General features: G+C 34.1%; 60 protein-coding genes, 1 tRNA gene and 3 pseudogenes (2 of these 64 cut by a window edge). 27 read left to right on the forward strand and 37 right to left on the reverse strand.

Features of this window, described 5'->3' with window-relative positions; genetic code table 11:
• From P700755_RS05075 to thiL, 12 genes are all read right to left on the reverse strand, one after another.
• Positions 1–679 carry the 5' portion of a carboxypeptidase-like regulatory domain-containing protein gene (locus tag P700755_RS05075; protein WP_015023662.1) on the reverse strand. Its footprint begins 410 nt before the window's first position, so the window shows 679 of its 1,089 coding nt (coding positions 1–679); it begins with the start codon at positions 677–679; the stop codon falls past the left edge of the window.
• 4 nt (positions 680–683) lie between these two features.
• On the reverse strand, positions 684–1,838 hold the full coding sequence (locus tag P700755_RS05080) for an aminotransferase class I/II-fold pyridoxal phosphate-dependent enzyme (RefSeq protein WP_015023663.1): 1,155 nt from the start codon (positions 1,836–1,838) through the stop codon (positions 684–686).
• The gene (mnhG, locus tag P700755_RS05085) at positions 1,810–2,211 is read right to left on the reverse strand and encodes a monovalent cation/H(+) antiporter subunit G (RefSeq protein WP_015023664.1); all 402 of its coding nucleotides are present in this window, start codon (positions 2,209–2,211) and stop codon (positions 1,810–1,812) included. The genes P700755_RS05080 and mnhG overlap by 29 nt, the downstream gene beginning before the upstream one ends.
• Positions 2,204–2,479, reverse strand: a complete 276-nt coding sequence (locus P700755_RS05090; protein WP_015023665.1) for a cation:proton antiporter — start codon at positions 2,477–2,479, stop codon at positions 2,204–2,206. Before P700755_RS05090 ends, mnhG begins: the two co-directional genes overlap by 8 nt.
• Positions 2,476–2,958: a Na+/H+ antiporter subunit E gene (locus P700755_RS05095; protein ID WP_015023666.1), complete on the reverse strand. Its 483-nt coding sequence runs from the start codon at positions 2,956–2,958 to the stop codon at positions 2,476–2,478. Before P700755_RS05095 ends, P700755_RS05090 begins: the two co-directional genes overlap by 4 nt.
• A gap of 6 nt (positions 2,959–2,964) precedes the next feature.
• Positions 2,965–4,473 carry a proton-conducting transporter transmembrane domain-containing protein gene (locus P700755_RS05100; protein WP_015023667.1) on the reverse strand — a complete coding sequence of 503 codons (1,509 nt, stop codon included), beginning with the start codon at positions 4,471–4,473 and terminating at the stop codon, positions 2,965–2,967.
• A complete protein-coding gene (locus P700755_RS05105; RefSeq protein WP_015023668.1) occupies positions 4,470–4,823 on the reverse strand; it encodes a Na+/H+ antiporter subunit C in 354 nt (117 codons plus the stop codon). The genes P700755_RS05100 and P700755_RS05105 overlap by 4 nt, the downstream gene beginning before the upstream one ends.
• The gene (locus P700755_RS05110) at positions 4,824–5,237 is read right to left on the reverse strand and encodes a Na+/H+ antiporter subunit B (protein WP_015023669.1); all 414 of its coding nucleotides are present in this window, start codon (positions 5,235–5,237) and stop codon (positions 4,824–4,826) included.
• 1 nt (position 5,238) lies between these two features.
• A complete protein-coding gene (locus P700755_RS05115; protein ID WP_015023670.1) occupies positions 5,239–7,545 on the reverse strand; it encodes a putative monovalent cation/H+ antiporter subunit A in 2,307 nt (768 codons plus the stop codon).
• 148 nt (positions 7,546–7,693) lie between these two features.
• Positions 7,694–8,107 (reverse strand): OsmC family protein, encoded by a 414-nt coding sequence (locus tag P700755_RS05120; protein ID WP_015023671.1) that lies wholly within the window; start codon positions 8,105–8,107, stop codon positions 7,694–7,696.
• A 90-nt stretch (positions 8,108–8,197) separates the two neighbouring features.
• Positions 8,198–8,401, reverse strand: coding sequence for a putative signal transducing protein (locus P700755_RS05125; protein ID WP_015023672.1), 204 nt, complete (start codon positions 8,399–8,401; stop codon positions 8,198–8,200).
• A 19-nt stretch (positions 8,402–8,420) separates the two neighbouring features.
• Positions 8,421–9,476 carry a thiamine-phosphate kinase gene (thiL, locus tag P700755_RS05130; protein ID WP_015023673.1) on the reverse strand — a complete coding sequence of 352 codons (1,056 nt, stop codon included), beginning with the start codon at positions 9,474–9,476 and terminating at the stop codon, positions 8,421–8,423.
• Between the two features lie 132 nt (positions 9,477–9,608).
• Between thiL and P700755_RS05135 the strand changes: the two genes are divergently transcribed.
• Genes P700755_RS05135 through P700755_RS05150 form a run of 4 tightly spaced genes read left to right on the forward strand, consistent with a single transcriptional unit; the run spans position 9,609 to position 14,204 of the window.
• The gene (locus P700755_RS05135) at positions 9,609–11,027 is read left to right on the forward strand and encodes a choice-of-anchor B family protein (protein WP_041758628.1); all 1,419 of its coding nucleotides are present in this window, start codon (positions 9,609–9,611) and stop codon (positions 11,025–11,027) included.
• Positions 11,027–12,394, forward strand: a complete 1,368-nt coding sequence (locus P700755_RS05140; RefSeq protein ID WP_015023675.1) for a hypothetical protein — start codon at positions 11,027–11,029, stop codon at positions 12,392–12,394. Before P700755_RS05135 ends, P700755_RS05140 begins: the two co-directional genes overlap by 1 nt.
• 1 nt (position 12,395) lies before the next feature.
• Positions 12,396–13,154, forward strand: coding sequence for an MbnP family protein (locus P700755_RS05145; protein WP_015023676.1), 759 nt, complete (start codon positions 12,396–12,398; stop codon positions 13,152–13,154).
• A 9-nt stretch (positions 13,155–13,163) separates the two neighbouring features.
• Positions 13,164–14,204: a cytochrome-c peroxidase gene (locus tag P700755_RS05150; RefSeq protein ID WP_015023677.1), complete on the forward strand. Its 1,041-nt coding sequence runs from the start codon at positions 13,164–13,166 to the stop codon at positions 14,202–14,204.
• Here the strand turns inward: P700755_RS05150 and P700755_RS05155 are convergent.
• Positions 14,201–15,976, reverse strand: a complete 1,776-nt coding sequence (locus tag P700755_RS05155) for a glycoside hydrolase family 15 protein (protein WP_015023678.1) — start codon at positions 15,974–15,976, stop codon at positions 14,201–14,203. The two genes, P700755_RS05150 and P700755_RS05155, sit on opposite strands and share 4 nt — an antisense overlap.
• An 80-nt stretch (positions 15,977–16,056) precedes the next feature.
• Between P700755_RS05155 and P700755_RS05160 the strand changes: the two genes are divergently transcribed.
• Together P700755_RS05160 and P700755_RS05165 are read left to right on the forward strand one after the other, a co-directional pair.
• Positions 16,057–18,270: a bifunctional alpha,alpha-trehalose-phosphate synthase (UDP-forming)/trehalose-phosphatase gene (locus P700755_RS05160; protein WP_015023679.1), complete on the forward strand. Its 2,214-nt coding sequence runs from the start codon at positions 16,057–16,059 to the stop codon at positions 18,268–18,270.
• A 47-nt stretch (positions 18,271–18,317) separates the two neighbouring features.
• Complete coding sequence (locus tag P700755_RS05165; protein ID WP_015023680.1) at positions 18,318–18,557, forward strand: hypothetical protein; 240 nt, start codon at positions 18,318–18,320, stop codon at positions 18,555–18,557.
• A gap of 579 nt (positions 18,558–19,136) precedes the next feature.
• Here P700755_RS05165 and P700755_RS05175 read toward each other — a convergent pair.
• The 13 genes from P700755_RS05175 to P700755_RS05235 all read right to left on the reverse strand — a co-directional run bounded on the left by P700755_RS05175 (position 19,137) and on the right by P700755_RS05235 (position 30,132).
• Positions 19,137–19,649, reverse strand: a complete 513-nt coding sequence (locus tag P700755_RS05175) for a DUF2480 family protein (protein WP_015023682.1) — start codon at positions 19,647–19,649, stop codon at positions 19,137–19,139.
• A gap of 4 nt (positions 19,650–19,653) precedes the next feature.
• Positions 19,654–19,977: a DUF59 domain-containing protein gene (locus P700755_RS05180; protein WP_015023683.1), complete on the reverse strand. Its 324-nt coding sequence runs from the start codon at positions 19,975–19,977 to the stop codon at positions 19,654–19,656.
• Between the two features lie 4 nt (positions 19,978–19,981).
• Positions 19,982–20,413: a SufE family protein gene (locus P700755_RS05185; RefSeq protein WP_015023684.1), complete on the reverse strand. Its 432-nt coding sequence runs from the start codon at positions 20,411–20,413 to the stop codon at positions 19,982–19,984.
• A complete protein-coding gene (locus tag P700755_RS05190; protein ID WP_015023685.1) occupies positions 20,406–20,849 on the reverse strand; it encodes an META domain-containing protein in 444 nt (147 codons plus the stop codon). The genes P700755_RS05185 and P700755_RS05190 overlap by 8 nt, the downstream gene beginning before the upstream one ends.
• Positions 20,846–22,090: an aminotransferase class V-fold PLP-dependent enzyme gene (locus P700755_RS05195; protein ID WP_015023686.1), complete on the reverse strand. Its 1,245-nt coding sequence runs from the start codon at positions 22,088–22,090 to the stop codon at positions 20,846–20,848. The genes P700755_RS05190 and P700755_RS05195 overlap by 4 nt, the downstream gene beginning before the upstream one ends.
• A gap of 50 nt (positions 22,091–22,140) precedes the next feature.
• Positions 22,141–23,454 (reverse strand): Fe-S cluster assembly protein SufD, encoded by a 1,314-nt coding sequence (gene sufD, locus P700755_RS05200; protein ID WP_015023687.1) that lies wholly within the window; start codon positions 23,452–23,454, stop codon positions 22,141–22,143.
• 37 nt (positions 23,455–23,491) lie between these two features.
• Complete coding sequence (gene sufC, locus P700755_RS05205) at positions 23,492–24,250, reverse strand: Fe-S cluster assembly ATPase SufC (RefSeq protein ID WP_015023688.1); 759 nt, start codon at positions 24,248–24,250, stop codon at positions 23,492–23,494.
• Between the two features lie 9 nt (positions 24,251–24,259).
• Positions 24,260–24,655, reverse strand: a complete 396-nt coding sequence (locus P700755_RS05210) for a hypothetical protein (protein WP_015023689.1) — start codon at positions 24,653–24,655, stop codon at positions 24,260–24,262.
• A gap of 14 nt (positions 24,656–24,669) precedes the next feature.
• A complete protein-coding gene (gene sufB / locus P700755_RS05215; protein ID WP_015023690.1) occupies positions 24,670–26,115 on the reverse strand; it encodes a Fe-S cluster assembly protein SufB in 1,446 nt (481 codons plus the stop codon).
• Positions 26,116–26,132: 17 nt separating this feature from the next.
• Complete coding sequence (locus P700755_RS05220; protein ID WP_015023691.1) at positions 26,133–26,462, reverse strand: HesB/IscA family protein; 330 nt, start codon at positions 26,460–26,462, stop codon at positions 26,133–26,135.
• A gap of 175 nt (positions 26,463–26,637) precedes the next feature.
• On the reverse strand, positions 26,638–27,117 hold the full coding sequence (locus tag P700755_RS05225) for a hypothetical protein (protein WP_015023692.1): 480 nt from the start codon (positions 27,115–27,117) through the stop codon (positions 26,638–26,640).
• Between the two features lie 12 nt (positions 27,118–27,129).
• Positions 27,130–28,230, reverse strand: coding sequence for a DNA-processing protein DprA (gene dprA / locus P700755_RS05230; protein WP_015023693.1), 1,101 nt, complete (start codon positions 28,228–28,230; stop codon positions 27,130–27,132).
• 18 nt (positions 28,231–28,248) lie between these two features.
• A complete protein-coding gene (locus tag P700755_RS05235) occupies positions 28,249–30,132 on the reverse strand; it encodes a cation:proton antiporter (RefSeq protein WP_015023694.1) in 1,884 nt (627 codons plus the stop codon).
• Between the two features lie 97 nt (positions 30,133–30,229).
• Between P700755_RS05235 and P700755_RS05240 the strand changes: the two genes are divergently transcribed.
• Genes P700755_RS05240 through P700755_RS05250 form a run of 3 tightly spaced genes read left to right on the forward strand, consistent with a single transcriptional unit; the run spans position 30,230 to position 34,610 of the window.
• On the forward strand, positions 30,230–31,090 hold the full coding sequence (locus P700755_RS05240) for an MBL fold metallo-hydrolase (protein ID WP_015023695.1): 861 nt from the start codon (positions 30,230–30,232) through the stop codon (positions 31,088–31,090).
• A gap of 14 nt (positions 31,091–31,104) precedes the next feature.
• Entirely contained in the window at positions 31,105–32,787 is a 1,683-nt protein-coding gene (locus tag P700755_RS05245) for a S8 family peptidase (RefSeq protein ID WP_015023696.1), read from the forward strand.
• Positions 32,787–34,610: a M1 family metallopeptidase gene (locus P700755_RS05250; protein WP_015023697.1), complete on the forward strand. Its 1,824-nt coding sequence runs from the start codon at positions 32,787–32,789 to the stop codon at positions 34,608–34,610. Before P700755_RS05245 ends, P700755_RS05250 begins: the two co-directional genes overlap by 1 nt.
• A 427-nt stretch (positions 34,611–35,037) precedes the next feature.
• Here P700755_RS05250 and P700755_RS05255 read toward each other — a convergent pair whose 3' ends face one another.
• Both P700755_RS05255 and rbfA read right to left on the reverse strand, forming a co-directional pair.
• Positions 35,038–36,234 (reverse strand): ABC transporter permease, encoded by a 1,197-nt coding sequence (locus P700755_RS05255; RefSeq protein ID WP_015023698.1) that lies wholly within the window; start codon positions 36,232–36,234, stop codon positions 35,038–35,040.
• Positions 36,231–36,623, reverse strand: a complete 393-nt coding sequence (gene rbfA / locus P700755_RS05260; protein WP_015023699.1) for a 30S ribosome-binding factor RbfA — start codon at positions 36,621–36,623, stop codon at positions 36,231–36,233. The genes P700755_RS05255 and rbfA overlap by 4 nt, the downstream gene beginning before the upstream one ends.
• Before the next feature lie 86 nt (positions 36,624–36,709).
• Here rbfA and mce point away from each other — a divergent pair, with 86 nt between their 5' ends.
• The 3 genes from mce (at position 36,710) to P700755_RS20570 (ending at position 37,972) form a co-directional block, all read left to right on the forward strand.
• Positions 36,710–37,114 (forward strand): methylmalonyl-CoA epimerase, encoded by a 405-nt coding sequence (gene mce / locus P700755_RS05265; protein ID WP_015023700.1) that lies wholly within the window; start codon positions 36,710–36,712, stop codon positions 37,112–37,114.
• A gap of 73 nt (positions 37,115–37,187) precedes the next feature.
• Positions 37,188–37,261, forward strand: a tRNA-Ile gene (locus tag P700755_RS05270).
• Positions 37,262–37,756: 495 nt separating this feature from the next.
• A complete protein-coding gene (locus P700755_RS20570) occupies positions 37,757–37,972 on the forward strand; it encodes a hypothetical protein (RefSeq protein WP_051007936.1) in 216 nt (71 codons plus the stop codon).
• 78 nt (positions 37,973–38,050) lie between these two features.
• On the opposite strand, the gene P700755_RS05280 is transcribed toward P700755_RS20570, so the two are convergent.
• The 7 genes and pseudogenes from P700755_RS05280 to P700755_RS05305 all read right to left on the reverse strand — a co-directional run bounded on the left by P700755_RS05280 (position 38,051) and on the right by P700755_RS05305 (position 42,410).
• A complete protein-coding gene (locus P700755_RS05280; RefSeq protein ID WP_169314463.1) occupies positions 38,051–38,221 on the reverse strand; it encodes a hypothetical protein in 171 nt (56 codons plus the stop codon).
• Positions 38,222–38,429: 208 nt separating this feature from the next.
• Positions 38,430–38,649 (reverse strand): annotated as a pseudogene (locus P700755_RS19090) (DNA-binding response regulator); the annotation flags it as partial.
• Positions 38,650–38,684: 35 nt separating this feature from the next.
• Positions 38,685–39,821 carry an amidohydrolase family protein gene (locus P700755_RS05285; protein ID WP_015023701.1) on the reverse strand — a complete coding sequence of 379 codons (1,137 nt, stop codon included), beginning with the start codon at positions 39,819–39,821 and terminating at the stop codon, positions 38,685–38,687.
• Between the two features lie 40 nt (positions 39,822–39,861).
• A complete protein-coding gene (locus P700755_RS05290; protein WP_015023702.1) occupies positions 39,862–40,206 on the reverse strand; it encodes a 2TM domain-containing protein in 345 nt (114 codons plus the stop codon).
• Positions 40,207–40,210: 4 nt separating this feature from the next.
• Entirely contained in the window at positions 40,211–40,525 is a 315-nt protein-coding gene (locus P700755_RS05295) for a 2TM domain-containing protein (RefSeq protein ID WP_041758631.1), read from the reverse strand.
• Between the two features lie 119 nt (positions 40,526–40,644).
• Complete coding sequence (locus P700755_RS05300) at positions 40,645–41,994, reverse strand: histidine kinase (protein ID WP_015023704.1); 1,350 nt, start codon at positions 41,992–41,994, stop codon at positions 40,645–40,647.
• A gap of 50 nt (positions 41,995–42,044) precedes the next feature.
• Complete coding sequence (locus tag P700755_RS05305; protein ID WP_157609253.1) at positions 42,045–42,410, reverse strand: DUF2141 domain-containing protein; 366 nt, start codon at positions 42,408–42,410, stop codon at positions 42,045–42,047.
• Positions 42,411–42,837: 427 nt separating this feature from the next.
• Here P700755_RS05305 and P700755_RS05310 point away from each other — a divergent pair, with 427 nt between their 5' ends.
• The 6 genes from P700755_RS05310 (at position 42,838) to P700755_RS05335 (ending at position 46,911) form a co-directional block, all read left to right on the forward strand.
• Entirely contained in the window at positions 42,838–43,194 is a 357-nt protein-coding gene (locus P700755_RS05310) for a hypothetical protein (RefSeq protein ID WP_015023706.1), read from the forward strand.
• Positions 43,195–43,651: 457 nt separating this feature from the next.
• Positions 43,652–44,248, forward strand: a complete 597-nt coding sequence (locus P700755_RS05315; RefSeq protein ID WP_015023707.1) for an alpha/beta hydrolase family protein — start codon at positions 43,652–43,654, stop codon at positions 44,246–44,248.
• Between the two features lie 291 nt (positions 44,249–44,539).
• Positions 44,540–44,752, forward strand: a complete 213-nt coding sequence (locus tag P700755_RS05320; RefSeq protein WP_015023708.1) for a hypothetical protein — start codon at positions 44,540–44,542, stop codon at positions 44,750–44,752.
• Positions 44,753–44,785: 33 nt separating this feature from the next.
• Complete coding sequence (locus tag P700755_RS05325; protein ID WP_015023709.1) at positions 44,786–45,289, forward strand: RNA polymerase sigma factor; 504 nt, start codon at positions 44,786–44,788, stop codon at positions 45,287–45,289.
• A gap of 1 nt (position 45,290) precedes the next feature.
• Positions 45,291–45,932 (forward strand): hypothetical protein, encoded by a 642-nt coding sequence (locus P700755_RS05330; RefSeq protein ID WP_015023710.1) that lies wholly within the window; start codon positions 45,291–45,293, stop codon positions 45,930–45,932.
• 10 nt (positions 45,933–45,942) lie between these two features.
• Positions 45,943–46,911, forward strand: a complete 969-nt coding sequence (locus tag P700755_RS05335; RefSeq protein WP_015023711.1) for a peptidoglycan DD-metalloendopeptidase family protein — start codon at positions 45,943–45,945, stop codon at positions 46,909–46,911.
• Positions 46,912–47,199: 288 nt separating this feature from the next.
• Here the strand turns inward: P700755_RS05335 and P700755_RS05340 are convergent.
• Positions 47,200–47,514: pseudogene (locus P700755_RS05340) on the reverse strand (transposase); the annotation flags it as partial.
• 569 nt (positions 47,515–48,083) lie between these two features.
• Here P700755_RS05340 and P700755_RS05345 point away from each other — a divergent pair.
• From P700755_RS05345 to P700755_RS05370, 6 genes are all read left to right on the forward strand, one after another.
• A complete protein-coding gene (locus P700755_RS05345) occupies positions 48,084–48,995 on the forward strand; it encodes an ABC-three component system protein (RefSeq protein WP_015023712.1) in 912 nt (303 codons plus the stop codon).
• Positions 48,996–48,998: 3 nt separating this feature from the next.
• Positions 48,999–49,250 carry an ABC-three component system middle component 8 gene (locus P700755_RS05350; RefSeq protein WP_041758153.1) on the forward strand — a complete coding sequence of 84 codons (252 nt, stop codon included), beginning with the start codon at positions 48,999–49,001 and terminating at the stop codon, positions 49,248–49,250.
• Complete coding sequence (locus P700755_RS05355) at positions 49,240–50,991, forward strand: DUF2326 domain-containing protein (RefSeq protein WP_015023714.1); 1,752 nt, start codon at positions 49,240–49,242, stop codon at positions 50,989–50,991. The genes P700755_RS05350 and P700755_RS05355 overlap by 11 nt, the downstream gene beginning before the upstream one ends.
• A 111-nt stretch (positions 50,992–51,102) precedes the next feature.
• Positions 51,103–52,143 (forward strand): serine hydrolase domain-containing protein, encoded by a 1,041-nt coding sequence (locus P700755_RS05360; protein WP_015023715.1) that lies wholly within the window; start codon positions 51,103–51,105, stop codon positions 52,141–52,143.
• A 151-nt stretch (positions 52,144–52,294) separates the two neighbouring features.
• Positions 52,295–52,609 (forward strand): aminoacyl-tRNA hydrolase, encoded by a 315-nt coding sequence (locus P700755_RS05365; RefSeq protein ID WP_015023716.1) that lies wholly within the window; start codon positions 52,295–52,297, stop codon positions 52,607–52,609.
• Position 52,610: 1 nt separating this feature from the next.
• Positions 52,611–53,000 (forward strand): hypothetical protein, encoded by a 390-nt coding sequence (locus P700755_RS05370; protein WP_015023717.1) that lies wholly within the window; start codon positions 52,611–52,613, stop codon positions 52,998–53,000.
• Between the two features lie 284 nt (positions 53,001–53,284).
• On the opposite strand, the pseudogene P700755_RS21200 reads toward P700755_RS05370, so the two are convergent.
• Positions 53,285–53,533, reverse strand: a pseudogene (locus P700755_RS21200) (IS91 family transposase); the annotation flags it as partial.
• 865 nt (positions 53,534–54,398) lie between these two features.
• On the opposite strand from P700755_RS21200, the gene P700755_RS05375 reads away from it, so the two are divergent.
• The 3 genes in view from P700755_RS05375 to P700755_RS18650 are tightly spaced (at most 30 nt apart) and all read left to right on the forward strand, a layout consistent with a single transcriptional unit that may run on beyond the window.
• A complete protein-coding gene (locus tag P700755_RS05375) occupies positions 54,399–55,838 on the forward strand; it encodes a hypothetical protein (RefSeq protein WP_015023718.1) in 1,440 nt (479 codons plus the stop codon).
• Positions 55,839–55,849: 11 nt separating this feature from the next.
• Positions 55,850–57,259 carry a WG repeat-containing protein gene (locus tag P700755_RS05380; protein ID WP_015023719.1) on the forward strand — a complete coding sequence of 470 codons (1,410 nt, stop codon included), beginning with the start codon at positions 55,850–55,852 and terminating at the stop codon, positions 57,257–57,259.
• A gap of 30 nt (positions 57,260–57,289) precedes the next feature.
• A protein-coding gene (locus P700755_RS18650) for a leucine-rich repeat domain-containing protein (protein ID WP_015023720.1) crosses the window boundary here: on the forward strand, positions 57,290–57,671 show its start. Its footprint extends 1,106 nt past the window's final position; only the first 382 of its 1,488 coding nucleotides appear in the window; the start codon lies at positions 57,290–57,292; its stop codon lies off the right edge, out of view.

Genomic DNA, 57,671 nt, shown 5'->3' on the forward strand with positions numbered 1-57,671 from the left:
AATGCAAGGAAGACCCTTTATAAGCTTTTAAGCGTTTCTTTTTTATTCTTCGATCTTCTTCTGCTATATTTTCAAAAAAAGAGGTTCCTCCAAAATAATTGGTTTTTTGATCATCCTTATCCAGAGATACTCTATAAAAATCTGAAATGAAATCTACGAGATCAAATTCTACTTTGTAACCCAATTCTTTATTTATCACTTCAATGGGTTGCCTAGCTGATGCATAAAGGCTTTTCTCCTCTATATCGTAATAAAAACGAATATCATCTTCATTTAAAATAGAGGCTCTTCTTCCAGCTTTGGTTCTTCCTAGAAAATCGCGTTTGAAAGCTCTTAGCATTTCCTCTCGAGTAAAAGGGGATGCATCCAAAACGACTTCATCTAATTGATTTTCTTTAGGAGTTAAGGTTATCTCATAAGTCGATTTTGGATCTGGGTTGGGTAGGTAATATGTTTTAAAGCCTAAAAATCTTATGACTAGTGTAAGGTTGGATTGTTCTTTATACTCAATAGCGAAAGTTCCATCTCCTCTACTTAGAGTACCAACTGTACTTCCATCAAAATAAATAGTAGCCCCAGATAGACTATTATCTTTATCATCTACAATTTTCCCTTTGATTTCTTGTGCATGCAATAGATAACAAAGTAAAAATGCACTACTTGCAAAAAAGAATTTCATAAGTCTAATTTAAAAGTTTTGATAATTTACTTAGGCTTTTTGAAATTTCAACTTCTGTATTATAACTGTGTAGACAAAAGCGTAAACGCTCTTTCCCTTCTGGGACTGTTGGTGATAAGATGGCTCTCACATCGAATCCTTCTGCCTGAAGTTGATTTGAAATTGTCTTTACCTTTTGGTTCCCTCCAATCACACAGGATTGAATGGCCGAATTGCTTTCTATAAAATAGCTCGCTAAATTATGGGTCTTTAAAGTGTCTAAAAAATAAGAGATAATAGACCTTAAGCTTTCAAAATCTTGCGGTTCCGTTCTCAAATAGTCATGAGCTGCCCAGTTTCTAGCTATGGTATCTTGACTTGGAGCAGTGGTATAAATAAAGCTTTTAGCAAAATTGATCAAGTAATCTTGTAAATCTTTAGAGCCCACTATAAAAGCGCCGTGGGATCCAAACGATTTACCAAAAGTAATAATTCGAGCAAAGATCTTATTCCCATAATCTCTGTACCCTGTATTTGTCAACGTCCCTATAGCGTGAGCTTCATCCAAAATAAAGCAAGCCCCATAAGTTTCACAAACCTCTATGGCTGCCTCTACCTCTACTTCATCGCCATCCATTGAAAAAACATGCTCTGTAATAACATAAATGGTTTCAAATTTATTTTGAAATTTGGAAAGTTTAGCTTCCAAATCTTTTAGATTATTATGCTTAAACTTATAGGAACGAGCTGGACTCAACGAAATGCCGTCTCTTATAGAGGCATGACTCAACTCATCATATAGAATCAAATCATGAGGTTGCGCAACTGATGAAATAAGACCTAAATTAGCATCATAACCTGAGTTAAAGACCAAGGCACTTTCAGCATCATATTGCTTGGCTAAGTAGATTTCAAAATCTTTGATTAAAGGATAATTTCCAGAAAGCAATCTTGAGCCATTGGCTCCATGAAGCTCACTGGAATACTCTTTAAGTTTATCTTCAGCAAATTCAGAAATACTTTGTTTTTTAGAAAAACCTAAGTAATCGTTTGAAGAAAAATCAACTAAGGTTGGATCTGAAATCTTAAGCTTTCGGAAAGATCCTTCGTGTTTACGTTTATCAATTTTCTTTTGTAAAGTCTTAGGAAATTTAAGTTTTAGGGATTGAATCTTTTTCATTTTCACTTTCATTTTCTTTATCTTCTCCTTTTAATTCGTGGGTAGATTTATTGTATTTACCTTTCAAATCATCAATAACAGAGTTACCCCATAGCTCATTTCCTATAAAATAAGAGGTTCTACCTATAAGGTGTGCTCCAACAGGAGCCGTGATTAAGATAAATATAATTACAGTAATTACACGTGTAAACACTGAAATTTCTAAAAAGAATAGAGCAGCAGAAACCAGTAATAATCCAACACCAAGAGTTGCCGCCTTGGTGTTGACTGAAATTCTAAGATATTGATCTGGCATTCTTAAAGTGCCAACAGCTGCTAGGAGAACAAAAAGTGCTCCAAGTCCAGAAGTGATGCAAATTAGGATATCAATCATTTTTATTTCGTTTTTCTAAGTAATATGCAAAGGCTACGGTTCCTAAAAAAGCAATTAGAGCCAGAACCAGAGAAATGTCAAGGAATGTTGGTTTATCGCTTATAACACTATAAATCGCTATAATACCAATTCCAATAGTAATTAATAAATCTAAAGCAACAACACGATCTACAATGCTAGGCCCTTTAAAAAACCTCACAAAAACCAAAAGTGAAGAAATGGAAAGGATTGGTAAAATGATATAATATAAAAAATCGTGTACGTTCATCGTAATATTTCTAATAAGCGTTTCTCAAATCCTGTCTTAATATCTGCTATAAATACTTGTTTATCTTCTACATACATTGCATGAATATAAAGCACACTGCGGTCTGTAGAGACATCTAAAGCAAGTGTCCCTGGTGTAAGCGTTATCAAATTTGCTAAAAGAGTAATTTCCAAATCTGTTTTGGCGTCCAAAGGGACGGCAACAATGCCAGGCTTCATATTGAATTTTGGGGTACTGACTTCGTAGGCTACTTGAATATTTGCTTTGGTGAGTTCCCAGAGAAAAAAGAAGATGAATGAAATGATCCTTGGAATGATCTTAAAATATTTTTTGCTGTTTTTATCATCCGCTCCACTTAAAATCCAAAGGATAATAAAACTCAAAATAAATCCAAAGAGGAAATTATTGAACTCGTAACCACCAGTCAAAAATACCCAAATAAGAGTCAACAAAATGTTAGATAAAAATTTACTTTTCATTTTGACTTATCTTTTTAAAACAGCGTCTATATATAATTCGTTATTTATTAATTCTGAAGCTATTCTCTGAGACAACTGTTGAATGTGTTCCGCTCCAAATCCAATATATAAAGTTACAAAAGTTAGAAAAGCCACAGGGAATATAAAGGTGAATTTTTGTCCCAGCCTGAGTTGGTCAAAATAAATAAACTTTTTGGGAAGACTTAATTTTGGTTGATCTTTCCAGAAAACCTCCGACCAAAGCTTAGCAATAACTATAAGAGTGATTAAACTTCCAAAGATTAAAGCTCCAAAGAACCAATATTGTTCTGCATTTAAACTTGCTAAAATCAATGAAATTTTAGGCCAATACCCCGATAGCGGAGGTATCCCAATAAGTGAAAATAATGGAATTGCCATGAGTAAACTCAACTTGGGATAATTGGCGTACAAACCACCTAGTTTCTTCATGTTGTTTGTAGCTTTAATTCTATAAATCAAACCGCTTATCAGAAATAAATTCGTTTTGATGATGATATCGTGAATGAGATAAAAGATAACCCCTGCCATAGCAACTTCAGTAAATAAGGCTAAACCTCCAATCATAAACCCAATATGACAAATGATAAAGTACATGAATACCTTCTTGATATTATTTTGAACAATAGCCCCAACACCACCACTAAAAATAGTCATGATAGCGAGGGTTAAGAGCAAGGTATTCAAAAACCCATCTCCTCCATAAATCAGTGTAAAAACACGTATTAAAGCATAAACTCCAACTTTGGTAAGCAGTCCTGCAAATATTGCAGAAACTGCCGATGGCGGGGTGTGATAAGAGGCAGGAAGCCAAAAGTACAGAGGAAATATCGCCGATTTAATCCCAAAACCAACCAGAAACAAAACAGCGCTTATTTCCACTAAGTTCCTATTTTGGACTTCAGCAATCTTCAATGAAATATCTGCCATATTCAAAGTCCCAACCAAACCATACAAAACTCCCAGAGCCGTCAAAAAAATCATAGACGCAAAGAAATTAAGTGCAAAATATTTAACAGCACCTTCCAATTGATTTTTTTCTCCTCCTATGCTTATCAAGACGAAAGAACTGATAATAATAATCTCAAACCACACATATAAGTTAAATATATCTCCAGTTAAAAAGGCTCCGTTAAGCCCTAAGAGCAAGAAATGAAACACACTGAAATACCCAAATCTCAATCTAGCTCTTATAACAGATATCGTAGAAAATATAGATACTGCAAAACCTGCAATAGCGGTGAGTAAAACCAAAGTCGCCGCCAACATATCTCCCACGAATACAATTCCAAAAGGCGCTTCCCAATTTCCCGATTGCACCACTTGTGTCCCGTTATTATACACAAAAACAAAAACCCAAATGGCGACAAGTAGAGCTATAAAATTGGCAACTACGCTAAAGATTTTTTGAAAATCCACTTTGTTCCAGAAAAACATCAATACGATGCTGAAAAACAGGTGAACCACTAATGGTAGTATAATGATATCGTTTGTCATGAATCTTCGTCTGTAGTATTAAGTTGGTCTAAATCGTCTGTTTTAAGGACTTTAAAAGTTCGCTTCATAAGTATAATAGCAAAGGCTTGTAACCCAAAACTAATGACTATGGCTGTGAGTATTAAGGCTTGTGGAATTGGATCTGCATAAACTCCTTCTAAAACTTTTTCTGCAGAATCTATAATTGGAGGCTTCCCTTTGGTGATGCGACCTAAAACAAAGATCAATAAGTTCACTCCATTTCCAAGAAGGATGATACCCAGAATAAGTTTCACCATGCTTCGACGCATAATCATATAAATACCAGACGCATACAAAACCCCAGTAATAATTGCTAAGAGTATTTCCATTTAAGCAGATTCTGAAATTGTAAAAATGATCGTTAAGGACGCTCCTATCACGACTAGATATACTCCAAGGTCAAAAAATAACGCTGACCCAATTGCGCCGATAACTGGTATTGGATTTTCCGCCCAAAGTCCGGTCATAAAAGGCAAATCTGAAAAAACCATTGGAGCAATTCCACTTAAGAAAGCCACTAAAAGACCCAATGGCATTAAAAACCCTGGATGCAATTTTAATATGGTTCTCGTTTTATCCAATCCATGGGAAAAAGCATGCAAAACAAAAGCAATCGCGGCAACGAGACCACCTACAAATCCTCCCCCTGGCAAATAATGACCTCTAAGTAAAATAAACACAGAGAATATTAATAATACCGGAAGCAAGTAACTAGATGCTGATTTTAAAATTAATGTCCTCATATTATTTTTTGTCTTTTGTCTTTAGCTTCAATTTAAGCAATCCAAAAACTCCTAAGGCCGCTACTATAAGGACTGAAATTTCTATCATCGTATCTGTCCCTCTGAAATCTACCAAAATAACATTGACTATATTTTTACCGTGTGCTAACTTATAGGCATTTTCAGCATAGAATTCTGTGACTTCGGTGTTTTTAGGTTCACTTAAAACTTTTAGGATAAGAATCGTAATTAAGACACCAAAGCTTATGGAGATTATACCGTGTTTAATCCTAAGTCGAATATCAGATAGATTCAAGTATTTAGGTAATTTGTAAAGTACCAAAACAAATAAAATAACAGTAAGGGTATCTACAGAAAATTGAGTCATCGCTAAGTCTGGTGCACTATAAAATAAAAATAACAAACTGAAAGATAGACCTACTACTCCCAAAGAAGCTACAGCCGCTAACCTAGATTTGGTAAAAACAGTATATAAAACACCTAAAAGTAACATTATCAAAATTGAAATCTCATAAATGGTCAATTCCGTAAGCGAAGAGGTGTCTATACTTAGAGAGAAGTCTGAAAAGATTAAATATCCCAAAAGCAAAATAAGAAAGCTTACAACTATAAAAAGATAATGTCTTAAATAACCTGTCTGAAAAAAATTAGTCCAGAATTTAGAAAACACGGCGAAACCCTCAGAAAGGTTTATTAGCAGTGTTTTGGGTGCTATTGGATCAAGTTTTGCGATGGTAACCTCCAGTGAATGCTTAGGTTTCAAAACAAAATATAAAACAGTACCCAAGATAAGTGTAGTAGCACTAAGCGCAAGAATTGGATTAAAGCCATGCCATAGTTTAAGGTGGAAGTCCTCGAACTGAAGCGCTTGTGTCATTGCAATAGGCTTTGCTACAGCGGTTTCAATAAGACCAGGAAAAAGACCGAATACCAATCCAGCAGAAGTCATTATAAGAGGTGGAACCCACATCAAGGGACTTGGTAATCGAATTTTTTCAAACTTTTTGGGTAGTTTACCCATAAAAGGCTTTATTCCTGCTACAAAACCAGCATAAAACAATAACACGTTTGTGGATAGAGCTATAATGGTGAGTAAGATCGCATTATCTTTAAAATGCAAAGTAGATTCATAAATTAAGTCTTTCCCTACAAAACCCAAAGTAGGCGGAACACCACCACTAATGAGTGCAGCGATAAAGCCAGCTATAGCTACGGGCAGCATGACTTTTCTAAGACCTGCAAGTTGAGTTACATCTCTGGTCCCTGTTTCATGATCTATAATGCCGGTAATCAAAAATAAAGAAGCTTTATAGAGAGCGTGAACCACAATAAAAACTGCTGCGGCGACAAGAGCTGCTTGGGTACCAATTCCAATCAAAAAAACCAAAATTCCTAATGCTGCGATAGTTGAATAGGCTAAAATTCCTTTGAGATCTGTTCTAAAGATAATATGGATGGCAGAGTAAATCATCGTAATTCCCCCCACTACAATCAATACGGTATGCCAAATTTCTGCACCATTTAAAACAGGGGTCATTCTGAATAATAAATAAACTCCTGCCTTTACCATCGTTGCAGAATGCAAATAGGTAGACACCGGTGTTGGAGCCTTCATCGCTTCAGGTAACCAGAAATGGAATGGAAACTGAGCAGATTTAGTGAAAGCAGCACTAAATATAAAGATTAGGATTAAAACATAATGCGAACTATCGGCTATGGCTTCTCTTGAAGATAGCATTTCGGAAATACGATAGGTTCCAGCAACATCTCCAAGAAGAATAGCCCCACCTAAGAGCATTAATCCTCCAATACCAGTTACACCAAGAGCAATTAATGCAGATTTTCTAGAATCCTCTTTATCGTTGTTAAAACCGATTAAATAAAAGGAGGAGATGCTCGTTAGCTCCCAAAAAATAAACATAGACATCAGGTTGTCTGACAGAACTAAGCCAAGCATTGCTGCCATAAAAAGGCTCAGGTATCCATAAAACCGGTCTAAATATTTATGATCTTTTAGATAAGCAGAGGAATATACGAAGACCATGGTGCCTACACCCGTAATCATTAAAGCAAATAAAAGTGACAACCCGTCTAAGGTAAAGCTAAGATTCACTCCAAAACTGGGGACCCATTCGTGAATTTCGTAAATAACTTTACCATCAGCTATTTCACTGATGAATGTGGAGAAATAAATAAAAAGACTCAACGGGATTAACGAAGACAATACAGCAAGTCTGCCTCTAAGATAAGAGCCTGAAAATACTAAAAATAAAGAAAACAAAAATCCTAAAAGTACTGCTTCTAGCATGTGTAAAATTATTTATGACAAATATATCGTTTATTGATGAAGAGTCTATCTCAAATAAGAAAAGCTCTAAGTGAATTTACATAGAGCAAAACCTAAATAAAAATGCTGTTTACCTTTTCAACAGCATTTTTATAGATAATCATTTCTGTTACTGAACTAAAGCAGCATCTACTGAAATTTCAGTAGATAAAAGCTTAGAGATTGGGCGATTTTTTTCAGCTTTTTCAACTAAACTATCGAATTTCTCTTGACTAATTTCTGGTATTTTAGCTACAAGTGTGAGATGAGAATTTGTAATGGACCCCTCTTTAAGAGTAATTTCCCCTTTAGTTTCAAGACTATTAGGAGTATACCCCTCCTCTGTTAAAAAAGCGGACAATTGCATTGAAAAACATCCCGCGTGAGCAGCTGCGATTAATTCTTCAGGATTTGTCCCTTTTCCATCTTCAAATCTAGACTTAAAAGAATAAGGTGTATGGTTCAAAATACCGCTCTGTGAAGAGAGGCTTCCTTTACCTTCTTTAATGCTGCCTTCCCAAATTGCTTTTGCATGTCTTTTCATAACTTTTAATTTTTTTGAAAATTAAAAAATAATCACTTATCTCACTAGATTTTCAAATAACATTAACCTAAGTAACAACTTTAAAACCTACTAGCTTTTTTGAAATTTCTCAATAATCGCTTTAGCCTGGTCTTCATTATTTTTAGAAACAAAGAGTTCATACTGACCAAAAATACCAGCGTAGGAGCTGTCCATTTTATCTTTTTCAAAACAGTCTATATCCTCCGACATCAACAGGTTCTTAATTCCCATTAATTCTACTTTAGACGTTGTTGTAAATATTTTAATTTCCATAAGTTCTAAAATTTAGTTTCTAATCTTCGTCCTCCTCATTCATCCCGTTCCAGCCTCTAGCCTTAATTGGGATTTTAGTATTCATCCTAGAAATGAGATGAATCCCTTCGGTTTGTTCAGCCATATGACCGATAATCGTTAAATGTGGGTTCGCTTTTATTTTTTTAAAATCATTTTGATCTACCGTAAATAAAAGCTCGTAATCTTCCCCTCCATTGAGAACCACTGTAGTAGAATCCAACTTAAACTCTTCGCAAGTTGAAATGCACATTGGATCAAGAGGAAGTTTATCTTCAAACAGGTTGGCACCAACTTTAGAGTGTTTGCATAAGTGCATTAACTCTGAAGATAATCCATCACTAATGTCAATCATAGAAGTCGGTTTTACCTCCAAAGCAGCTAACAGTTCTACAATATCTTTTCTCGCTTCAGGCTTTAATTGCCGCTCTACTATATAATTGTATTTCTCGAGATCTGGCTGAGCGTCTGGGTTCACTTTAAACACCTCATTTTCTCTTTGCAACACCTTTAACCCTAAAAAAGCACCTCCTAGATCACCTGAGACGACAAGTAAATCATTAGGTTTGGCACCACTTCTATAGGTGATATCCTCTTTTTCGGCTTGACCAATCGCCGTAACGCTTATCGTTAACCCTTTTATAGCAGAAGTGGTGTCTCCACCAACAACATCTACATCGTACAACTCTGCGGCTGTCGCAATTCCACTATACAACTCTTCCAAGGCTTCCACTGTAAAGCGATTGGAACAAGCAATAGAAACTGTAATCTGCTCTGCTTTTGCATTCATAGCATACACGTCAGATAAGTTTACCATAACAGCCTTATAGCCTAAGTGTTTTAAGGGCATGTAGGCGAGATCGAAATGAACGCCTTCTACCAAAAGATCTGTAGTCACCACTGTATGCTTATCGTGTTTTAAAACTGCTGCATCATCACCGATACTAGTGACAGTTGAGGTTTGCTTAATTTTAAAAAATTGGGTCAAGTGGTCTATTAAACCAAACTCACCAAGTTCTGATAATTTGGTTTTACTCTCTTTTGTATTTTGAAACATAACATTTTCAGTTTGGGTGCAAAGTTACTCAAAGGAATTGAGAAGGACAGTATATTTCAAGCAGTGTCTATTTGCCTAGAAATCAAACCTTGTCTTGAGAATAATTAGTTACATTTGAAAAAAAAAAAAAATTTGAAACACATCTACTCTTTTCTAGTCCTAGTTCTTATAAGTGCGAGTTCATATTCTCAAACTCCGTGTGAAAACGGTTTTGCTGGACAATATCCCTGTAACGATTTCGATCTAATGTCCCAAATTGATTTAAACACCCTTTCAGCATCTGATGGAAATGACTCTTGGGGTTGGACAGATCCTGAAGATGGTAAAGAATATGCCATTATGGGATTGAGTAATGGCACAGCTTTTATAGATATTTCTAATCCAACACAGCCAGTTTATCTCGGTAAATTACCAACACATACGGATCCTAGTATATGGAGAGATATGAAAGTTTATGGCAATTATGTCTTTATCGTTTCGGAAGCCTCAGGACATGGCATGCAAGTCTTCGACCTAACCCGACTTCGCAATGTTAGCAATGCCCCTGCCACTTTTACCAATGATGCTCATTACGATGGTGTTGGTAGTGCTCATAATATTGTGATTAATCCAGAAGAGCCTTATGCTTATATTGTTGGTGACCGAAATAGTTATTCAGGAGGCGCTCATATTGTCGATATATCCGATCCTTTAAACCCTGACTTAGCGGGAGGCTATTCTGGTAGTTTTTACACCCACGATGCTCAAGTTGTCACTTATAATGGGCCTGATCCTGATTATGCTGGTAGAGAAATATTTTTAGGAAGTAATGAGGATGAAGTTGTCTTTGTAGATGTTACAGATAAATCAAATCCGACATTGATTTCAGATATTTCATATACCAATTTCAGTTATACTCACCAGGGTTGGTTAACAGAAGATCAGAGATATTTTTTCTTAGGAGATGAAACTGATGAATTAGCATCTGGCTTTGATACAAAAACCATAATATTCGACTTAGAAGATCTAGATAACCCTGTTATTCAACAAGAATATTTCGGCCCAACTGCAGCCATAGACCATAATGGGTATATTAAAGGTGATATATTTTATTTATCAAATTATACCGCAGGCATAAGAATGCTAGACATTTCTGGTATTGGTAACGAAGAGGTAAATGAAGTGGGCTTCTTCGATACCTATCCTGAAAATGATGGTGCTAGCTTTGATGGTATGTGGAGTAATTATCCCTATTTTGAAAGCGGTAATATCGTAATAAGTGACATTGACAGAGGGTTCTTTTTAATTAGAAAATCGGGCACACTAGAAACACCTGATTTTGAAAATCAAGACTTCAAGATTTTCCCTAATCCTGCATCATCCTATGTTCAAATACAAAACACTCAAGAGAACATTCAAAAAATTGAAATTTTCAATCTTTTAGGTCAAAAAATATTTTCCAAAGATTTTCAAAATGAAAAGCAAATTCAAATCAATTTAGACACCTACGACTCTGGTATGTATCTGCTTAAAATGAATAATTCTATAACTCTTAAATTGATTGTAAAATAATGTACAAAAAGATAGCATTCATTGTGAGTTTAACCATGATTTTATCATGCTCGAAAGATGATGAATCAATAATTCCACAAAGTATTGACGAGGAATTTATTGGTGAGATAGACTTTATCAAGACCATTGGGGGGTCTCAACAAGATGATTTCCTATCTGTAGTCGCAACCACCGATGGAGGTGTTGCAGCATTTGGTTTTACACAAAGTAATGATGGTGACATCATAGGTAAGCCTTCGACTGATAGTGATTATTGGCTTGTTAAATTTGACCAAGATTTAAACATCCAATGGCAAAAGGTATTTGGAGGAAGTGATGACGATAGAGGACAAAGTATAATTCAGACCGATGACGGAGGCTTTGCTGTGACTGGATTTTCCAGAAGTAGTGATGGCGATATTACTGGAAATTTTGGATTTCAAGATTATTGGGTTGTAAAATTGGATGCTTCAGGGGGTATTCAATGGGAAAAAAGCATAGGCTTTTCTGGAAATGATAGAGGATATGATATTATACAGACTCAAGATGGCGGCTATTTTGCTACTGGATTTTTAGATGTCACTGCATCTGAAGGAGAGGGAAATGATGATTTTGATAATTTGAAAAGATCATCAAACTCCAAAGGAGCAAAGCATGGCGTTGGCGAATATTGGGGTATAAAATTGAATGCTGGAGGAGAAATGGAATGGAGACGCTATTTTGGCGGCACCAATAATGACAGAAGCTACGCTGTTATACAAACCCAAGATGGTGGTTACATCCAAACGGGGCATTCTGAAAGTGATGATTTTGATATTAAAGAGCCTATAGGAAGTTATGACATCTGGGTGGTCAAAACTCAAGCTAATGGTGTTTTAGAATGGGAAAAAAGTTTTGGAGGAAGCAGTATTGAAATTGCTTTTGATATTATAGAAACCGAAGATAATAACTTTATGCTAGTTGGAGATACTAGGAGTAGTGATGGAGATGTCTCAAACCCAAGAGGTAATGCAGATATATGGATCGTCAAGTTTGATATAGAGGGGAATCTGATTTGGGAAAAAACCTATGGTGGACCAGAATTCGAATCTGGAAGATCTATTATAGCTATAGGAGATAATGACTATTTTATAACGAGTAGCTCAAGAAGTAGTACAGATCAATTGGAGACCAACTATGGTTCTAATGACATTTGGGGAATTATCATAGACGGTAATGGAGACTTAAAGTGGCAAAAAAACATTGGAGGAAGTGGTCTTGACTTTGGGAATGATGCTGCAATAAATTCTAATAAGGAGATTTTTGTCGTTGGAAATACGGCTAGCAACGACACTGATTTCACAACAAATAAGGGTGATAACGATGCTTTTATTATAAAACTAAAGTGATATGAAAAAAATAATTTGCTTTGTTCTTATTTCGATGTTGGCAGTTTCTTGTAAAGACGATGATACTATTGAAACTACGAGTATAGAGATCAGCTTTGCTAATACGATAAATTCTCAAAACATAGAATTGAATACCGGAGTTTATCAAACTACATTGGGTGAGTCTTACTCCATCAATGAGCTGAAATATATCATCAGTAATATCTCGTTCATTAAAGAAGATGGCGGAATCTTCACTTATCCTGTGGAAGACAGTTATTTTCTAATTGATGAAGAGGTGCCTTCCAGTAAAATTATAACCCTAGAAAATATACCCGTTGCCAACTATAATAAGATAAAGTTTGGGATAGGCGTAGATCAATCCAACTACCCCCTAAATGGAGTAGATAACTTTGTACCTACAGCAGAAGAAAGCCAAATGCTTTGGAGCTGGTCGGCAGGTTATATCTTTTTTAAAATAGAAGGCGATTATTCTTCGACTGGAGATCAGCCAGATGAGGATTTTCTTTTTCATATTGGCAGCCATGGCACCAATCTAGATAATTACAAAACTGTAGAGTTATCTTCTGATTTTGGTTTTGATTTCACCGAAAGCACTTTAGTATCTATCGAAGCTGACATACCTAAACTCTTTAATGCGGTCTACGATATCAGGATAGAGGATAAATCTGATATCCAAGTAGATCCTGTTAATGCTCCAAAGATTGCAGAAAATGCAAGTCGGTTATTTTCTTCAGTTCCTTTTAATTTACCAGAATAAACTACAAACATGAGTAAATTAGTTTTCTTCATGGTCTTGATATTATGTTTTGCCTGCAGCGGTGATGAGAATAATTATGTTGAGATTTCAGAAAATAAAAAATTAGACTTCCCTCAGCCGGATTTCTTTCCACAACCTGTTTACAATTTGGAAGAAAATCCACCTACAGAAAAAGGCTTTGAGTTGGGTAAAAAATTATTTTACGACGGAAAGTTATCTTCAACAGGAGTTATTTCTTGTGGATTTTGTCACGTCCAAGAGTTTTCTTTTACGCACCATACCCACGAAGTGAGTCATGGTGTAGATGGTGCTTTAGGAACTAGAAATGCCCAACCTTTAATGAATTTGGCTTACTTCGAAGAATTCTCGTGGGACGGTGCAGCCCAACATCTAGATGCTTTTTCCATCATCCCTATCACTACAGATACAGAGATGAATGAAACGGTGTCTAATGTGATTAACAAACTGAAAAGCGACCAAGACTACAGGGAATTATTTGGTGAAGCATTTAACAATGGAGAGGTGAATACGCAAAATATGTTCAGAGCCTTGTCTCAATTTATGGTGATGATGGTTTCTGCAGATACAAAATATGATAAAGTTTTAGAAGGTAATTCTGTATTTAGCGAAGAGGAATCTGCAGGTCAATCCTTATTTGAAGCTAAATGTGCAAGCTGCCATAAGGGTATCCTTTTTACAGATCAATCCTATAGAAACAATGGATTATCCATTGATCCTAGGTATAATGATATTGGACGTAAACGCGTAACAGGACTTGAGGAAGATAAATACAAATTTAAAGTCCCTACCTTAAGAAATATTATGGTCAGTTTACCCTATATGCACGATGGACGCTTTCAATCTTTAAAAGAAGTTTTAGATCATTATGACTCTGGAGTTGAACCTACACAAAATTTAGACCCTAGCTTACAACAAGAAAATAACTTGGGAATCTCGCTCACAGAAACTGAAAAAGACCAACTTATTTCTTTCCTAAAGACCTTAACCGACGATAACTTTCTACTCGACCAGCGATTTTCTGAATTTTAAGACTTCTCTACTTTAGATAAATTTATAGCCGTTTCTATCAATGCCAAATGAGAATAAGCCTGTGGAAAGTTTCCCAGCAACCTTTTTGTTTTAAAATCTATATCCTCACTCATCAATCCTAGGTGATTAGAATAACCGATTAACCTCTCAAATTGTTGCTTAGCGTCTTCCACTTCGCCAATTTTAAACAAACTGTTGATATACCAAAATGTACATATCGTAAATGACGAACTAGGCAAACCAAAGTCGTCCTTGTTTTTATAGCGATACAGAAGTCCATCATTTGTTAAATGCTCTCCAATAGCCTTTACAGTACTTACAAACTTCGGATCCTTAGCCTCTATAAAACCATAGGTTTCCATCAAAAGTACAGAGGCATCTAGATCTGTAGAATTATAGGATTGAGTAAACGCCTGCATATCTTCATTCCAGGCATTCTCCATAATATCATTACGTATAGCTTTTTCCAAAGTTTTCCAGCGTTCAAGCTTGGAAGATTTATCAAAGAGTTTAGAGATTTTTATAGCTCTATCTATAGCTACCCAGCATAAGACTTTTGAAAAGGTAAAATGTCGATCTTCAGTCCTGAATTCCCAGATTCCTTTATCTGGCTCTTGCCAGTGTTTTCCGACTACCCAAGCAATCCCTTTCGTAATGGTCCATAACTCTTCTTTATTGTCTAGATCTGATTTGAATTTGACTAATTCTTGATAAATGACATCCACCAATATTCCGTAGATATCATTTTGCTTCTGTGCATAAGCCGCATTACCAATTCTCACTGGTTTAGAATCTTTATAACCAGACAAATGTGTTAAATGCTTTTCGGTCAATTGCTTTTCTTTATTGATTCCATACATGATTTGAAGTTTTTCATTCTTATCTGGAATCAAATCTATTATAAATTGCAAATAGCGTTTTATCATTCTTTTGTGACCTAATTGAGAGACTACTTTCACCACCATAGAAGCATCTCTAATCCAACAGAATCTGTAATCCCAATTCCTAACCTCCCCTATAGTTTCCGGTAATGAGGTCGTAGCTGCCGCAAGTATCGCTCCCGTTTTGTCATAACTCAAAAGCTTAAGAGTCATCGCGCTTCTTAAAATCATATCATCATAAGTGCCAAACTTGGGCGTCCTAGAACTCCAATTGAGCCAATATTCTTTGGTTGTTTCTAAGTCTAGAGATATAGACTCCATGTCTGGCAGCTCTATCTTTTCATTATAAGACAAAAGGAAAAAAGCATCTTTGGTAAGGGAAATTTCTTTTGAATTTGCAACTGCCTCTTTGTCTAAAGAGGTGTAAAGAAACAAGGTATCAAACTCATCGGCTTCCGTAAGACCTACTATAAAATTTTCTTTGATGAATATCTCCGTGTTTCCAAGAGCATACTCCAATTTTGGATTGAAATCAACCTTTAGTTTGGGAGTTCCCTTAGTAACTTTCAAATACCTTATGAGTTCTGGAGGGGTGTGATAATTCTTATCTTTTTTGAGATAACGCGGCAAGAAATCATAGACTTCAAAGCTAGCATTTTGGGATGAAAAAGTAGTTTTAAGAATAGACGTGTCTTTGACATAAACCTGAGATATTTCGTAAGAGTCATCCACATGAAAAGCGAATTGGCCTCCCTTCTTCTCATCTAGTAATTTTGCAAAAACAGAAGCGGAATCAAATTCTGGTAAACAACACCAGTCTATTGAACCTGTCTCAGAAACCAAAGCTGCTGTCCTACAATTTCCTATTATTCCATAGTTAAGATTATTCATGAATCTTGATTTTTTGGGAGATTAAAATCATATTTTTGATTAAATAAAAGGAAATAATACGAGTTTAACAAAGTTTTTTCATGAATAAAATGATAATTGTATCCAATAGACTACCTCTACAAATAAGTATAGAAGATCATCACCTCAAAGTAACGTCGAGTGTGGGCGGACTTGCCACAGGACTTAAATCTGTACATAAAGAGAGTAATGGAATTTGGATTGGCTGGTCAGGTCTAACTCAAGAGGAACTTACTCCCGAACTTGAGGACAAGGTTCAAGAAGCCGTTCATAAAGAGCAATGTGTGACTGTGAATCTCACTCAAAGTGACCTAGACTTATATTACTATGGCTTTAGTAATAGAACATTGTGGCCATTGTTTCATTATTTTATTGAGTATACAGAGTACCATCCCGAGTCTTGGAATGCCTATAAACGCGTAAATGAAAAATTTGCGGAAGTGGTTTTAAAACACGCAGAAGATGGTGACCAAATCTGGATACAAGACTACCAACTCTTACTTGTTCCGGCCCTTGTTAAAGCTAAAAAACCCAACATTTCTATCGGATTTTTCAATCATATTCCATTTCCTTCTTATGAAATATTCAGAACCTTCCCTAAACGTAAAGAACTTTTAGAAGGTATGCTTGGTGCCGATTTGATTGGTTTCCATACCTATGATTATGAAAGACACTTTTTAAGTTCTGTAAAACGCATTCTTAGTTTGGAAGTTAATTTCAACAAAGTCACCTATAACAACAGAATCATAAAGGTGGACTCTTTTCCGATGGGCATCGATTACAAAAAATTTAAAAATGCTGCTCTTAAGCATGATAAACAGAATGAAAATAACAAAACTGAAATTCAAAAAAGACTAGATCAGCATCTTCAGAAAGAAGTTGGGATGAAAATGGTGCTTTCCATTGATAGAATGGACTATACCAAGGGTATCCCAAACAGGTTGAAAGCTTTTGAATATTTTTTGAGGAAATATCCAGAGTTTCAAGAGAAAATAAGACTTGTTATGCTGGCGGTCCCTTCACGATCTGAGGTACCTCAATATCAAAAATTGAAGCAAGAAACAGATGAACTTGTAGGTAGAATTAATGGTGAATTTTCCACGGTAAGTTGGACCCCTATCTGGTATTTTTATAGAACCTTACCTTTTGAAAATATAATAGATCTCTACACCTCGTCGGAGGTTGCTTTAATTACTCCTGTAAGAGACGGTATGAACCTCGTTGCTAAAGAATATGTTGCTACTCGAACCAAAGAGGATGGCGTGCTAGTCCTTAGTGAAATGACTGGGGCTTCAAAAGAACTCAATGAAGCTTTGCTCATCAATCCTTTCAATTATGAAGAAATTGCGGACACTCTAAAGCAAGCTTTAGAAATGCCAAAGGCGGAGCAAAAACAGAGGATGAAAGCACTACAGAAAAGAGTGTCTAGATATAGCGTAGAGAAATGGGCTAGTGAATTTATAAATTCTCTTAAACAAGTACATAAAGTTTACAGTATTATCCAAGCCTCAAAATTGAAATCAACTGATATAGAGAATTTCAAAGAGATTTTAAAATCCCCTGGAAAAAAGATCATGTTTTTAGATTATGATGGGACTTTGGTCAACTTTACTAAAAACCCTCAAGATGCTAAACCAGATTCTGAGCTTTTCCAAATATTAAAAGGACTGGAAAAAATTGAAAATCTCGAGCTTGTGATCATTAGCGGGAGAGATAAAAAAACGCTGAATGAATGGTTCAAAAACACGTCTTACACACTAGTATCCGACCACGGGGTTTCCGTACGCGAAAAAGATCAAACATGGAAAATCCTAGAGCATTTAAAAACCGATTGGATGGAAGATGTTCTCCCTGTATTGGAAACTTTTGTGGATAGAACACCAGGAACACTTGTTGAAAAAAAGAAATTTTCGTTAGCCTGGCATTACAGAGATACTGATATCGAATTAGCTCAAAAGCGAGTTGTAGAAATAAAAACGGTGCTAACGAGTTTTATCTCTAACACAGACCTTACCTTGCTAGAAGGTAATAAAGTCATTGAAATAAAAAGCAGCAAAGTTAATAAAGGTAGAGCATGCAATTATATCTTGGATCAAAATCCTACTCAACATGTCTTTGCCATTGGAGATGACTGGACCGATGAATTTATGTTTGAGGAGCTTCCAAAGAACTCACAGACCATAAAGGTAGGTGTAAAAGAAACTAAGGCTAAATTTTATGTAGCTAGTGTAGAAGATGTGAGGAGCCTTCTAAAAGAACTGCCTAAACATAACTAGGTTGATGAAAAAAAATAGTCTTACAATCAAAATTACTAAACAAACTTATGAGTAAACAAATAAAATTAATTTGGGACTTTAAAGGTCCAAATGCAGAGAAAACGGCGGAACACCACACCATTCATTTGAATGACTATTTAAATACAAATTCCTTGGATCTGAAAATAACAGGAATAGAGAAGCTAGATGACTTTCAATTTATCGCTTTTATGGTTGTTGAAGAAGTGGACATGAAATCTGTAAGAGATCGTTTAAAACCTCATAGAGGAAAGGTTTATATAGGATAACTAATACCAAATTAAACCTATAATGTCGCAATAAATTGTTTTACTGGTACGAATTGTATTCTAAACAGTCATTTGATTTTTTGTAAAATTCTTGATTTTGTTTATACCATAGTCGACTAGGAAATTAGTGTCCCAGATATATGTTCCTTTGTCATAACAAACTACAAAACTAACCAAGATGTTAGCTGAATAGTAAGTCATTTTTCCACCTAGCCAATAATAATAATAAAAGGGTAACATTTTATAAGAAACTGAAGCGCTTAGAGATTTCATTTTTAAAAAAGACCCTACAAAATAATAAGGATTTAAGATAAAATTTAAATTTCATTTATTGATATTTAAAAAACAACAAGAGCAATTCAAAGCATCTTCCTTTCGTTTTATACCAAATTGGACCTATAATGACGCAATAAATCGTTTCTTTTTCGCCTGGTTTTCATCAAAATAATTACCGTAGCTAAGGCTATGCTAGTTATTTTTGATTTCAATCAATCAAAAAACCTGTGCTGAGCTACGTCGTAGTATAATTCAACTTATTCATACGGCATTATAAATATAATTTGGTATTAGAGTGTAAAATTATCTCTTTTTAGGTTTTTTATAAAGAGGAACAGCAGAACATGCTTCACCATACATAATGAGCTTAGCAACTGGTTGTAGCATTTGCAGAGCAAGTAAGTAGGCGTTTTCTGGCACTGGTTTGTCAGAACAGCCTTTTATAATGATAGGTTTATCATTATAATCAGTCAGATCAATTTTAGAAAGTGCCTCTTGATAAAGCAGGGAATTTAAAACCTCTAAGGACCCAAAAACAACTTTTTGAGCTATATCCTCAAGGTAAGTAGTTACCAAGAGATAAGCCCAACTCGGAATTATGGAATCGGTAGAACAATGAAGCGATACATAAGCACCTTCATATTGTTTCCAGTCATGTGCTTTTAGCTCTAGCCTGAAGTCTTTTTCTTTAAGAATAATTCCTTGGAACAACCAATCTTTAATATCGATTTGTACTCTTCTTCCTTTTGGATAGTAATCCTCTAAATTAAAGGTTATCAAAGGACTTTTTGCGACTTTATTTACAATATCAGCCATAGACTTATAACATTCCTAATTCAAGTTTCGCTTCTTCACTCATCAATTCTTGAGACCAAGCAGGATCGAAAGTCAATTCTACTTCACATTCGTTGACCCAATCTAAAGAAGCCGCCTTTTCCTTTACTTCTTGAGGAAGAGATTCAGCTACTGGACAGTTGGGCGAGGTTAAAGTCATTAAAATTTTGACATCATCGTTCTCATTAACAAAAACATCATAAATAAGTCCAAGTTCGTATATATCAACTGGGATTTCTGGATCGTAAATAGTTTTTAAAACTCTTACTACATCTTCCCCTAGTTTTTCTGTGTTTAGTTCTTCAGCCATAATGTTAAGCTTTATTTTGTTGGCTATTGTATGCAATAGCGTACATTTTCATTTGTTTTACCATGCTAACCAATCCGTTAGCTCTGTTTGGTGATAAGTGTTCCTTAAGTCCAATCTCATCTATAAAATCAGTGTTTGCCCCGATGATATCTTCAGGTTTTTGTCCAGAAAATACACGAATAAGTATGGCGATAATTCCTTTGGTAATTATGGCATCGCTATCTGCTGTAAAATCGAGCTTGTCATTATCCATCGCTCCATAGACCCATACTCTACTCTGACATCCTTTTATGATGTTTTCATCGGTTTTATATTGGTCTTGAATAAGTGGAAGAGATTTACCAAGGTCGATCATATATTCATACCGATCCATCCAGTCTTCAAAAATGCTGAATTCTTCTACAATTTCTTTTTGTCTTTCTTGAATATTACTCACTTTTTTCTAGCTTTTTTTCTGCCTTAATTAAGACGTTTCCTTCTTTAGATTTTAAGTAAATTACTTCAGATGAAGTATCAAATTGAGTTACTGAAGCTGCTTTTTGAAAAAATAAATTTTCAAGATCCATTTTGTCATCACAATACATTTTTGTTGCTGAAGCAAATCCTAAGTCTAAAATTCCATCATTCATTTTATAGCTGAAGTTATAATTGTTGCACCCCGAGTATCCTGAAATTTTTGAGTTTTCAGGATCTACCTTCAAGGTTAGTCTAGAGTCTACAAGTTCTTGATCCCCTAGCTGGGTTATAACATAGTCTTCACCTATAAGCTTTTCTGAATTCATTTTTCCTTGCTGTTGAGCTTTACAGGAAACCAAAATTAAAAAAATTGAAAACAAGGCGAAGCCTGTTTTTAAAATTGAATATGATTTCATGATAACATGGATTTCGCCTTTTTCAAAGCAATAATAAAGGAATCAATTTCTGCTTTCGAATTGTAAAACATAAAAGAGGCGCGAACAGTTCCTGGAATTTTATAAAAATCCATAATAGGCTGAGCGCAATGGTGACCAGTTCTCACGGCAATTCCCATTTTGTCGAGCAAGGTTCCTATATCATAGGGATGTAAACCTTCAATGTTAAATGACAAAACAGCCGTTTTATTTTCTGGTGTAGTCCCATATATTCTTACGCCTTCTATTTTCTCTATCTCTTCAGTTGCATAAACAAGCAACTGCATTTCATAAGCTGCAATGGTCTCAAAACCAATAGCATTCATATAATCTAGAGCTGCACCAAAAGCTATACCTCCAGAAATATTTGGGGTACCAGCTTCAAACTTATGAGGTAATCCAGCATAAGTCGTCTCTTCAAAAGTCACTTGATCAATCATTTCTCCACCACCTTGATAAGGAGGTAGCATGTTTAAAAGTTCCTCTTTTCCGTATAGCATGCCTACACCTGTTGGGCCGCAGATTTTATGAGCTGAAACCGTATAGTAATCTATATCCAAAGCTTGAACATCAGCTATTAAATGAGATGCAGCTTGTGCTCCATCAATCAAGACTTTAGCATCAACTTCATGAGCTAAATCAATGATCTCTTTAATAGGATTTATAGTGCCTAAAGCATTGGAGACATGGTTTACAAAAACAAGTTTAGTATGCTCGTTCAACAAGTCTTTGTAAGCATCCATCACCAATTCTCCTTTTTCTGACATTGGAATGACCCTCAATTTTGAGCCTGTTTTTTTACATAGCATTTGCCATGGAACGATATTGGAGTGATGCTCCATCGCCGATACCAAAATCTCATCTTCAGGCTTCAAAATAGAAGCATATCCATTGGCAACCAAATTGATACTATGCGTAGTTCCCGACGTCAAGATAATTTCGTAGTTGTGTTTCGCATTAAAATGAGCTCTTACTTTTTCTCTAGCGGACTCATAAGCATCTGTAGCAATTTGCGAAAGCGAATGTACTCCTCTGTGGATATTTGCGTTCTTATTTTCGTAATAGTCTACAATACAATCTATAACCTGTCTTGGAGTTTGAGATGTAGCAGCATTATCAAAATACACCAAAGGTTTCCCATTTATTTCTCTATGTAAAATGGGAAAGTCTTTGCGTATGCTATCTATGTCTAAAAGTTGTTCAGAAGTATTCGTCATGTTCATATTTCGTTTCTTAAAATTTTACTTCTTAGTAAGTTGACCCAATTGAATTCTTATAAGTTGAATCCTAATTCGACTTCAAGTTTCAATGCAATTTGTTTAGTAATTCTTTTTTTGATTTCTGGAATTTTAACACTACCCAAAACTTTATTTGCAAAAGCAAACATCAGTAAGGCTCTAGCTTCTTTTTTAGGGATTCCTCGAGTTCTTAGGTAGTATAAGGCTTCATTATCTAGTTGTCCAATCGTACAACCATGACTGCATTTTACATCATCTGCAAAAATTTCCAATTGTGGCTTAGAGTTACAAGTAGCCCCATCGTCCAATAAAATATTATTATTGCTTTGAAAAGCATTTGTTTTTTGTGCCAATCTATCTACAAGAATACTCCCGTTAAAGACACCTACCGATTTTTCAGAAAAAATTCCTTTATAATCTTGATGACTTTCACAATTAGGCTCGATGTGATGAACCAGAGTATTGTGGTCTACATGTTGTTTTCCTTCTAGAATAGTAACTCCTTTAAGTATAGAATTACAGTTCTCTCCATGCTGATAAAACCTCAAATTGTTTCTAGTGATTTTTCCACCTAATGAAAACGTATGTAAAGAACAAGTGCTATCTCTTTCTTGTTTGATAAACGTATTATCTATAAGAGAAGACGTGGTCTTATCATTTTGAATTTTATAATAATCCACTTCAGCATTTTTTCCGACATAAACTTCTGTCACCGAATTGGTAAGCACAGGATTATCCGTCAAACTTTGATGCCTCTCAATAATTTGAACGTGAGCACCTTCTTCAGCAATAATTAAGTTTCTAGGTTGGATCATTAAAGCTGACTCATTTCCTGTAGAAAAATTAAGAATTTGAATAGGTTTTTCTGCACTAACGTTTTTAGGAATTCTAATATAAGCACCTTCTTTAGCAAAAGCCGTGTTTAAAGAAGACATACTCTCCTCAGGAACGATTTTATTAAAATACTTATCCATGATAGGCTTGTATTTAGACTTGTTCAAAGCCGAAGACATCAGACAAGCATCCAACTTATCGTGGGTAGTTCTCGACAGATGAGAAGAATAAATTCCATCTATAAATACGATAGTATACGTATCTATATCATGTATTAAGTATTTCTTTATATCCTTATAATCTATGGCATCTTCCTTTTTAGGGAATATGCTGTAATCTTCTTTTAATACAGAGTTGAGTGAAGTGTATTTCCAAGCTTCCATCTTTTTGGTAGGAAAGCCCGTACTTTCAAAAAACTTTATAGCTTTGTTTCTTACGCTATGGATATCATTTTCCATATCCACTTGCTCTTCAAAAGCAAGATAAGAAGACATTAATTTTTCTTTAAGTTCCATGTTTTAAATCTTTTGGGTTAGGGTAAAAGCTTACTTACTAAGTCATTTCTGCTCGTTCTTCCTTAAGCCAATCATAACCTCTTTCTTCCAACTCTTTAGCCAGTTCTTTACCGCCTGTTTTTACTATTTTACCATCTACCAAAACGTGTACAACATCTGGTACGACATAGTCTAATAATCTTTGGTAGTGTGTAATCACCAATGTTGCATTGCCTTTATTTCTTAAGCGATTTACACCGTCAGAGACAATTCTAAGAGCATCTATGTCTAAACCAGAATCTGTTTCATCAAGAATAGCCAATTTTGGTTCTAGCATAGCCATTTGGAAAATTTCATTTCTTTTTTTCTCGCCACCAGAGAAACCTTCATTTAGGGATCTAGATAAAAATTTTCTGTCCATGTCTAACAAGGCAGATTTTTCTCTAATCTTTTTCAGCATTTCATTAGCTGGCATATCTTTTTGCCCTCTAGACTTTCTGACCTGATTGATAGAGGTTTTGATAAAATTGGTCACAGAAACTCCTGGGATTTCAATTGGATATTGAAAAGATAAGAAAATCCCTTTGTGCGCTCTTTCTTCAGGAGAAAGTTCAGATATATTTGCTTTTTCAAAGAGGATATCTCCTTCTGTAACTTCAAAATCTTCATTACCTGCAATAACTGAGGCAAGTGTACTTTTACCAGATCCGTTAGGACCCATTATAGCATGGACTTCTCCAGCGTTAATCTCTAGATCAATACCTTTTAAAATCTTTACACCGTCTACACTTGCGTGTAGGTTTTTTATCTTTAACATAACTGCTTATTATTTACTTAGTCTAAGACTTTGTTCATCTTTAGACTGTTCTACTTTTATAATATTTTGGATCTTAACCACTTTAGGCCAAGCATCCTCTTGTGTATTGTTTTCTATTTTTACTTTTAAAGTCACCTCAAAGGACGCATACGGATCTGGATTCATATCGCGAACATTTGCGATGAGTTCTTCCGCAATCTCATTAATGACCACACCGTAAATTGCGTTTTTAGTTTGAAAAACCGCGGCAGAATCCGCATAAATAAATTCGCCTGTCATCGTTTTTAGCGAACCTTGCAATTCTGCCTTTAAGATTTCTTCATCTACTTTTGAATCTTTAGACTCGGTTTTACAAGACCCTAAAGTAAATAGACAAACTAAAATGGATAGTAAAAATATCTTCATTGATTTATTTATGATTATCCTACTGAACCTTCTAGCGATATTTCAAGTAATTTTTGAGCTTCCACTGCAAATTCCATTGGCAACTTATTAAGGACATCCTTGCTGTAACCATTTACAATAAGTGCAATCGCTTTTTCAGTATCAATTCCTCTTTGATTACAGTAAAAGATTTGATCTTCACCAATTTTAGTGGTCGTAGCTTCGTGCTCTACTTGTGCCGTTTTATTTTTAGCTTCAATGTATGGGAACGTATGAGCTCCACATCTGTTTCCCATCAATAAGGAGTCACATTGAGAGAAATTTCTCGCATTAACTGCTCCTTTATTAATTTGAACTAAGCCTCTATAACTATTTTGAGAATTTCCTGCAGAAATACCTTTTGAAATAATTGTGCTCTTGGTGTTTTTACCAATATGAATCATTTTGGTACCAGTATCTGCTTGCTGATAATTGTTGGTCACTGCAATGGAATAAAATTCTCCAATGGAGTTATCACCTTTTAAAATACAACTTGGGTACTTCCAGGTTATAGCTGAGCCAGTTTCCACTTGAGTCCAACTTATTTTAGCATTTTTCTCGCAAATTCCTCTTTTGGTGACAAAATTAAAGACTCCACCTATACCCTCTTTATTTCCAGGGTACCAGTTTTGAACTGTTGAGTATTTGATTTCAGCATTATCTAAAGCTACCAACTCTACAACAGCCGCATGCAATTGATTTTCATCACGCATAGGAGCTGTACAACCCTCTAGGTAACTAACATAACTAGAATCTTCTGCAATCACCAAAGTTCTTTCAAACTGGCCAGTATTTGCTTGGTTAATTCTAAAGTAGGTTGATAATTCCATTGGACATCTCACCCCTTTTGGAATATAACAAAATGACCCATCACCAAATACTGCGGAATTCAAAGCAGCAAAATAATTATCTGAAGTAGGAACTACTGAACCCATGTACTTCTTTATAAGCTCTGGGTATTCCTGAATAGCTTCTGAAATAGAACAGAAAATAATGCCTTTTTCAGCTAATGTCTTTTTAAAAGTAGTCGTCACAGATATGGAATCAATCACTACATCCATAGCAACACCAGCTAATTTCTTTTGCTCATCTATAGATATTCCTAATTTTTTGAAGGTTTCCAACATTTCAGGATCTACCTCATCCAAACTATCATATTTAGGCTTAGTGCCAGGTGCAGAATAATAGGATATAGCTTGGTAATCTGGCTTTTCATAACCAATATTAGCCCAGTCTGGCTCCTTCATAGTTAACCAATGCCTGTAAGCATCCAATCTCCATTGTGTCATCCAATCTGGTTCTTCTTTCTTTTTGGAAATACCTATAACTACATCTTCATTTAAACCTGGAGGAAACGTATCGGATTCCATTTCTGTATAAAATCCATACTCATATTCTTTATTCTGAAGTTCCTTCTCCAGTTCTTGTTCTGTATATGCCATTATCGTTCTCTTTTAAGTTAAAGTGAAAAACTTTCACCACAGCCGCATGTCCTTTCTGCGTTAGGATTATTAAAAACAAATCCTTTTCCATTCAACCCACCAGAATATTCTAAGGTGGTCCCTATTAAATATAAAAAACTACTTTTGTTAATAATAATTCTTACATCATTATCTTCAAAAAGTTTATCTTCGTCGTTCTGGTCTTGATCAAAATTTAGATCGTAAGATAACCCAGAGCATCCGCCGCTTTTTACACCAACTCTTACAAAGTGGTTTTTGACATTATAGCCTACTTCACCCATAAGATTAGTTATTTTTACCTTCGCTTCTTCGCTAACTTTAATCATATTTAAGTGGATTAATTCTAAATTAGATACAAATATATAATTAATGAACTATTTCTACATGTTATTTACGAAATTATTTGCAATATTTAATTCAATTTTTCTCATTTTTAAAGGAGTTTGGGACTTTTTTTTAAACCGAGAAACCTGCTCACGCTGGCTTCTTGTTTTAAGATAATTATAAGCTTTGTTTAGCTAAAACCTTTTGAGCATTTTCAATTGAGAAATTAATAGCAGCTTTCATTTCTTCAGCTGAATTGTATTGCATCTCCAATAATTCCACCTTCGCCTTTATGCTATCTTTGTCTTTGGCCTGTAACCCAGTATTAATCTCCGTTCTTGAAAAAGAAGAGCTAAAGCTTTTCATCCAAGCCATCATAATATCATGGGCCTTTTGTAAATCTGCAATGGCTGCGGCGTGCTCGCCTACCAGCTGAGTATTCACTTCTTCTAAGCTTTCTAGTTCTTCTTTTTCACTTTCAAGCTCAGTGATTAGATTGTTAATCTTACTCATTTGAGGCATCACATCATCATGAATTTGGATAGTTTGCTTCATTTGCGCATCAAATGCTTTAGCTTCTGCAGACTCCTCCTCTTTCTGACAGGAAAAAGAGATAAATACCATACCTATCAAAATAGATTTTAAAATAAATTTCATACTATTAAATTTTTAAATGATTTCAAATTGTTTACCAGGCAATGGCCTTACAAAACCTCCCAATTCTAAATTAAGAAGAATTGAAGACAGTTTATGGGTTGGTAAACCGCAAATCAAAGATAACGCATCAATTTCTGCTTTACCAGTTTCTGTAAGTTTTTGTAGTACAAATTTTTCATCGTCATTAAGGTATACAAATAACTGGGTTTGGGTATTCTTTTTTTTAGTTTCTATGTCCCAATTGAGATTATAAACCAAATCTGCAGCAGAGGTAATCATCTGTGCTTTTTGCTGCTTGATGAGCATGTTACACCCTTTGCTGAATCTGTCTTGAGGACGGCCTGGAACTGCAAAAACTTCTCGATCGTAGGAATGCGCTATATCTGCCGTCACAAGAGAGCCTCCCTTTTCAGCACTTTCAATAACAATAGTAGCTTCACTAAGTCCTGCAATAATCCGGTTTCTACTCAGGAAATTCTTGCGATCGAAGGTATCGTCGCTGCAGAAGTCTGTAAAAAAACCACCATTATTTTCTATAGAAGACACGTATTTTTGATGTACTTTTGGGTAGATTTGATTCAATCCATGTGCCAAACATGCTATGGTTTGAAGATTATACTTGATAGCTGCTCTATGTGCTACAATATCTATTCCATAGGCCAATCCAGAAACTATTACTGGTTTGAGTGGAGCCAAATCTTCTATCAATTGTTCACAAAAAGCAATACCATGAGTCGTCACTTGACGTGTACCTACTATACTCAAAATAGGCTTGTTCTTAAGATTGATGTTACCTCTAGAAAATAAAAGTATAGGACTATCTATGCATTGTTTTAACCGCGATGGATAGTCTTCGTCCTTGAAATAACTAAGCTTTATAGTATTGCTCTGTATGAAGTTGAGCTCCTGTTCTGCCCCTTTCATTATAGCAGAATCTCTTAGTGTCTTTATTCTCTTACTTCCAATCCCATCTACTTCTTTTAAGTCGTTTGCACTGGCTTGAAATAAGGCTGTTGCACTGCCAAAATACTGAAGAAGTTTTTTCGCATTGATATGACCAATCCCCTGCATTTTATGCAACATCAGTAAATAAAGAAGTTCCTGTTCTTGCATCTTTAAGCTTATTAAACCTTAATTATTGTCTGCCGGCTTGACTTCTTTGATAGAGGGCTCTTCTACTATTTTTTTAGAAGGTTCTTTTTCAAAAGATTTTCCTAGATACACCAATTTAGATTCTGGTTCTACTTCAATAGATTTTGAATCGTTTGGTATTATATCCAGTTTCCCTTCTGGATTTTTGATAAACAGAGGAATTATTTCAGACTCCACTTTACTCAACTCGATTAAGCCTCGAAAATGTTCGCTGGAATTTAATTCTATTTCATGGATCTCAGGATAATTTCTGGTTAGGTTAACGAGTTTTATGTAGTCGTCGGTTTGAGAAAATAATCCATCGTCTGGATTGTTCTCCGGATCTTCCATTTCTTCTGAGGATATGACACGGAAGGTTCCTTGTTCTCCAAATTGTTTTGCAAAGTTTTCAATAGCCTTTTTATTAACAGCCGTATTACCCGTTAAGGCCATTAAGTACCCTACATCACTCAACTCGATATTATCGATTAAATCATCGGAATAGATATTGGCATTGATAGCATCTAGCCCCATCGCTTTAGCTTTATCTATATTGCTTTTGTTATTATCAACAATAACAACGTGCCTGTCATTATCCTTTAAATATTTAGCCACTATTCTTGAAAATGATGATGACCCTACAATCAGTATTCCTTGAGAATCCTTAAGAAACACGCCCACCAGTTTCGCAAAGGGTCTTGCTGTAGTCGCGTTAAGAAGCACGGTGCCTAGAACAATCATAAATACCAAGGGAGTTATTAATTCTGCATTAGGAATGCCTTGGTCTACCAACTTCAATCCAAAAAGAGAAGCTACACCTGCCGCTACTATCCCTCGAGGACCAACCCAACTAATGAATAACTTTTCGCGAGTTTCCAGAGTGGATTTATAACTGCTCAAAAACACGCCCAAAGGCCTAACCACAAATACAACAACCGCAAAAAGGATTAAGGTATTCCAATTGAAAACCAACATCAGGTTTTCAAAATTAATATTGGCAGCAAGAAGAATAAATAGAATTGAGATCAAAAGAATACTAAGGGATTCCTTAAAATAAAGAAGTTCTTTTAGGTTGGGTAAATTGGTATTCCCCATAATAATTCCCATGACCACCACTGCCAATAAGCCACTTTCGTGTGCAAAGTGATCTGCCATTACAAAAACTCCTAAAACGGTAGCCAAAGTGACCACGTTTAATAAGTAATGAGGAATAATCTTGGACTTTATTGCAAAAGCCAAAGCTTTGGCGAAGGTAAACCCAAAGGTAAACCCAAAAAGAACAATTTGACCAAAGTCTACGAGCACAGTAGTTGTAAGGGCCTCGCCTCCTCCAGCGGTTATAAACTCAAATACCAATACAGCAACCAAAGCTCCAATAGGATCTATTAATATCCCCTCCCACTTCAATATGGTTGAAACATCTTTTTTGAGAGGGATATTCCTTAAAATTGGAGTGATTACCGTAGGCCCGGTGACAATGATAAGCCCAGAAAATAGAAGGGAAATTTGCCAGCTTAATCCCAGTATCCAATGAGCTGCCATTCCTGCTCCTACAAAGGTAATCACCACAGCAACGGTAATTAGCTTAACGATAACGGGACCGACATTCAAAATCTCACCTCGTCTTAAAGTCAGACCACCTTCGAAAAGAATAATACCTATAGCAAGTGAAACAAAATAAAACAAACTTTCCCCAGGAAACAAGCCGGTCTCCCCATTCCATATAGGTTCTATAAGCTTGGATCCGTCCTCGGTATATAAAGAAGCAATAGGACCTACAATGAGGCCTATAAGAATTAATGGTAAAATTGCTGGGATTTTGAAACGCCAAGCGAACCATTGCGCCAAAATTCCTAATATAATTATACTCGCTAGTTCTATCATAAAATATTAGATTTGAGTAGTTAAAAATAGCACAATCTAGAAGACTCGGATTCCAAAGTTAAGACTCTTTTAGTACTTTGCTGCTAAAATAGAGCTTATGACCTTATATCCTGTAGAAACTGGAAACTTTAAACTAGACGGCGGTGCCATGTTTGGTGTTGTGCCAAAATCGCTTTGGCAACGAACTAATCCAGCTGATTCTAATAACATGATAGACATTGCTGCAACCAGTTTATTGATTGAAAATGGTAAACAACTTATTCTAATCGACACAGGTTTGGGGAACAAGCAAAGTGATAAATTCTTTAGTTATTACTATAAATGGGGAGACCACACTTTGGATAAGTCACTAAAAAAACATGGATTCCATAGAGATGATATCACAGATGTATTTATGACTCACCTTCACTTTGATCACTGTGGAGGTAGCATTCAATGGAATAATGACAAAACAGGTTACGAACCTGCTTTTAAGAATGCAAAATTCTGGACCAACCAAGAGCACTGGGACTGGGCTATAACCCCCAACGATCGCGAAAATGCTTCCTTTCTAAAGGAAAATCTTTTACCAATGCAGGAGAGCGGTCACTTACATTTTTTGGAACGCACTCAAAAAAGGCATTTTTACGAGGAATTGGGATTTGAAGTCCTCTTTGTAGACGGCCATACCGATAAACAGATGATTCCAATCATAGACTATAAAGGGAAAAAATTGGTTTTTGCGGCAGATTTACTTCCTACAGCAGGCCATATTCCTCTCCCTTATGTCATGGGTTTCGACACCAGACCCTTAAAGACACTTCAGGAAAAAAAGATATTTCTAGAAGAGGCGACTCAAAACAATTATCACCTCTTTCTTGAGCATGATGCTCACAACGAAATCATCAACTTAAAAGACACTGAAAAAGGAATACGACTTGACTCTACTTTCAGTTTCAATGAACTCTTTACTAATTAATTTAATTTTAAAACATGACGACAAAAACAGTTAAGATAGGCGCTTGGGGCCTTTTATTTTCAGGATTTCTAATAGGTTGTGCCAGTGGACCAAAGATCACTTCAGAACCCATCCCCAACTTACAGAACGCAAAGGCTAAAACATCAGAACTTACAGATGATGAACTTGAAGTTTGGGGAAGCAAAGATCTTTTGAAAGATACCATCCCAGGAATGAGCGTGGATAGAGCTTACCAAGAAATCATTAAAGACTACAAAGGAGAAAGCGTCATTGTTGCTGTTCTTGATAGTGGTATTGATATTGAACATGAAGATTTTGAAGGCGTGATCTGGACTAATATTGATGAAATTCCTGAGAACGGAATAGACGATGACAAAAATGGTTTTGTCGATGATATCCACGGCTGGAATTTCCTTGGTGACGTTGTTGAAGAAAATCTTGAATACACGCGAATAGTAAGAGATTACCAAGATAAATTTGAAGGTAAATCTGAAAGTGATGTTTCTGAAGATAACTTAGAAGCATTTAAATTATACAAGTCTGCAAAAGCTGAATATGACAAAGAGCTAACTAGTACAAATGCCAGTTTGAATCGGTATGTCACTATGAACAATCAGCTTCAAGAAGCTGAGGAGAGTTTAAAAATTGAACTTGATGTTGATAAGCTTGGCATAGAGAATCTAACGGCTTACGAACCTAAAGATGATATCAGTCTCAACCAAAAAATGCTACTCCTTAATGTTATGAATAATATTGGTGAAGATCTAGGTGACATAGAAGACCAACTTGCACAAGCTATGGAGTATTTTGGCAATAGAACCAAATACCATTTCAATTTGGAATTGAATGCTAGAGCCGAAATACTAGGCGACGATCCAGACGATTTTTCAACCCGCTTTTATGGAAATAACCAAGTGAGTGGTCCCAATGAAGATAAGAAAGATGCCAAGCACGGTACTCATGTGGCCGGAATTATAGCAGCCAATAGACTAAATGACAAAGGTGTAAAAGGCGTTGCAGGAAACGTCTTAATTATGCCAATAAGAGCGGTTCCAGATGGAGATGAATACGATAAAGACATCGCTATGGGTATTCGCTATGCAGTCGATAACGGTGCTAAAGTCATTAACACGTCCTTTGGAAAATACTTTTCAACGCATCCAGAATGGGTTATGGAAGCTATAGCGTATGCAGCAGAAAATGATGTATTAATCGTAAATGCTGCAGGAAACGAAGGCATTGATCTAGATGAAACACGAGTATATCCTAATGATGAAACTCCAGAAAATCCAATCAATTTTGTGGATAACTTTATCAACGTGGGTTCTATAACTTCAGAATATGGAGGGAATTTAATTTCAGGATTTTCAAACTACGGAGATAACAGTGTGGACGTTTTTGCGCCGGGATCTTCTATATATGCAACCACTCCACTAAACACCTATGAATTCCTACAAGGAACCTCTATGGCTTCTCCAAACGTAGCTGGTGTGGCAGCAATGGTCCGCTCTATTTACCCTAAACTCTCTGCTGCTCAAGTCAAACAAATTCTTATGGATTCTGGACTAAGTACAGACCAAGAGGTGGTTCTTGGAGGAGATTCAGAAAACACGCTACCCTTTGATGAAATTTCAGTATCTGGAAAAATGGTAAATATGTATAATGCTTTAATATTGGCTTCTAAAACTAAAAAATAATGACAAAAACTTTCTTAACGATTGCATTTATCTTTTCATTTTCAATTCTTTTTGCCCAAAACTCTACAGGGTATTGGCAGCAGCATGTGGATTATGAAATGGAAATCGATTTTGACGCCAAAGATTACCAGTACGATGGATCACAAGTTCTGGAATACACCAATAATTCTCCAGACACATTAAAACGGGTTTTTTACCATATGTATTTTAATGCTTTTCAACCAGGTAGTGAAATGGATGTGAGGTCTAGAACGATCGAAGATCCAGACTCTAGAGTTGGAGATCGTATTTCTAAACTTAGCGATGAGGAAATTGGATTTATGAGAGCAAAAACTCTTCGACAAGATGGGGAAAAACTAAACTTTAAATTAGTGGGAACTGTCCTTGAAGTTGAGCTCAATGAACCTATTTTACCTAAAGAGTCAAGTACTTTCAAAATGGATTTTGAAGGTCAAGTCCCTATTCAAATTCGTAGATCTGGAAGAAATAATGCTGAAGGTGTTGAACTTTCTATGACGCAATGGTATCCTAAAATGGCAGAATATGATTTTGAAGGCTGGCATGCAGACCCTTATATCGGTAGAGAATTTCATGGGGTTTGGGGAAACTTTGATGTTAAGATCTCTATAGATAAAGATTTCATTTTGGGAGGTTCTGGATATATCCAAAACCCCAACGAAGTTGGTTATGGATATGAAGATGATGGAGAAAAAGTAAGACGGAAGGGGAAAAAACTAACTTGGCATTTTAATGCGTCAAATGTACATGACTTTACGTGGGCTGCAGACAAAGACTATATCCATGATAAAATCACTGGAAGCGATGGCACTACTCTTCACTTTTTATACAAAGACAATGAGGAAATTATTGAAAATTGGAAGAATTTACAATCCAAAACTTCAGATATATTGGATTTCTTCAATGAACACATTGGCCCATATCCCTACGATCAATACTCTGTTATACAAGGAGGTGATGGAGGCATGGAATATGCGATGTGTACACTTATTACTGGAGAAAGAGAATTTGGTAGCTTAGTAGGAGTCACTGCACATGAAATGGCTCATTCTTGGTTTCAGCATATTTTAGCAACAGATGAAGCTCAACATGAATGGATGGACGAAGGTTTTACCTCCTATATTTCTGCTTTAGCAATGAATGAGGTGATGGATCAAAATAGAGATAATGTATTTACAAGAACTTATAAAGGCTATACAAGTCTAGCCAATTCTGGTTTTGAACAACCACAAACCACCCATGCAGATCGTTATGAATACAACAGAGCCTATGGCGTAACTGCCTACTCAAAGGGTGCTGTATTTTTAGCTCAGCTAGGCTATTTAATTGGACAAGAGAATTTAGATAACACCCTAAATCGCTATTTCGATGAGTGGAAGTTTAAGCACCCAACGCCAAATGACTTTATCCGCATTGCTGAAAAAGTAAGTGGAGCTGAGTTAAGTTGGTACCTCAACGACTGGACAAGAACAACCAATACAATAGATTATGCAATAAAAGGCGTGAGCGTTGAACCTAACACCACTCTAGTAACTCTTGAACGAGTTGCTCTTACACCAATGCCCATTGAAGTAAAAGTTGACTTTAAAGGAGGAACATCAGAGCTGTATTATATCCCTTTAAGAATTATGAGATGGACAAAGCCAGACGCTACTAATATTGAGGAAGATTGGGCTTGGGCTTATCCAACCTATACCTTGAAAATTCCTACAGCTCAATTCGAAATTGAGAAAATTGAAATTGACCCAAGTGGTTTAATGGCAGATGTTAACAGGGAAGACAACGTTAAGGTTTTGGAGGAATAAATAATGTCATAACTGAATTTCAGGAAGCTGTCTCAAAACTTCAAAATTGTCATTCTGAATTTATTTCAGAATCTTAAATTATTTAGATTCAAATAAATTATAGACCCAGAACCCCCAGAAGCGTCGGGGTAAGGTGACAAAAAATAAGTTTTGAGACCGCTTTTTTTATTGAAAAACTTTAAGGAAGAGTCTACCCTCTTCTGAAGTTTGGACAAAGACAGCTTACATAAAGTTGTAATACCAATTTAAATTTATACTGTCGTATAAATAAATTGAATTAGTATTTGATTGATTGAAATCAAAAATATCTAGCATAGCCTTAGCTACGGTAATTATTTTTGATGAAAAGCAGATTAAAAAAGCCTGTGCCGAATTCATATCGGTAAAACGATTTATTGCGTCATTATAGGTCTAATTTGGTATTAAATTACTTTAGGGAGCGCTTCACCGTTTGAGAGGAAATATAGGAGGCTAATAAGCCAAGGCTTGTTATAGTAAAGAACACAATAAAAATATTTACGACTTCCAGTCTTACGGGATAAGCTAAACTCGGAGTAATCATAATCCATTGAAACTGAAGTTGGGACAACACCACTATAATCGCGAGAAAAAGACCAATGATGCCCCCTGCGATACTCATTAAGCTACCTTGAAAGAAGAAGATTCGTTGTATCTCGATCTCGGTTAAGCCTAAATTCAAAAGAGTTTTAGAGTTTTGCCGCTTTTCTAGCACGGCCATGATGATAGATCCTATCACATTAAAAAGGGCTATGATAATCACTAAGGTAAAAACAAGATAAACTGCCAGATTTTCTGTATTCAACATTTTGTAAAGACTATCATTCAGCTGGATCCTGTCTTTTACGAGCACTTGACTATCAAAAATATCCTTCACTTCTTTTTTTACTGAAGCCATATCGGCTGACTCGGCAATTTGCAGTTCCAGAGAAGTCACTTCGTTTTGTTTCAACTGTAGCAATTGTCTGGCAAAATTTATATCTGTAAAGGCATATTTTTTATCCAACTCTTCATTGATAGAGTAAATTCCTGTTACCGTAGCATTGGCAGTTCTAAAAGCCTCTTTTACATCTAGAATTTGTCCCTTCCCTGGTTTGGGAACGTAGAACTTTAAAAGACCTGAATAATCTCTCACCCCTACAGAAAGTTTTCTAGACAGATCGTTACCTAATACCACTTGGTAAGCATCATTTTCTATCCACTGACCCAAAAAGATACTCGACTTTATAGCGTTTATAGTTTTAAAAGTAGTGTCAACACCCTTGATGAAACCTGGCGTGTTTTTAGATTTGAAACTCAGTAGAACGCGTTCTTCAATCACTTCAGAATAGCGAACGATATCTGGATTATTCGATAACGCGGACAGTTGACTAGACTCTAACATAAAGGTCTTTCCTACTTTGGAAAACACCTTTAGGTCTGGATCGAATTTATTGGTAAAAGATAAGCTGAATTCCTTAAGTCCAGAAAAGGCAGATAAGACAACAAACAAAGCTAAAGCACCAGCGATGACCCCTATAGAAGCAATCCAAGTGATGACATTTATAGCCGTATTGGAACTCTTGGAAAAGAAGTAGCGCTTAGCGATGTAAAAAGAAATATTCAATTTTTCTTACGCTTATTCAGTAAGTCAGGATTCTTAATAGGGTCATTTTTTCCTTTAAAAGCTTGTTCTAAATCATTGATGTATTCTATAGAATCATCATTGAAAAATTCTAGTTCTGGCATACGTCGCAACTGGTTTCTGGTTCGCGTAGCGACCTGATGCTTTATTTTGGACTTCATCGTTCGGATTTCTTCCACAATTTGCTCAGATTTTTCAGAAGGAAAAATGCTTAGATGCGCTTTGGCTTGCAGTAAATCTGGAGTCACCCTCACCTTGGTCACCGAGATGATTAAGTTTTGAGTGCCAGCCGTTTTCAGCTCAAGTTGAATCACTTCAGCTAAATCTTTTTGAAGTATTCCCGCAATTTTCTTTTGTCTATTTGATTCCATGTTGCAAAGGTAGAATAATTATATAAATGCTAGTTTTGTGAATGATGTAAACTTTAGCGCATTTAAATTTAAAAAAATCACCTCTTATGATCAAAAAAATAGAACATATTGGCATCGCTGTTAACGACCTAGAGGCGGCCACAAAAACCTATGAAACCTTATTTAAAGCCTCTCCTTACAAAATGGAAACCGTAGAACGGGAAGGTGTGAAAACTGTCTTTTTTGAATGTGGAGAAAGTAAAATCGAGCTACTGGGAGCCACACGAGACGATAGCCCTATTGGCAAATACCTCAGCAAGCAAAGGGAAGGTATTCACCACATAGCCTTTTTTGTAGATGACCTCGCCTCTGAAATGAGCAGATTACAGAAAGAAGGTTTTCAGCTCTTAAGTGAGTCGCCTAAACGTGGTGCAGACAATAAATCTATTGTGTTTTTACACCCCAAAGGCAACCATGGCGTGCTTATAGAACTTTGTGAAGATCAAGGTTAATTAAAGTCAAGAATTACTTTGGTTGATAGTAAACTTATACTTATTTTTGCACTCCTGAATAATAATCAGCCTTGGTCCCATAGCTCAGCTGGTTAGAGCACCTGACTCATAATCAGGTGGCCCTTGGTTCGAGTCCAAGTGGGACCACTTTTTAAACCCCTAGCAATAGGGGTTTTTTTGTGGAGCAAAGCGAAGCAAATCTTGGACGAGCCCCGAAGTATCGGGATATCCTGAGTCCCGATAAACATCGGGATTGAAGGGAACCCAAGTTGAGACCACTCTCAAACCCCTTAATCTATTGTAAATCAATAATTAAGGGGTTTTTATTTTTAAAAAAATGTACGATTTTTGTACGATTAAAAGACTTAATTATATGAATGTACAGCATTTCGGCCCTATTTTTTTAAAAATTTGACATATAAAGCTTTATTTAATTGAAAATTTAGCCTTACTAATTTCTAAAAACTATTTAAGTTATCAAAATGAAGTTTCACATCTTTTCATTAATGCTTATCAAGTAAAAGAAGATGTTTTAAATTCATAAAGCAATTTAAAGCCTTTAAGCACGGTAGATGATCAAAATACCTAATGCTTGCTTCTTGCACATTAAAGTTAGCTAAGCCTAGCTTAATTTAAGTTCTGATGAATCATATTAGATTAATCACAAGTCTTACTTGTATTAAAACTGGAAAACATGCTGGCTTTTATAAAACTGTCGAGAAACAGGTTATAGAATCAACTCAGAATAGCAGTGCTTTTCAAAATGAAATTATAGACTATATTTCAAAGAGTAGAAAAACAGAATTTAAAGCAATTGAGATTAAGCTTTATCCTTACCCAAAGTCAGAATTAGCCTAGAAAATAATCGAAAAGGATATTAATTAGGTCACGAAGGTGTCTGTCTAATCTATTGATTTGATGTTTATGCAATTCAAATTATATTTCCTTTTTTAAAGTGATCATTGCTTTCTTTCTGCCAGTTTGTTCTGAAAATAGAGTGCTCTCAGAACAACTATCTTCTATACCCATATTAAAGTCTTTAGTCTTTATTTTTTGACGAACAGAAGTTTGATCATCACTCAATATTACAGTATGAGATCGTTGCATAATCCAATGATTTCGATATAATCTCATTTTTACACTGATTTTTTTTGACGTTTTGTTTAAAATATTCTCTTTAAGTTCTATTTCTAGCCTTTACACTTATTTTTCTTTTTATTATTTTTTTAAATTTTAAAGTTAGACGTAATTATCTCTGGACTTCGATACAAATTGTAACACATAGCTTCCTTAAAAAATCAAATCTATTGAGTTAAAGAGTCTTAAACGCATATTCATCATAGGCGGTTGTGAAAATTATTACGGAATTAATATCTAAAACTTCAAAGGTTTCGAACGACAGCCCATCACTCCATTGAATATCTAAAAATATCAAATCTAAATGCTCATTATTCTGAAACCATTCGATAGATTCTACAACTGAATGCAAGATCGTTTCAGCTTCAAAATCTAGAGTTTTTTAGTAAGCCTTGCAATCGTTTCGCCGATAGTTTCTAGTCTCCTATTATACTCATAGCTTTACTTGCTTTCCTTTTTTCCAAACGGTATTAATATTGCCGATATTTTTTATATCTTCTGTGAGATCACCATCTATCAGAATTAAATCTGCTGTATAACCCACTTTAATAAATCCCGTATTTTCTAATCCAAAGGCTGTGGTAATATTACTTGTCCCAGCTTTTAAAACTTCAATTATGGGCATACCTGATTCCCTTAAAAGCTCTAATTCTTTGTATAAATCTGTTCCATGATTAATACCCAAATTAGGGGGGTCTGTACCCGCAAGAATGGGTATACCTGCTTCGTACAGTTTTTTGACTTCTTGAAGTAATTCTTCTTTATTCAAATATTTGTCTGCACCAGCTCCTATGACTTCAAAAGCTTTAAGAGTAGTTAACAAGGTAGGAATAACAAAAAAAGTTTTTGATTCTAAAAGCCTCTCTAATTCACTATTTTCTAATATTTTATCCCTCCAAATATGAACTAAACCATCTGCATCATTAGAAATAACATCTTTAGCATCTTCTAAACGACTGACATGGACTACCGCTATTTTTTCAGCATTATGTGCTTCCTTAATTAATTCTGCTACCGTTTCTAAATGTAAGGTTGCTGTCGAAGGGGTTACAATAATTTTAATATAATCTGCATTGGCTTTAACTCTATCTTCAACAAAGTTTTTAGCATCCTTTGGCCCCATTAATGTTGGGACCGGAAATCCATATTGTGTGCCATGACCACCTGGTGCTGTGGCGGCATAACCAGCGACATAGAAACGGGCAAAATTGGTGGAATCTTTTAGCTGTCGCATAGCAGATTGATAGGTTTCCATGCCATGCATATCCATAACATTTAAAACCCCTGCTTTTGCAGCTTCATTTAATAATTCTGGTTGCCAAGCATGGACATGTGCATTAGATAAGGCTGGCATTAAGGTTTTTTCTTTTCCGTCAATAATTATAGTTTCACCAAAAGCTTTAATGACATCCGCAATTTCAATAATAACTCCATTTTCAACTTTAACAGACGTCGATTCAAAGATAACTTCACCATCAAAGACTTTGACGTTTTCTATTATAAAACTGTTTTGACCATAGCCCATAAAGGCAATGAGTATTAGCACTAAGGTTAATTTAATTTTAAACATGACTTCCTATGAATTAATGTTAACTGTGTCTACAACTTTTTTATTCCCAATTCTTGCGTTCCTTATTCATATATTCTTCAAGTTTTCGTTTTTCCCAGTTGTTACCAAAAAAGAAATCTGGTCCAAAAACTCCAATAAAATGAAAAGCCAACCCAATGCCCCAAAACGTCGCTGTTGAATAAGGTCCAAAACTTGCAAATCCTTCACTAGAATTAAAACCAATAAGTAGAATTAAAAACAGGTTGACCACAACATACACCGCGAAATGCCAGTAGAATCCAATAAGCTTATCTACCTTTTTTTTCGCTCTTAAATAAGCCTCTTCTTTTCTAAAGTCTGAAATCTCTTCATCTTTACTATGCGGATCTTTATTAAATTTTTCCATGATTTTAATTTTTATTGTTTTTTGATAATTCTTTATTCATTAATTCCTCAATTTTGCGCTCTTCCCACCCTTGTCCATATGTCAGAGATATAAAGTGTATTAATAACACCAACCCCCATATCGTCCAGACACTTAATACATCTATACTGAAAAGATCATTTTTAAAGCTCGCCCAACTGTCTAAGTTATTAGACAGTTTAAATCCCGTAATAATGGTATTAACTATCATATAAATGGCTAAATGATTGTAAAATTCTTTCAACTTTTCAACTCTGTTTTTAGCCTTTATATATTTTAAATTTGATGCTTCTGTTTTCATTTTACTAGTCATTAAAATTATTGATATAAACACAAAATACTAAATATTTTATATCATCAGTGTTTTACTATTTACCTTGAGAATTCTCATCTCTATTGGGTAGGGTTAAATTATTTCCATCAGTTACTTTTATCGTCTTTTTGCATATATTCTTCAATTTTACGCTGCTCCCAGTTGATACCAAAAGTCCCTTTATCTACAAAAACGCGATAGGCCTGAAAAGCCAGATTCAATCCCCAACCTGCCGTGGGAAACCAAAACCATTGTATGGTGTTCTGTGAAAATCGATACCAAATAAATATTAAAAAGGGTATCACAATACAATAGGACATTAAACTATAATAGAAGTCTTTTAATTCTTCTACACGCTTGCGTGCTCTCACATAATCGTCGTTAAGACGCGCTTTTGATTTTTGTGTTGTTCTCATAATTGATACCTGTTTTGTGAGCATAGGAATCGCTACTGCAAAATCCTTGTCTCTTTGATTGATGTGTACTTTTCGTTCTGAAAGCAATTGATAACGCTGTTTAATATTTTCTAAACCAACGCCACCACTCTTCTTTACTATTTGTTTGAGCTGCAGATTATTCATCACCACCAAGTGATCTCCATCTTCGTATATTTTTATATGCAAGGGTTTGCTCGATGTCACCATATTGTGCTTTACTGCGTTCTCTAACAGCAACTGCAATGCTAATGGCACAACTTTACTTTCTGGATTTGAAGCTTTATCCGGAATTTCGAAAATAATACTATCCTCAAATCGCATTTTTAAAAGTGACATATAGGTTCTCGCAAAATTTAGCTCTTCATCTACAGTTACTAATTCTTTACTTTTCTGTTCTAAAACATAGCGATAAACCTTAGATAGTGATGTCGTAAACTTTTGAGCATTGCTAGGATTTTCTTCAATTAAACTCGTTAATACATTTAAGCTATTAAACAAAAAATGAGGATCTAATTGATTCTTTAAAGCATCAAACTTTGCGCTCGCCGTAACTGCAATGACCTTTTGCTCTTTTACTTTAGTTTTTTGTAATTCTTTATAATAATAAACCGCATGAAAGAATAGTGAAATAACCAATGTAATAAGCAGCGAACTAAAATAAAACTCAAGTTTTTCATCATTAACAAACTCATACCATGTTTGACCTTCAATTGCAATTCTAATAAAAGCCCTAATAAAGAATATGGAGATTAAAGTTAGGGTAACCGAACCAAAGAAACCAATGGCTATTTGATATTTTCTGTAGCGCTCCCAGACAACTTGATCATTGAGATAACCAAAGAAATATGAGTTGACTAAAGTTAGTGGTATGGAATATATCAGGTAATAAGAAAACGAGCGAAAGAAATTTTCATTAAAAGCAATTTTAACACCCGAAAAATAGCCTATAACTTGGTCTACAAGCATTATCACAATACCTACTAGGATTCCTGATATAATATTTTTAAATAATTTCTTCATGTTTTATGTCCTTAAAATTGACCTTCTTACCACTTTATACCAAATTAGAACTATAGTGTTATTGTTATTACTTTGTTTTCTTTAAGCTCAAATTTTGCATCGTTCCATTTTGGTGGCCCCATAAAACCAGAGGCATCATTAGAGCACCCATAATCTTCTTTTGGAATCCCCATAAAATTAGAATCCATTTTACCATTATCATTTTCGTCATGGAAAATGGAAACCGCGTAAATGCCTGCTGGTATATTCTCAAAGGTGACTGAACACGACTTATTTTCTATCTCACTTTTTATGCCTTTAAATCTTTTTTTTAAAAAATCAGCTTCTGTATTATAAAGTCCTAAAAATATTTTGCCAGCATTACCTTTTGCATTCTTAGCGATAACCTTAATGCTATAATTTTCTTGAGCATTCATCTCAGTCATTACACTGCTAATGACTAGGATCACTATAATTTTAACGATTACATTCATGGGTTTGTGTTATTATTTGACACAAATATTGAAAACAACTAAGGATTTTTAAAACTAGTCTTACTGAATTGTAAAATTTTAATGATGAATCGTGATTTTAAGGGATTTAGTCGTAAAACACTAAATTCGTGAGGTTAGGTTTAAAGAATGCAATGTTCTTTTTGCTATAAAGTGGAATATTGAGGACTAAAAATAATCTTTTTTTGCTTTTATATTATTTATAGCAGCTTATGGTTGTTATTAAGATAATGAACCCACACCACCTAGTGTATCCGAAGTTGGAGATGTTGGATCCGAAGTAGGTCTTGTTTTTTATGATTTAGGCAATTATGATAGCGGATGGAGATATATCGAAGCTAGCCTACATGATATGGAAGGATTTGAATGGGGATGTTTTAATTCTCCAATTAGTGATGCTCGTAATATTAACATAGGAACTGAACTTGAAAACACAATCGCTATTGTAACATTTCATAATGAATTCAATACCTTTTATGATAATCCAGAGCAATGTTCTTCTATTAGTAATGGAACTGTTCCAGCGAAGGCTTGTCTAGAATTAGTAATAGAAGGCTTTGATAATTGGCCTTTACCTCTAGAAGGAGAATTGCTCTTGATATATGAAAATTTGCATTTGAATGGTCTTGGAAATTTTGACGTAGATTCAATACTTAATTGGAATTCAACTGATCATGATGATAATACCGTTACTGCGACTGATTTTTAAAATGGAGACCAAGGTTGGAATCCTAAACATGTTGATTCTGGTGTAATGAAAGTAAGAGTCGTTAGATATTTTTAAATGAGTGCATAACGTGGGTTACAAGTAATACCAAATTAGACCTATAATGACGTAATAAATCGTTTCTTTTTCGCCTGCTTTTCATCAAAAATAATTACCGTAACTAAGTCTATGCTAGTTATTTTTGATTTCAATCAATCAAAAAATAATTCAATTTATTTATACGGCATTATAAATATAATTTGGTATTAATAGCTCCAAAGCGGCAGAAATTTATACTAGAGTTTTAGCGATGAATACAAAGTCTGTTGGATACTATGTATGAAAGTGTTAGCTTAGATAAAAATAAAACAACGTCCTAAATAGATATATACCCTATAATGAAGTCTTAAATAGGGTTTATACGGATGTTGTAGTGCATTAAAAACCGAACGAAAACTGAATGAAAATATTTGCAATAAGTGGACTTGGTGCTGATAAAAGAGTTTTTAAATACTTAACTATTGAACACGATTTGATTCCAATTGAATGGATAAAACCAAAGAAAAAAGAGTCAATTATTGAATATTCAAAACGTTTAATTAAAGAATACGGTATCGAAAATGAACAAGAATTCGGAATTTTAGGAGTAAGCTTTGGAGGATTAATTGCAACTGAAATAAGCAAGCTAACTAAACCAAAATTTACGATTTTAATTTCTTCAGTAGAAACAAGAACTGAATTAAGCGGAATTATAAAAATTGCTGGAAAATCAAAGCTGATTGAATTAATTCCTGAAAAATTATTAAATCCATCAAAAGCAATTGCTCGCTTTATGTTCGGAACTGGAAAGAAGGAATTATTGAATTCAATTTTGGCTGATACAGACTTGAATTTTACAAAATGGGCAATTAGAGAATTAATGAATTGGAAAAATCAATCACGATTGCCGAATTTGATTAAAATTGGTGGAACAAAAGACAAATTACTTCCGCCAAAAGGGGAGAACACAATTTTAATTGACAAAGGAGAGCATTTTATGATAGTTGATAAGGCTTAAAAAATAAGTGAAATAATAAATGGAAAAATAAAAACGCACTACAACACCGTGTAAATTTAATTGCTTACTTCTAGCCTACTTACGAAAGTCCTTGCGGACTTTCAATCTGTGATTTATTTATTAACTTCACTACTTAAAACACGCAACTAAACTTACACAAATACGTTGCCAATAATTTGAATCTAACATACTCTCCAAAATAAAATTTCAATTTTCTGTCATATTTTTAAAAAGGCTGTCACTAAAAGAATAGAGACACATTAAAACAGGTGTGCATTAAATTTTGAGAATATGGAAAACATAAAAAAAGCAAAACAGTTTTTAAGCAACACATTAATTATTAATAGCATAGTTTGGGCAACAGTGATGATTGTTTCTTCCCTTATTTTAGGAGAAGAATACAAAAAAATTAACTTTGTTTTGTTAGGTGGATTTTTTATCGAGTTTTTAAGATACAGTTCGACAAAAAACAAATTGGAAAAGACCACATCAAAAAAAGACTAAACTAACAACACTATTTTTGATATCTTTAAATACATGAGTAATTCACAAGATACTTTTGAGCAACTACTTAAAGAGAACAAGCATAAAATTTACAGAATTTGTAGAATTTATGCTACCGCTCCAATAGAGCCTCAAGATCTTTTTCAGGAAGTCATTTTTCAAATATGGAAATCTCTTAATAATTTCAAAGGCAAATCTTCTATCGATACTTGGGTGTATAGAATTGCACTTAATGTGTGCTTGCGTTCCAAAATGAAGCTAGACAAAAGCAATGAGAAAACAGCACGGTATGATGCCATTCACTTTACACCAGTTACAGAAACTATAGACCCTTTTGAAGAAGAGAAATTTAAATATTTAAAAGCATGTATTGCAACTTTAAATGAATGTGATACGTCCATTATTGTATTGTATTTAGATGAATTGTCTTATAAAGAAATCGCAGAAATAACAGGACTATCAGAAAATCATATTGCAGTAAAAATGAAGAGAATACGAAAAAAATTGTTTGACTGTATTACACCAAAAATCAATTAATATGTTAGAACAAGAACTAAAAAATATCTGGAAAAATTCTTCGAAAACAGCTCAAATAAGTATAGAGACTGATCGATTGGTAAAAGAGTTTGATACAAAGATGACAAACATTCAAAAGAAAATAAGAAAAAGAGATGTCAGAGAGATTTCTGCTTCTGTATTTGGGATACTAATTTTTAGCTTTTTTGCGTATGAAATTCCGTTTCCAATTACCAAGTTTTCTTGTTCCTTATCTATTCTGTGGTTTGTATATGTGATATATAAATTTAGAAAATCAAATCAACAGAATACATCTGAGAATCTATCATTACCGCTTAAACAGCAATTAGCTCATAAAAAACAGCTCATGCAGCACCAACAAAAACTATTAGATTCTGCAGGGTATTGGTATGCTGGTCCTTCGTTTATTACAAACCTTATATTTATTATCGGATTGCAGAATCCTGCTGATTATAATTGGACCAATCAAATAGCAGAAAGCCTACTTCCCCTAACAGTTAACGCAAAAGCAGGCACGATAATCGGCCTAGGAATCTTTTACCTCCTTGTTATTTGGGTCCACAAAATAGCTGCTAAAAGAGACGTACAGCCAATTTTAAAAAACATCGAGGTTATTCAGCAACAACTGAACAACTCAAATTAATACAACTACAATGAAAATATATATATTATTTATACTAACATTTCTACTGGTAAATATCGCGGTAGCACAAAATGAAACTACTATTTCAAAAACCGTAGCTAACGAATTTCAAGAAAAATATAATGCTAAGGACTACGAAGGTGTTTTTACCATGTTCGCTAAAGAGATGAAAGATTTTATGCCACATGATAAAGCACTTGCTTTTTTAAACGGATTACACACTGAGGCTGGTAATATAAAAGAAAGAATATTTATGAAATATCACCAAGCCAATGTTGCGCTTTACAAAACAACTTTTGAACGTGTTGTAGTGGCATTGTTTATTTCTGTTGATGCAAATTCTAAGATTAATGGCTTGATGGTAAAACCCTATGTTACTGAGAAATTACCCGAACTTAAAAGGAATATTTCTAAGTTAATCTTGCCTTTTAATGAGGAGTGGACGGTTTTTTGGGGTGGAGACACCAAAGAACAAAACTACCATGTTGCTTACAAATCTCAAAAGAATGCATTCGATATGATTATTACTAATGCAGCTGGAAAAAGCCATAAAAACGACGGGAAGAACAACGAAGATTATTATGCCTTTGGTAAAGACTTAATTGCTCCTGCAAGCGGCGAAGTTGTGCTGGTTGTAGATGGTGTTAAAGACAACAAACCTGGAGTAACAAACCCTAATTATGTACCTGGTAATACTGTAATTATAAAAACGAGTAACAACGAATATTTGTTCTTTGCACATTTTAAACAACATTCTATAAAAGTGAAACAAGGACAAAAAATCCAACAAGGTGATTTGCTAGGTTTGTGTGGAAATTCGGGTAATACTACAGAGCCACATTTACATTTTCATATTCAGAATGTAGAAGATATGAATATTGCTACTGGAGCAAAAGCATATTTTGAAGAAATTTTAGTTAATGGCGAATTAATAAAGGAACATTCACCTGTTAAATTTGAGAAAGTAAAAAACAAATAAAAACTATTGCCAATAACTAAGCATATGGCTTGCCGATAGGCCAAAGCTATATGATTTGTTGACTGATCCGGTATTTTTAAATAAGGGGGAATTCGATGAGTTGGCAGGAACCTTACAAGAGGAGAAGGTTGTTTTTAGAGTGCTTTGCATCCCTTTTTATTCAGTTGCTTATCTAAATAAGGTACTTTTTAGGGAGATCATGCTTTTTTTGTGTGAGAATCTGCTGTTTTTTATCATTTTCCTTCAGTTTGGGCACTGGTAAGTCAAGGCTCTTTTTAGAACTGTTTTTTAATTTTTGTATTCCAGTTTATCCTTTATAATTTTTTTGTAATCCTTTGGTGGACCACGACTGTCAAAGGTAAAAAGTGTGATTAATGTCTCTTTTTTACAACTCGGACAACAGCGATATAGAGATTTCTCTTGAGCGGCAAAGGTTATTATGTGAGCCAAGTTTTTATCTCTTAATTGCAATTGTAATAGCGGTAACTTCTCTTTTTTCCAACTGCTGCTCAAAAACTTATAATGCCTTATTCGAGTAAAGCCTTTGGAAAGAATATGGAGTTGGAAACGCCGTATAAACTCTTTAGTGGAGAGTGTTAGTGTGGTTTTATTTTTAATGATCTTATAGCAATCATTACTCGACGGACTACTAAGCAAATTTTGCATTTATTTTTACAACATCTCAACGAGGACATAACTTTAAGCTATCCGTTCTTAACGGTTAAATGATTAAAAAAGTTTTTTTTAAAGTCTGTTTTAACTAATTTAGGAGACCAAGGCGTAATTAATCTATGACTAAAAATAACGAAAGCAACTAAAGATCAAGGTATATCGCAAAATTTTAAAAGCACCAACGCTATGCCTTAGAACATCCCACACACTTTACCCTGTGGAACGAGAAACAAGCTTAAGACATATCGGGGCTGCTTTAGCTCATAATTCCTCCAAAATCACAGAAATTTACACTAAAGTTTTAGCGATGAATAACAAAACGATAAAAATATTAGATATTATACAAAAAAGTGTTAATTTAGTTTGCAATATGAAATAACGATTAATAGATATATACCCAATACTAAAGTTTTGAGTATGGTTTATACTGATGTTGTGGTGCATAAAAAAAACTAGAAGAAACATAACAAAAGGTTTAATTTAATACCTTTGGAAACAATATGAAATATCCCTTAGAAAACTTAACAGATACTGAATTTGAAAGCCTTACAGCATTAATATGCAGTGAGATTTTAGGAACAGGAACTGTAGTTTTCTCGGTTGGAAAGGATGGCGGAAAAGATGCAAGATTCAATGGTAAAGCAAATAGTTTCCCTAGTAAATCTGAACCTTGGAATGGTAAAATCATAATTCAAGCAAAACACACCCAGCGACCAGATGCAAGTTGTTCTGATAGTGATTTCCAATCAATTTTAAAAAAAAGCGTAATACCTGCCATAAACAAACTTAAAGACAATAGCGAAATAGATAATTATTTACTTTTTACAAATAGAAAACTCAGTGGAATACAAGATACAAAAATTGAAGATATTTTTGATGAAAAAACTGAAATAGAGAATAGATTAATTGGATTAGAAACAATGGAACTTTGGCTAAAACAATACCCGTTTATTGCAAAAACTTTAAATCTTAATAAACTTCTCCTTCCTCTTAGTTTTGATGAAAATGATTTAAAAGAAATAATTAATTCATTTAGTAAAATACATAATAAGAAAGGTGACTTGCCAAAAATCCCAAAAAGGGATATTGAGAAGAAAAATGAATTAAATAATTTAAGTAAAGGGTATTTTGACAATGCCATTAAAAAGAATCTTATTTATTTAGATCAAATTAGAGATTTTCTAATGAATCCAATAAATTCAGAGTATTTGAACCAATATGAAAATACCATTGATGATATAAATGAAGAAATTATCATACATAGAAATGAATTTGATAAGTTCGATTTGATTTTTAACTATTTATACAAATTTATAATTGAAAACAACCTAGAATTAAAAAGCAATCGTAGTTTGGTTCGCCTTTTTCTTCATTATATGTATTACAATTGTGATATTGGTATTAACGAATAATATATGCTAACACCAACAAAACATACTAACATCAAATTTTCCGTCATATATATATCAGGAAAAATATTATTGTTTTTGACAAAAGAAACAATAATTAAATATGACGATTTAAAAGAAATGTTGGTACACGAAATCGGAGTTAAGGCAAAAAATAATGTTGATTTTGCACTAACTCTTTTATATGCAATTGGTAAGGTTGAATATTTAAAAAATATTGATGCTGTAAAACTATTAAGCAACAAGAATGAAAATTAGTAAAATTTATTCTAACAAAAATTTCAAGAACATTGAGTTTAATGATAAATTCAATGCGATTATTGCATTCATAGAAAGTGATAAAAAAGACGACACTCATAATTTAGGCAAAACTTCTTTAATAAGAGTTATTGATTTTTTACTCTTGTCAGGCTTTGACAAAAACACTGATAAATTACTCGGAAATAATATTTTTATTGGTCAAGAATTTTATGGGGAACTAAAATTAAATAGCAGTAAATATTTGATAATAAAACGTTCCATAAACACCCCAACTAAAATATCTTTTAAACTAAATGACTCAAAACTAGATGATTTTAAATTCGATATTGATTGGGATGAAGAACTAACCTTAAAAAAAGCAAAAGCGAGATTAAATGAATACTTAGACTTTAGTATTTTACCAAATTGGGATTACAGGAAATCAATAACCTATTTTTTAAGAAGTCAACAAGACTACTTAGACGTTTTTAAACTAAATAAATTTAAGGGAAAGCATAAAGATTGGAAACCTTTTGTTTTTGATTTACTTGGGTTTAATGGGGAACTGATTTTAGAAAAATTAGAAGTTGAGGAAGAAATAGATGACTTAAAGAAAAAAATACAAACTTTAAGATTAGAAGCACAAATAGACACCTCAGAAAAGGATCGGTTAGAAGGGCTTTTGGAAATTAAAAAAAATGAACTTTCTGAAATTAAAGATCAAATAGATAAATTCAATTTTTTCAAAGAAGACATTCAAACAAACAGTTATCTTGTAGAAGAGATAGACGTAAAACTTCAAGCATTTAATACTGATAGGTATAGAATTTCTTATGAAATCAACAAAATAGAATCATCATTATCTGACATAAATGATGATGTTGATGATAATGCAATTAATAGTTTGTTTAATGAAGTAAATCTGTATTACCCTGAACAATTAAAAAAAGAATATAATGATTTAATCAATTTCCAAAAATCATTAACTATTGAACGTAAAAAATATCTTTCAGAAACTCTAAGTCAGTTAAAAATTGAGTATTCGGATTTAAACTTAAATATTAAAGAAATTGAAAATCAAAAAGGTGATTTATTGTCGTTACTAACTCAAAAAGATAGTTACCATAAGTTCAAAGAATATCAGAAAAAAACAATTGGATTAGAAGTTGATATTGAAAGAATTAAAGATAAACTTAAAGCAATTGATAGTTCTTTAATAATAGAAAATGACATTAAGGAAAAGCGAGAATTAATAAAGGATAATATTTCAAAGTTAAAGGAATCACTATCTGAAAGAAAGCATTCAAGTATTAATAAAATTTTCAATTCAATTATAAAAGAAATAATAGATACTAATGCTCTAATTTCATTGAAATTAAACAATCAAGGAAATGTTGAATTTAACGCTGATTATCAAAATAAAATAGATTTAATTAAAACTTCTGAATCACAAGGAACGACATATAAAAAATTGCTTTGTGTTGCATTTGACTTATCACTGTTAGTTAATTTTTCAGATAGATCATTCTTTAAATTTGTTTACCACGATGGAGTATTGGAAGGGTTGGATGATAGAATTAAAATTAGATATATCAAAATAGTAAAAGACTTCTGTGAAAAATATGACTTGCAATATATTGTGACTTTAATTGATTCTGATTTACCAAAAGATATGCCTGATCTAATTGAAGATAAAGATATTTGTTTAAGGCTCAATGACAAGGATGCTAATGGAAAATTATTTTTAAATAGTTTCTAAAAAAGTAACGCACCACAACACTATATATGAAATCATAGCACCCTACGGGATGCTACTCTTTATACACTAAGCGTTATGAGCAATTTAAAAAACGCATCGTCCTGAAATAGTATGACAAAAAAAAGAACAAAACGAATATTCCAAATAGTTTTACTTACTAGTACTGCTATCTCCTTATTTTACGTACCCTGGATATTAGTCTGGGCTTGGCTATTACCATTACCAAATACAGTTCAAGAACAGTTGGATGAAGGAATTGGTCATGGATTTGATGGAATGATTGTTTACGTGGATCAAGCCGGTAAGCCGCCAGAATTTTATGCCTCAGGCTGGCATGACCGAAAAAATAAAATACCAGCAGACCCGAAAGCATTATTCAAGATTGCCAGTATTACCAAGCTATATATTGCTGTTGCTACTGCAAAATTAGTTAAGGAAGAACGTTTGTCTCTGGATAAAACACTCGCTGATTACTTCCCAGAACTGGTGGGAAGAATTGAAAATGCAGAAAAAATCACGTTGAGAATGATGGTTCAGCACCGAAGCGGTATTCCTAATTTTGTAGACCATCCTAATTATTGGACAAACCCACCAAAAAGCAAACAAGAAACACTTGACTACGCATTGGATTTACCAGCTGACTTTGAACCGGGTGAAGACTATGGCTATTCAAATACGAATTATATGTTGATTGAGGATCTCCTAGATAAAGTACTGGGTTATAGTCGTCACCAATATATTAAGGAGGAAATTTTGATGCCTCTCCAGCTCAAAAATACGTTTGCTTCGCTTCATGACGTAGATATAGACGATGTGATGAGCGGATATTATGTTGGAGTTGAAGACGATCTAAAAACTGAATTTACTGGCTTAATGATCGCTACAGCAGAGGATGTGGGTATATTCTTGCGAGCATTAAACGATGGTTCGGTGTTTAATGAGGGTGAACAGGAAATCTATTCCTCCATTTACGTGTACGAACACACAGGTCTGCTTATTGGCTATCAGAGTATTGCAGAATACCACAAAGAGATTGATACAGTTGTAATTCAATTTAACAATACAACTAACTTTGATGGATATGATTGGAATTTAGCGGAAATCATATATAGTCGTATTGTAAAAATAGTGAGAAGTAAAAAAAGCTCATAACATGGTGTATAATTAATTGCTTGGTTATCGCCTACTTGGAAATCCCTTTGGAATTTCCTCTGGTTCGTTTTCTTTTACTAATTTAGTTGCTAGCCAACGCAACTAACCTTACGCGAAACCGTTAAGAATAATAGAGATAAAAGAGCATCATATGAAAATGTATATCATTATAAAAGATGAAACTCCTGATAAATTAGTTCCTGTAATAACAGCTCACGCTTCATTGGCTTGTTACAAAAAATATGAAACCAATTTGAATATGAAAAAATGGATTAATGGAATATTCAAAAAAGTTGTTTGTTTAGCTAATGAAATTGAATTTAACAAGCTTAAAGATGAACTTGATTTTGTTGTATTGACTGAATCTTCACTTGATAACAATGAGGTTTGCTTAGCATTTTGTCCGAGAGATGAATACTCAAAAAAGTTTAAATTCCTAAAAATGTGGACACCTCAAAATATTTAAAGTGAAAAGTCAAACTTACAATTGGTTAGTGAATAAAGGAAATATTATAATTCAAAAAAACAGAAATTATGTTTCTCTACAAATTAACTATGAGAATGGAGAATATTGCCTTCTAACTAATACAGATACCGATGAAATCATTGAATTGTTAACAAGCATTTCAAAACAGATTTGGGAAAGTCCAAATTATGAAAGAAAACATTACACAAATCAACTTTACAAAACAAATGGTAACAGATATTATTGGGAAATTGAGAATTCAAAACTAGTGTTAAATTATAACGAAATTGAAAATGGTGTAGAAATTAATTATATCGGAAATAGTAAGTTTAAATTAGAGGTAAACTGTTTAGTAGAGATAATACAAATTTTAGAACAACTAAATAAATAGAATAATACTAAAGCTAATAACTAAGTAATCGGCTCGCCGATAAGCCAGAGCTGAATACTGTGTTGACGAATCCGGTTGATTTTTCGTCTATGGGTAAAACGTTAAGTCGTAGGAAGGTTGGTTGTAAGTTTTGCTTTGATTGATGTCGTCAAAACATACATTGCTTATTTGTTTTCTAACATTCTGCGCGGATTTTTAGTAGTTTCAACTTAAAATCTCTGGTTCTTATCGTTTAATTTTAGAGTTAAGGCATGCAGATCCAGTCCACACATGCAGAATAATTTTTAGTTGCTCCCATTCAATTTTCTGTTTTTTAGTAAAACCCACCTATTATCGGGAGGTCCACGATCATTGAACACTAGTATCGTATGTAATCTCCCTTTTTTACTGACAGGACATCGGCGGTTCATAAGGGGTTCTTTTGTTCTGACAGGCTCCCTCTTTACAGTGGCCAATTCAGCTTGTAGTTTTGGCAACTTCTCTTTTTTCCAACTGCTACTCAAAAACCCATAATGCCTTATTCGAGTAATACCAAATTATATTTATAATGCCGTATGAATAAATTGAATTATACTACGGCGTAGCTCAGCACTGGTTTTTTGATTGATTGAAATCAAAAATAACTAGCATAGCCTTAGCTACGGTAATTATTTTTGATGAAAAGCAGGCGAAAAAAGCCTGTGCCGAATTCGTATCGGTGAAACGATTTATTACAACATTATTGGTCTAATTTGGTATAAAGTCTTTGGAAAGAATATGGAGTTGAAAACGCTATATAAACTCTTAAGTAGAGAGTGTTAGTATGGTTTTTTTTAATAATCTTACAACAATCATAAGTCGATAGGCTACTAAGCAAATTTTGCATTTATTTTCACATCATCTCCATTAGGACATAACTTTAAGCTATCCGTTCTTAAGGGTTAAATACCTTTAAAGGATTAAAAAAATAGTTTTTAAAAGTCTGTTTTAAGTAATTTAAGTAACCAAGGCATAATTAATCTGTGACTAAAAATAACGAAAGCAACTAAAGATCAAGGTATATCGCAAAATTTTAAAAGCACCAACGCTAAGCCTTTGTGCATCCCATGCACTTTATGTCATAGCTTTTCCACACCCACTATGGAACAGAGAATATGCTTAAGACATATAAGGACTGCTTTAGGTCATAATAGCTCCAAAGCGGCAGAAATTTATACTAGAGTTTTAGCGATGAATAAAAAAATATTAGATATTATACAAAAAAGTGTTAATTTAGTTTGCAATATTAAATAACACTTAATAGATATATACCCAATACTAAAATTTTGAATAGGGTTTATACGGATGTTGGCATTCATTAAAAAAACAGCCAACTTCTAAAAGTAAATTAACTGGTGTTAAAAAAATAATTAGAATATTATGCAGGAATCAAACAATTACACAGATTTTAAAATTTTAATTTTAAAAATCACTCTAGCTATAGTAATTTCTCTTTCAACTTTTTCAGGGTTTGCACAACAAAATTCAGGTATTGAATTGCTGCGAAATGGACCTATGAGTCAATGGAAATGGGTTGCAACAAATAATCATGAGGATCCTATTGTCTTTGAACTAGAAAAGAGGCTTAACGATTGTGATGGTGTTGAAACAGTTACCATAATAAAAAAAACGATATATAGCTCTTCGAAGAGTGATAGAGGCAATACATATATTGATGATTACGGTTTCAATTGTAGTGTGAGTAGTAAAGGAGATAGAGAATACACAAAAGAGTACACAATTTTATCAAGAAAATTCAAAGAGAAAAAAAGTAACACTTCCTCTTCAAACACCCAAACTAATTCATCAAGTTCTTCAGGAGTACCATCATGCTCCGGTTGTACGCCAGACCAGATTAGACAAATGCAAATTGCTGCTCAAAGTTCACAAAATAACTCATCAGATTCTTATGACTATTCTAGTAATGAGAGTAGTTATTCTTCTAATAGTTCAAACAGCAATAGTGATTACTCCTCTAATTCTACTTCAGAGTCAATTTATCAGAAAAGACAAAGAGAAGACGCTGAAGCAAAAGCTAGACAATCTAGAGCTAGACAAGATGCACAAAGACGAGCTGATGCACAGGTAGCTAGTAATCAAAGAAAAGTTGACCAGATGAATGCAACTTCTGATAATATCATGAACGAAATAAACAAAATAGCAGATCAACGCAATGCACAAATTAGAGCAGAATCTGAAGCTAAAGACGCTGAATATGCTAGAAGAAAGGAAGAAAAAGAAAGAGAAAGTGCCGAAAGAAACGAGAGACTAAGACTTGATAGACTAGAGTATATTAGATTACAGGCAGAGCGTGAAGAAAAAGAAAGAATTAGTAATGCACAATCTAGTTTTTTAGATAATCTATACGATAAAAAAATCCCAGTGGTAGTTGATAGTAAAGAAGTGTTTTTTCTTATTATTTCTAGAAATAATGATGAAAAACAAATATACATCTCTCCTTTTAGCTTATTTGCTAATGGTGAAAATGAACTACCGTATAAAATAGACGTCATAAAAGATTTCAAATCAAAAGTATCTAAACCATATGTGTATGCACAAGGCCCTTACAATTCTTTAGAAGAACAAAAAAATGCTGTAGCTAACTTCCAGTCAAAAGCAAGAAATAACTATGTGTCCTACAGTTTACTAAAGTTTACATATAAACCTAAATTTGAAAGTTCTTCCAATAAAAACGGTGACTTTTGGGGTGAAAAAAAGACTAATAGTACAGAACCTAAAAAGAATGTAGAAACAGAAGACTTTTGGGGTGAAAAAAAGACATCTCAAAAACCAAAACCAAAAAAATCTATTTGGGATTAAATTAACATCTTATGAAAATAAAAATTACACTCTTACTTCTTATAGCTATACCATTTTGTGCATTAGCTCAAAACTCAGAAATATTAGCTAAATCCTACTTTTTAAAAGCTAAAGAATTTTATGGTAACGGTAACAATACCGAAGCATTAACTAACCTTAACACCTGCCTGAAAAATATAAATGGAGAATCAAATGCAAAAATTGAAGCTCTTTATGTAGACATATTTATGGCTAAACAAGAATATGTAAAAGCCCAAGAACATATTTCACAGTACTTTAAAAAAGCAACCGAAGACCATAGTGACTATATGAAAATGGTTTCTTTATTTGCAGAAATCACCGAAAGTGCAAAAAAAGAGAGACTAAAACTATTTAATTCTAATCCAAACATCACATTAGTTGCCAAAGAGGAAAATAATAAATGGGGGTTTATTAATAGGGACGGAAAGTTTATTATAAAGCCTCAATATGATGCAACTATCGATAATATGGAATATGACAGAGCCATTGTAAAGATAGGCTCTAAATATGGGGTTATTAATAGTCAAGATATCAAGGTAATACCCATAATTCACGACACTATAATTAGAGACTCGAACAATTTTATTTATTTGAATTCAAATAAATATTATTTCACTAATAATTTAGGAAAATTAAGACTATCAGATGGCTGTCTCAAATTCACACAACTTGCGGACGATTTTTATCTCTGTCACATTAATAAGGATGATAATAAAGGAGGAACTTTATTACATGTAAATATGAACATTATCATTAAAAATATTAAATCATGTAAAATTTATAAATCATTTGATAATAAGCATCATTACGAAATTAAATTCAAAGACAAAACGATGAATTCATTAATAGATGAGAATGGTAATATTAAAATAGAACCTACAAAAAGGTTCATTAGCTCACCTATAGCTCAAACCTATAAAGCGATGAAAGATATTACTAGCGTAGCCGAAACAAATATATTTATAGTTAAAGATCTAGATGATTCCTATGTAGAGCCCGACAAAATTTATAATGCAAAGACAAAACAAACTATTACATATTTTTATACAGAAAAAGAAAGTAAGCTAAAAGAAATTATTAACACAAAACGAGGATCATTTATACGATGTCAAAAAATATTTAAAAATGGTAAAGTTGGATTCGTGTCGGATAAAGCAATAATTACACCACAATTTAATGAAATAAGTCACTCTTTCGGAAAATATATCTTCGTTACGGGGAATTACGGAAAAGGTTTAGTGGATAGCGAAGGAAATATAGTTATACCATTAAAATATTCCGAAGTTAAATATAGCAGATCTGATAAAAACATAAAAAAATGGTTTGGTGTAAAACAAGGTAAAAATGTAGATGTATACGATACAAACGGTAAATTCCTTTATGAATCCACTTTGGATTAACCAAGTTCAAACCGTTCATAAAAATCAACAATGAAAACAAAAATTACCCTTTTACTCGTTTTAGCTTGCAGCTTAAATGCAATAGCTCAGAGTCCAGAAGCTATGGCAAAATATCATTTTACAGAAGCACAGAATAGTTACGGAAATGGAGATAATAATGCAGCCCTAGATAATTTAAAAACAACCGTAGAATCTTTTGGGAAAACCAACTCTAAAATAGAAGCATTATATACCTATATCTATTATAGTCAAAAAGACTTTATTAATGCTAAGAATCATATGACATTGTATTTTGATATAGCCGCTGAAAACCATAGCGATTATATGAAAATGATTTCGCTATTAACAGAAACAACAAAGAAGGCGATAGAAATTGAACAACTTGCCTTAAAGAAAAAAAATAAAGAAATCG

This window comes from Psychroflexus torquis ATCC 700755, assembly GCF_000153485.2.
In the GTDB taxonomy this organism is placed as follows: Bacteria; Bacteroidota; Bacteroidia; order Flavobacteriales; family Flavobacteriaceae; genus Psychroflexus; species Psychroflexus torquis.

Bases quoted from the DNA above. Each gene is read 5' to 3' on its own strand.
- P700755_RS05080 (WP_015023663.1), bottom strand. From the start codon at position 1,838: ATGAAAAAGATTCAATCCCTAAAACTTAAATTTCCTAAGACTTTACAA.
- mnhG (WP_015023664.1), bottom strand. From the start codon at position 2,211: ATGATTGATATCCTAATTTGCATCACTTCTGGACTTGGAGCACTTTTT.
- P700755_RS05090 (WP_015023665.1), bottom strand. From the start codon at position 2,479: ATGAACGTACACGATTTTTTATATTATATCATTTTACCAATCCTTTCC.
- P700755_RS05095 (WP_015023666.1), bottom strand. From the start codon at position 2,958: ATGAAAAGTAAATTTTTATCTAACATTTTGTTGACTCTTATTTGGGTA.
- P700755_RS05100 (WP_015023667.1), bottom strand. From the start codon at position 4,473: ATGACAAACGATATCATTATACTACCATTAGTGGTTCACCTGTTTTTC.
- P700755_RS05105 (WP_015023668.1), bottom strand. From the start codon at position 4,823: ATGGAAATACTCTTAGCAATTATTACTGGGGTTTTGTATGCGTCTGGT.
- P700755_RS05110 (WP_015023669.1), bottom strand. From the start codon at position 5,237: ATGAGGACATTAATTTTAAAATCAGCATCTAGTTACTTGCTTCCGGTA.
- P700755_RS05115 (WP_015023670.1), bottom strand. From the start codon at position 7,545: ATGCTAGAAGCAGTACTTTTAGGATTTTTGTTTTCTTTATTTTTAGTA.
- P700755_RS05120 (WP_015023671.1), bottom strand. From the start codon at position 8,107: ATGAAAAGACATGCAAAAGCAATTTGGGAAGGCAGCATTAAAGAAGGT.
- P700755_RS05125 (WP_015023672.1), bottom strand. From the start codon at position 8,401: ATGGAAATTAAAATATTTACAACAACGTCTAAAGTAGAATTAATGGGA.
- thiL (WP_015023673.1), bottom strand. From the start codon at position 9,476: ATGTTTCAAAATACAAAAGAGAGTAAAACCAAATTATCAGAACTTGGT.
- P700755_RS05140 (WP_015023675.1), top strand. From the start codon at position 11,027: ATGTACAAAAAGATAGCATTCATTGTGAGTTTAACCATGATTTTATCA.
- P700755_RS05145 (WP_015023676.1), top strand. From the start codon at position 12,396: ATGAAAAAAATAATTTGCTTTGTTCTTATTTCGATGTTGGCAGTTTCT.
- P700755_RS05150 (WP_015023677.1), top strand. From the start codon at position 13,164: ATGAGTAAATTAGTTTTCTTCATGGTCTTGATATTATGTTTTGCCTGC.
- P700755_RS05155 (WP_015023678.1), bottom strand. From the start codon at position 15,976: ATGAATAATCTTAACTATGGAATAATAGGAAATTGTAGGACAGCAGCT.
- P700755_RS05160 (WP_015023679.1), top strand. From the start codon at position 16,057: ATGAATAAAATGATAATTGTATCCAATAGACTACCTCTACAAATAAGT.
- P700755_RS05165 (WP_015023680.1), top strand. From the start codon at position 18,318: ATGAGTAAACAAATAAAATTAATTTGGGACTTTAAAGGTCCAAATGCA.
- P700755_RS05175 (WP_015023682.1), bottom strand. From the start codon at position 19,649: ATGGCTGATATTGTAAATAAAGTCGCAAAAAGTCCTTTGATAACCTTT.
- P700755_RS05180 (WP_015023683.1), bottom strand. From the start codon at position 19,977: ATGGCTGAAGAACTAAACACAGAAAAACTAGGGGAAGATGTAGTAAGA.
- P700755_RS05190 (WP_015023685.1), bottom strand. From the start codon at position 20,849: ATGAAATCATATTCAATTTTAAAAACAGGCTTCGCCTTGTTTTCAATT.
- P700755_RS05195 (WP_015023686.1), bottom strand. From the start codon at position 22,090: ATGAACATGACGAATACTTCTGAACAACTTTTAGACATAGATAGCATA.
- sufD (WP_015023687.1), bottom strand. From the start codon at position 23,454: ATGGAACTTAAAGAAAAATTAATGTCTTCTTATCTTGCTTTTGAAGAG.
- sufC (WP_015023688.1), bottom strand. From the start codon at position 24,250: ATGTTAAAGATAAAAAACCTACACGCAAGTGTAGACGGTGTAAAGATT.
- P700755_RS05210 (WP_015023689.1), bottom strand. From the start codon at position 24,655: ATGAAGATATTTTTACTATCCATTTTAGTTTGTCTATTTACTTTAGGG.
- sufB (WP_015023690.1), bottom strand. From the start codon at position 26,115: ATGGCATATACAGAACAAGAACTGGAGAAGGAACTTCAGAATAAAGAA.
- P700755_RS05220 (WP_015023691.1), bottom strand. From the start codon at position 26,462: ATGATTAAAGTTAGCGAAGAAGCGAAGGTAAAAATAACTAATCTTATG.
- P700755_RS05225 (WP_015023692.1), bottom strand. From the start codon at position 27,117: ATGAAATTTATTTTAAAATCTATTTTGATAGGTATGGTATTTATCTCT.
- dprA (WP_015023693.1), bottom strand. From the start codon at position 28,230: ATGCAAGAACAGGAACTTCTTTATTTACTGATGTTGCATAAAATGCAG.
- P700755_RS05235 (WP_015023694.1), bottom strand. From the start codon at position 30,132: ATGATAGAACTAGCGAGTATAATTATATTAGGAATTTTGGCGCAATGG.
- P700755_RS05240 (WP_015023695.1), top strand. From the start codon at position 30,230: ATGACCTTATATCCTGTAGAAACTGGAAACTTTAAACTAGACGGCGGT.
- P700755_RS05245 (WP_015023696.1), top strand. From the start codon at position 31,105: ATGACGACAAAAACAGTTAAGATAGGCGCTTGGGGCCTTTTATTTTCA.
- P700755_RS05250 (WP_015023697.1), top strand. From the start codon at position 32,787: ATGACAAAAACTTTCTTAACGATTGCATTTATCTTTTCATTTTCAATT.
- rbfA (WP_015023699.1), bottom strand. From the start codon at position 36,623: ATGGAATCAAATAGACAAAAGAAAATTGCGGGAATACTTCAAAAAGAT.
- mce (WP_015023700.1), top strand. From the start codon at position 36,710: ATGATCAAAAAAATAGAACATATTGGCATCGCTGTTAACGACCTAGAG.
- P700755_RS20570 (WP_051007936.1), top strand. From the start codon at position 37,757: ATGAATCATATTAGATTAATCACAAGTCTTACTTGTATTAAAACTGGA.
- P700755_RS05280 (WP_169314463.1), bottom strand. From the start codon at position 38,221: ATGCAACGATCTCATACTGTAATATTGAGTGATGATCAAACTTCTGTT.
- P700755_RS05285 (WP_015023701.1), bottom strand. From the start codon at position 39,821: ATGTTTAAAATTAAATTAACCTTAGTGCTAATACTCATTGCCTTTATG.
- P700755_RS05290 (WP_015023702.1), bottom strand. From the start codon at position 40,206: ATGGAAAAATTTAATAAAGATCCGCATAGTAAAGATGAAGAGATTTCA.
- P700755_RS05295 (WP_041758631.1), bottom strand. From the start codon at position 40,525: ATGAAAACAGAAGCATCAAATTTAAAATATATAAAGGCTAAAAACAGA.
- P700755_RS05300 (WP_015023704.1), bottom strand. From the start codon at position 41,994: ATGAAGAAATTATTTAAAAATATTATATCAGGAATCCTAGTAGGTATT.
- P700755_RS05305 (WP_157609253.1), bottom strand. From the start codon at position 42,410: ATGAATGCTCAAGAAAATTATAGCATTAAGGTTATCGCTAAGAATGCA.
- P700755_RS05310 (WP_015023706.1), top strand. From the start codon at position 42,838: ATGGAAGGATTTGAATGGGGATGTTTTAATTCTCCAATTAGTGATGCT.
- P700755_RS05315 (WP_015023707.1), top strand. From the start codon at position 43,652: ATGAAAATATTTGCAATAAGTGGACTTGGTGCTGATAAAAGAGTTTTT.
- P700755_RS05320 (WP_015023708.1), top strand. From the start codon at position 44,540: ATGGAAAACATAAAAAAAGCAAAACAGTTTTTAAGCAACACATTAATT.
- P700755_RS05325 (WP_015023709.1), top strand. From the start codon at position 44,786: ATGAGTAATTCACAAGATACTTTTGAGCAACTACTTAAAGAGAACAAG.
- P700755_RS05330 (WP_015023710.1), top strand. From the start codon at position 45,291: ATGTTAGAACAAGAACTAAAAAATATCTGGAAAAATTCTTCGAAAACA.
- P700755_RS05335 (WP_015023711.1), top strand. From the start codon at position 45,943: ATGAAAATATATATATTATTTATACTAACATTTCTACTGGTAAATATC.
- P700755_RS05345 (WP_015023712.1), top strand. From the start codon at position 48,084: ATGAAATATCCCTTAGAAAACTTAACAGATACTGAATTTGAAAGCCTT.
- P700755_RS05350 (WP_041758153.1), top strand. From the start codon at position 48,999: ATGCTAACACCAACAAAACATACTAACATCAAATTTTCCGTCATATAT.
- P700755_RS05355 (WP_015023714.1), top strand. From the start codon at position 49,240: ATGAAAATTAGTAAAATTTATTCTAACAAAAATTTCAAGAACATTGAG.
- P700755_RS05360 (WP_015023715.1), top strand. From the start codon at position 51,103: ATGACAAAAAAAAGAACAAAACGAATATTCCAAATAGTTTTACTTACT.
- P700755_RS05365 (WP_015023716.1), top strand. From the start codon at position 52,295: ATGAAAATGTATATCATTATAAAAGATGAAACTCCTGATAAATTAGTT.
- P700755_RS05375 (WP_015023718.1), top strand. From the start codon at position 54,399: ATGCAGGAATCAAACAATTACACAGATTTTAAAATTTTAATTTTAAAA.
- P700755_RS05380 (WP_015023719.1), top strand. From the start codon at position 55,850: ATGAAAATAAAAATTACACTCTTACTTCTTATAGCTATACCATTTTGT.